Here is a 57,671-nt window from a genome sequence, read left to right as displayed (position 1 = left end):
AGCAATAATATCATTGGTTTTGGTAAAGCGCATGTTGAGGTTGGCGGCTGCCAAGAAGCTATAGTCGTAGCGTATGATGATTTTTTTGGAAACCCCAAGTTGTGCTTTGGGCGCTGTAATTTCGGTGCTTTCTGGGAGCTCTTGATTTTGGCCCGGAATAGCATCGGCTATGGCTTGGTATTTTTTTTCGTTGATATTCCAGATATTATAAGTAGTGGTAAGGTCGCGCACCATCAGTCCGAAATTCCAATTGTTGCGCTGCCATTGCAGTCCTAAATCAAATCCAAATCCCCATGAATCCGCAAAATCGCCTATAATTCTGCGAATAACTTTGGCATTAACACCATATTGTAAACCAGTTACAGGAAGTTTTCTAGCATACGAAAACGTAACACCATAATCGGCAGTTGAGAACAATTCAATACGGTTGTAGTCAATATTTCCTTGATTGTCGATGAGTTCGGTGGTATTCAAAATATCATCCACTCCAAAACGAATCAATGAGAGGCCCCAACTACTCCTATCGTCAATTACATTGGCGTAGGCCAAATAATCGTATTGGGCAATATTGGCAAAGTAATTGGCATGCATTCCTGCTATTTGCTGGTCTTTTATCTGATTTAATCCTGCGGGATTCCAATACACCGAGTTGACATCCGAAGTAAAGGAAACTGCAGTATTAGACATGGCCAAAGAGGCTGCATCCACACCAATATTCATAAACTCATTTGAATATTTTCTGACGGTTTGAGCGAATAGCTGGAGACTCAAGAGAATAAAGAAAACAGCACTAATTTTTTTCAAATGGGAAAAGGTATTTTGTTATTGCTTTTGTTTTCAAAAATAGAATTTTTTAGGGAGCTTATTCCTCACTTTCAAGAGAATTCTCTTTTCTTTAAAAATTGCTGAAGAAACTCTGATAAAAAACGCACTTCTCTTTCACTTATTATCTTACTTTTGTTGGTACAATTTTTTTAATACCGATTCCGATGGCTCTCAAAAAACACATTCCTAATTTTATTACCCTATTGAACTTATTTTGTGGTTGTATTGCCGTAACTTTTGTGGTGCAACAACAATTCGAAATGGCGTTTTATTTTGTGAGTTTGGGTATTTTTTTAGATTTCTTCGATGGTTTTTTTGCACGCTTATTCAAAGTGTCGAGTCCATTGGGTTTGCAACTCGATTCTTTGGCGGATATGGTGACCAGCGGTGTAGTTCCTGGATTGGTGATGTTTCAAATGATGTTGTCTGCTTTCGGTCTGTCAATAACTTCTAGTTTTACTCCTGCTTATGCCTTTTCATTTTTAGGCTTTATCATCACTATGGGGTCTTGCTATCGTTTGGCCAATTTTAATATCGATACCCGTCAAACCGATTCTTTTATTGGGTTGCCTACTCCTGCTAATGCTTTGTTTATCTTGAGTTTACCATTGGTTGTGCGTCATTTCGATTCGTTCATGTTATTCGAATTATTAACAAATTATGGTGTGCTTTTGGCGATTAGTATTGGAAGTGCTTACATCTTGAATGCTGAAATTCCTCTGTTTTCTTTGAAAGTCAAAAAACTGACGGTTCAAGATAATAAATTGACCTTTTTCTTTCTGGCGGTTTCACTTTTGCTGTTGGTGACCTTGCAATTTTTAGGCATTCCATTAGTCATCCTTTTTTATATTTTTCTTTCTATCCTTAACAATAAATTTTTCAAGCAATAGGGATTTCAAGATGAGGAAAGTGACCCAAAACTATCCCAGACGTCGACCGCATAAGAAAAACAACCAAGGTATAGCTACCCTCAAAAAGTATGTTGGGGCAGCACTTGGATTACTGTTTTTAGGAAGTGTCATGTATCATTATCGGACGGCTTTTGCGTATTATTTGGGCTTTAAATCGAATAAGGTCAGTACAACGGATGTTTTTTCCGAAGCTAGAAATTTGCGCGTACTCGAAAAACACGAGGGAAAAACTGTAGGGATTGATGTATCGGAATACCAAGGAAAAATAAGTTGGTCGTATGTGGATACGATTGAGAACCATTATCCTTTGCATTTTGTGTTCATCCGAGCCACGGCGGGCAATAATGTGGTAGACCGACGTTTCAAACGCAATTGGGAAGGAGCCAAAAAGAACAAAATGATTCGTGGCGCTTATCACTATTATCGTCCAAATGAGAACTCTTTAGAGCAAGCAACGTTATTTATCAAAACGGTACGATTGGAAAAGGGAGATTTGCCTCCTGTCTTGGACATTGAAAAATTACCCAAGAATCAGTCGATGGCGAACCTCAAAAAAGGCCTTAGAAGATGGTTGCAAGCCATAGAAAAGCATTATAAAGTCAAACCCATTATTTACACAGGGGAGAAATACTACGATGATTTTTTGAAAGAAGAATTCAGTGATTACCTCTTTTGGATTGCCAATTATAATTTTTATCGAGAAGAAATTCAAGACGATTGGTTGTTTTGGCAGTTTACAGAACGTGCTGCTGTTCCCGGAATTGTGGGCAACGTAGATGTCAATATTTACAATGGCGATTTGCAACAATTACAGTTCATTACAGTCGAGTAAAGGTTAACTGGTTACTTGGTTAATCGTTTAATTGGTTAACTGTTTAATCGGTTAATCGTTTAATTGTTTTTTACACTTCTATGCCCTTATTTGCCTTCTATGGTTCAAAGACTGCTGCATTAATCCAAAACTTCCATGGCTTATATGTTTAAACCTTTGCGTCCCTTGCGTAATTCTTTGCGTTCTTTGCGGTTAAGTTTCGACACGGATTTAGAAGTGTTTAATCGTTTAATCGTTTAATCGTTTAATCGTTTAATTGGTTAATCGTTTAATTGTTTTTTACACTTCTATGCCCTTATTTGCCTTCTATGATTCTTAACACTTTCCTTTTTAATGCAAACTTATGTGACTCACATGTTTAAACCCCTTGCGTCCCTTGCGTAATTCTTTGCGTTCCTTGCGGTTAAGTTTCGATACAGATTTAGAAGCGTTTAATCGTTTAATCGTTTAATCGGTTAACTGTTTAATCGTTTAATTGTTTTTTACCCTTCTATGCCCTTATTTGCCTTCTATGGTTCAAAGACTGCTGCATTAATCCAAAACTTCAATGGCTTATATGTTTAAACCTTTGCGTCCCTTGCGTAATTCTTTGCGTTCTTTGCGGTTAAGTTTCGATACAGATTTAGAAGCGTTTAATCGTTTAATCGTTTAATTAATTAATCGTTTAATTGTTTTTTACACTTCTATGCCCTTATTTGCCTTCTATGATTCTTAACACTTTCCTTTTTAATACAAACTTATCTGACTTACATGTTTAAACCCCTTGCGTCCCTTGCGTAATTCTTTGCGTTCCTTGCGGTTAACTTTCGACACGGATTTAGAAGTGTTTAATCGGTTAATTGTTTAATTGGTTAATCGTTTAATTGTTTTTTACACTTCTATGCCCTTATTTGCCTTCTATGGTTCAAAGACTGCTGCATTAATCCAAAACTTCAATGGCTTATATGTTTAATATTTTCCGCTCTTAGTGTCCTTGCGGTTAAATTTTTTCAAAAAACTATAAAAATCACTAAATCTGGGTATTGACTAATAAGTACCAGCTTTTTATTTTTATTAGAATAAATACTGTTAATTTTTTCATGTTACTATGTATGTTCTAATTTTAAATGATAAGCTTTTGAAAATAAAGAAAACCTTATTCTTCCTTTTAGTTTTTAGTTTTGGTTGTGCTTCTGTTTTTGGCCAACAAGGTAAAGTGGACCCAACTTTTAATACCTATGACGATGGCCTTTTGGGCGATGGTTTTGACAACACGGTCAGAACATTGTCCGCACAAGACGATGGTAAAGTAATCGTTGGGGGCGATTTTCTAAATTTTAATGGCGTGGCGACTCCTTATTTATGCCGATTGTTGCCCGATGGATCCAAGGATACGTCTTTTTCCTTAGGAACGGGTTTTAATAATAAAGTCTACACTTCTTTGCTGCAACCTGATGGTAAAATTTTAGTTGCAGGTTCGTTTACTCAATTTAATGGTACCGCAGTAGGGCGTTTGGTTCGTTTGAATCCGGATGGAAGTCGGGATACCTCATTTATGGCTACTCCTGGAGCTACCAATAATATCATTTATGCCATGGCATTACAATCCGATGGCAGTATTTTTTTGGTGGGTAGTTTTACGAATTTTAACGGAACCACAGCCAATCGCATTATAAAAATTTTATCTAACGGAGCTGTAGATACAAGCTTTGTTGTTGGTTCGGGCGCTTCTGGTTTAATCGAAAAAATTGCACTCCAGTCGGATGGAAAAATTATCATTGGTGGGGGTTTTGCTTCGTTCAATGGTATAATCGTGGGTAAAATTGCTCGATTGCATGCCAATGGTACTTTGGATACTAGCTTTGTAACGGGTGTAGGTTTTGATAACAACGTTAGTGCTATCGGCATTCAATCGGATGGTAAAATTATTTTGGGAGGCGCTTTTACCACCTATAATGGCAATGTTGCCAATCGAATAGTAAGGGTAAACCCGGAGGGATCTGTAGATGGCTCTTTTGCTTCTGGCACAGGATTTAACTCAGGTTCGGTGGAAACGATTAAGATGAATTCAAGTGGAGCGTTGATGCTGGGAGGGTCTTTTTCTGGAACTTATAATGGTGTAGCGGTTAACAGAGTGCAACTTTTTCATCCTGATGGAACCATCGCTACTGGATTTGATATTGGTAATGGTCCCGCTTCTGCAACGGTATATGCTTTAGAAAATTGTATGGATTCTTCTTGGTTTGTTGGCGGTTCGTTCTCGGTTTTTGATGATCAGAATCAAGGCAAGTTAGCCAAAATTGATGCTCAAGGCACTTTGGATATTGGGTATTTAACTTCGGGAGTGGGTATGAATAATAGTGTTTCGAAAGTACTCCCATTAGTAGATAAAAGTGTAATCGTCGTTGGAAATTTTACACAATTTAATGGCGAAACAGCTCCAAGAATAACTAAACTCAGTGAGTCAGGCGAAAGGGAAAGTGCGTTTAATGCCTTGGGACAAGGTGCCAATGCTACCATTCGTAATGCAGTAATGCAAGCTGATGGGAAGATAATCATTGTTGGAAATTTTACGGCATATAACGGAACAGCGGTCAATCGAATAGCGCGTCTATTGCCCAATGGAAGTTTAGATACTACATTCAATATAGGATTAGGTTGCAACGGACAGGTGTATGGACTAATGGTTCAGTCGGATGCTAAGATTGTCATCGTGGGTAATTTTTCTACTTATAATGGAATTCCTGCTGTAAAAATTGCGCGTTTGTTACCCGATGGAACTTTAGATACTGGTTTTGTTACAGGTTCAGGTGCCGAAGATGGAATAGTCGAAACAGTAGCTTTGCAGTCGGACGGGAAGATGATTTTGGGTGGGCATTTTACGGTATTCAACGGGGTTGTATCCCCAAAGCTTATTCGTTTGAATGCTGATGGGAGTGTTGATTCCAGTTTTTCGGTGGGTACTGGATTTGATGCAATTGTTTATCATGTAACCTTGCAACCCGATGGAAAAATCTTAGTGGGTGGGTCTTTTGCTGCTTTTAATGGAAATGCAAGACGAAGGATTGTTCGTTTACAAGCTGATGGTGCTATAGATGCTAGTTTTGGCATCGGGTCAGGATTTAGTAACGGAACAGTCAGAGCTATTTTAGTACAACCCAATGGAAAATTACTAATTGGAGGCACATTTTCTGGTACCTATAATGGTATAGGGGTAATACGAATGCTTCGAGTGCAAGCGGACGGAGCGGTAGATGGAAGTTTTTCAGTCAATTTGAATGGCACCTTGTCAACTATGGGAATGACTTCTGATGAGAAAGTGTTGATTGGTGGTACTTTTAATTCTGTTTCCGGAACGACCAAACATCGAATTGCTAGAGTGTTGCTGTGTGTGGATCAAACGAAACGAGTAACGGGAGCTTGGACTAATGGTGCGCCAACAGCAGGAAAGGAATTGCTTTTTGAAGAGAACTATACCATTGCCAACACAACCTACGCCTGTCATTGTGCAATTGCTTCAGGTGTTGAAGTAAAAGTGAGTGCCGGAACAACTTTAGCCTTGCAATACCAATATGAAGGAGCTGGGGTTTTGGTTATCGAAGATGGAGCCAGTTTGCATCAAATAGACGATCAAATTAGTAATTCGGGTGCCATTCAATTGAAAAGGAAGACAACTCCCATTCGGAAAATGGATTACACTTATTGGTCAAGTCCTGTGCAAAAACAGCGATTAATCGATGTATCTCCTGCGACCCTTTCGGATAAATTTTTCTCTTTTGATGGAGCCAATGGTACTTGGAAAAACGAATTGCCCACTTCGGAAATGACTATGGCTAAAGGCTATATCATCCGAGGGCCTCAACATTTTTCGACCACGCTCCCTACGGTGTTTGAAGCGGTTTTTTCAGGAATTCCGAATAATGGGGTATACGATTTTGCAGTGGGAAGTGATCAATACAATTTGATAGGAAATCCATATCCCTCGGCTATTGATGCAGATTTGTTTATGACCGATGCTAATAATGCAAGTATTCTGTATGGGGCGTTGTATTTCTGGACGCACAATACCCCAATCCAACAAAGTGGATCCAATTATATTTATGTGGCGGATGACTACGCAACTTATAACCGCACAGGAGGCACGGGAACGACAAAAGGAGCTGCTCTGTCTGGAGGGCAAGTGCCAACTGGCAAAATCGCATCAGGTCAATCTTTTTTTGTGGGAACCACCTCAGGGATTCCAACAAATAGCCGTTTTCAATTTAAAAACAGTATGCGAGTAGTCGATCAAAATACGCAATTCTTCAAACAAGCCAGTACCCAAAAAGCAACAGCTATTGAGAAAAGTCGTGTTTGGTTGAACTTGACCAATAGTGGAGGGGCTTTCAAACAGTTGTTGGTGGGTTATGTAGACGGCGCGACCAATGAATGGGATAATTGGTATGACGGACCTAGTTTTGACGGACAAGAGTTTGTGGATTTTTATAGTGTCAACCAAGGACAAAACCTCACAATTCAAGGACGAGCTTTACCATTTGAAACTACCGATGTAGTGCCTTTAGGCTACCGTAGTTCTATTGATGGGACATTCGAAATCAGTATTGATCATACAGACGGAGCCTTGGCCAATCAAGCCATTTGGTTGGAAGACAAAAAAACGAACACCCTTCATGAGTTGACCAAAGAGCAGTACATTTTTACTGCTATCAAAGGGGTAGAAAATGACCGCTTTGTTTTAAAATACACCAACAAAGATTTAGGAAATGATGAAAATGAAATGGCAGACAAAGCGGTTGTTATAAGTGTAAAAAACAAAAAAATCACAATAATTTCATCAGAAGAAATGATTACAAAGGTTCAGATCTTTGATGTTTTGGGCAGAAAAGTATACGCTACCTCAAAAATCAATGCACAAGAATGGGCTAGTGCAACCATAACTTCGAGTGAGCAGGTGTTAATCGTAAAAACTACCTTAGCCAACGGTGCGGTTACTACTAAAAAGATTGTTTACTAGCAAAAGTATAGCAACCAATAAAAAATCCCTCTCAAAGTTAAACTTGAAAGGGATTTGATTTTTTAGTTATTTAGGAGAATTAAAATCAATTTTTGTCTTTCTCAATTCAAAGTTTTGTCCTAGATACACTCTTCGAACCATTTCGTCTTCTACCAGTTCTTCGGGAGTTCCTGCTTTTAGAATACCTCCTTCAAACATCAAATAGGTTTTATCGGTAATGGCTAAAGTTTCCTGTACGTTATGGTCGGTAATTAAAATACCAATATTTTTGTTTTTTAATTGTGCAACGATGCGTTGAATATCTTCTACTGCTACTGGGTCAACACCCGCAAAAGGTTCGTCCAATAAAATAAATTTTGGGTCGGTAGCTAAACAACGTGCAATTTCGGTTCTTCTTCGTTCTCCTCCAGATAGTAAATCACCTCTATTGGTACGGATATGTTCCAAACTAAATTCGGCAATTAGGTTTTCCATTTTGGCAATTTGCTCTTCTTTGGTATGATTGGTCAATTGCAAAACACTCAAAATATTATCCTCGATGCTCAATTTTCTAAATACAGAAGCTTCTTGTGCCAAATAACCCACTCCTTGTTGGGCACGTTTGTACATGGGATATTCGGTAATATCCAAATCATCCAAATAGATATGGCCTGAATTGGGTTTTACCAATCCTACAATCATATAAAATGAGGTGGTTTTACCAGCACCGTTAGGACCCAAAAGACCAACGATTTGGCCTTGGTTTACTTCTAATGAAATACCCTTTACAACACTACGGCCTTTATACGTTTTTATGAGGTTTTCTGCTCTTAATTTCATTTCGTTTGAGTTGCTGAGCGTCTTAGTTACTAAGAGGCTGAGATTTTGTATTCTTGCTAATGCGGTACATTTATTTTTTGGCGCTGAGAAACTTAGCGGCTTAGCATCTTTGCTGCTATTTTTGCTCTTCCAAAGCTTCCCAAAATTCGTAAGCTCTTCGTAAATGAGGCACCACTATGGTTCCTCCTACCAATGTAGCAATTCCCATGGCTTCCATCATTTCTTCACGGGTTACCCCTTCTTTGTAGCTGGTTTCTAAATGGTATTTGATACAGTCATCGCAACGTAATACAGCCGAAGCCACTAAACCTAATAACTCTTTGGTTTTTACATCTAAAGCACCAGCAGCGTAGGCATTGGTGTCTAAATTGAAAATACGTTTTACGATTTTATTATTGTCTGCCAATAATTTTTCGTTCATTTTAGAACGGTAATCGTTAAATTCTTTAATTAAATCAGCCATTTTCTTTTTTTTGTTTACGAACAACTAGTTTAGAGATCAAGATACTCACTTCATAAATTAATAGCATCGGTATAGCCACAATGGTTTGACTTACTACATCGGGTGGGGTCACTATTGCTGCAACAATTAAGATAATAATTACCGCATATTTCCAATATTTTCTTAAAAATTCAGGGGTAACTAGTCCTAACTTGGTCAAGAAATAGACCACTATTGGCAATTCAAAAAACAACCCTCCTGCTAAAACGGAGGTGCGCACAAGTCCGATGTAAGATTCTAAAGTGAATTGGTTTTTTACAATGGAACTCACCGTAAAGGTAGCCACAAAATTGATAGACATTGGGATGATGACAAAATAGCCAAATAACACGCCTAGAAAAAATAATACTGAGGAAACAAAGATGAAAAACCGGGCCCCTTTCTTTTCATTGTCGTACAAAGCGGGGCTGATGAATTTCCAAACTTCAAATAATATATAAGGGAAACTCAAAATAAAACCAGCCAATAAACACACCCAAACAAACATGTTTACTTGTCCTTCCATTTGCGTGTTTTGAATGATAAAGGGAAGTTCTTCAATGCAAATCGTTTCTGCAATTCCTAAGTAATGAGAAACATCGCAAAAAAAGCGGTAAGTAAAAAAACTGGGTTTGGTGGGGCCGAATAGTAATGTGTCAAACAAGAAATCGCTTACGAAAAACACGATACAAGCCATAATCAATATAGCTACAGTACTTCTCACTAATAACCAGCGTAATTCTTCAAGATGGTCCAAAAATGACATCTCGTTTAGATTCTTTTTTGCCATTATACGATGCCTTCTTTTAAAATGTCATGCAAATGCAAGATGCCTTTGTAAACACCATTGTCTATTACGATTAATTGGGTAATCGAAAAGTCTTCCATTATATTAAATGCATCGATAGCCATTGCTTCAGAATGAATTTGTTTTGGATTTAAGGTCATGATATCTTTGGCCACTACATTTGCAATGCTGTCTCTATCGTTTAACATTCGTCTGATATCACCATCGGTAATGATGCCCACTACGGTATCATGGTCAATAACCGCAGTTACTCCTAATCGCTTTTCTGAAATTTCAAAAATGGCTTTTTTGATGGAAGTGTCTGGGCTTACCTGAGGTTGTAAGGAAGGTTCTAGTAGGTCTTTTACCTTGAGTAACAGTTTCTTTCCCAAGGCCCCACCTGGATGGTATTTGGCAAAATCTTCTGCTTGAAATCCTCTTAGTTCCATTAAACAAACCGTTAGTGCATCTCCCATGACCAATTGGGCAGTGGTGCTATTAGTTGGAGCCAAGTTCATGGGGCAAGATTCGGCATCTACAGTGGTGTTTAATACATAATGTGACCCTTTGGCTAAGAAAGAAGTCATGTTGCCCGTCATGCCAATTAATGTGTTGCCAAATCGTTTTAATAATGGGACTAATACTTTAATTTCTGGACTATTACCGCTTTTAGAAATGCAGATGATGATGTCGTCATTTTGAATCATTCCAAGGTCGCCGTGTATGGCTTCTGAGGCATGCAAAAACAATGAAGGAGTGCCCGTAGAGTTTAATGAAGCGACGATTTTTTGAGCGATAATGGCACTTTTGCCTATGCCTGTAATGACAACCCGCCCTTTAGATTGGTAGATTTTTTGAACAATAGTAGTAAAGTTTTCATCCAAAAAAGTAGCCAACTTCGCGATCGATTCACTCTCAGAAAGGATGGTATTTTTGGCTAGCGCTAAGATGTTTTCGGTGCTTATCAAAACAGTAGGTTTAAATTTGTCTGTATAAAAGATTTTTGTATCTTTAGTGATGCAAATTTATACAAAATACCACATAATAAAGAATGAATTCAAACGAAATTGATATACATAAGGAATTAAAAAAGTATTTTGGCTTTAGTCAATTCAAAGGATTGCAAGAAAGAGTCATCACAAGTCTCTTAAATAAAGAGAATGTTTTTGTAATCATGCCCACAGGTGGTGGTAAATCACTTTGTTACCAATTACCAGCTTTGATTTTGGAAGGCACCGCAATTGTAGTGTCGCCTTTAATAGCTTTGATGAAAAATCAAGTAGATGCTATCAGGAGTTTATCTTCTGAGAATGGTGTAGCGCATGTGTTAAATTCTTCCTTAACCAAAACAGAAATCGCTCAAGTCAAAAAAGACATTACTTCCGGTGTAACCAAATTATTGTACGTTGCCCCTGAATCGCTAACTAAGGAAGAATATGTACAGTTTTTGCAACAAGTTCCTTTGTCTTTTGTAGCGATTGATGAAGCGCATTGTATTTCAGAATGGGGTCATGATTTTAGACCGGAATACCGAAATCTAAGACATATTATCAAGCAATTAGGCAAAGTTCCTGTGATTGGTTTGACGGCTACAGCTACTCCTAAAGTGCAAGAGGATATTCTGAAAAATCTCGACATGGCCGATGCCGTTACCTACAAAGCTTCTTTTAACCGACCCAACCTTTTCTATGAGGTGAGAACCAAAACCAAAAATATCGAATCGGATATCATTCGTTTTATTCGTCAGCACAAAGGAAAATCCGGTATTATTTATTGTTTGAGTAGAAAAAAAGTGGAATCCATTGCCGAAGTACTTCAAGTAAACGGTATCAGTGCAGTGGCTTACCATGCAGGATTAGACGCAAAAACCAGAGCCAAGCATCAAGACATGTTTTTGATGGAGGATGTAGATGTGGTAGTTGCGACTATAGCCTTTGGTATGGGAATCGATAAACCGGATGTACGCTTTGTTATTCATCATGACATTCCAAAATCCTTAGAAAGTTATTATCAAGAGACCGGACGGGCAGGAAGAGATGGAGGCGAAGGACATTGCTTGGCCTACTATTCTTATAAAGATGTAGAAAAGTTAGAAAAATTCTTGTCCGGAAAACCGGTAGCTGAACAAGAAATTGGATTTGCATTGCTTCAAGAAGTAGTAGCTTATGCCGAAACTTCTATGTCAAGACGCAAATTTTTATTGCATTATTTTGGTGAAGAATTTGATGTTGAGACTGGTGAAGGAGGAACGATGGACGATAATGTTAGAAATCCAAAAACCAAGGTTGAAGCCATGGACGAAGTGGTGAAACTGCTTAAAGTGGTTAAGGAAACCAAACATATTTACAAATCCAAAGAAATTGTATTTACCTTAATAGGTCGTGTGAATGCCATGATTAAAGCACATAAAACGGATAATCAATCCTTTTTTGGAAGCGGAAAAGAGCATGATGAAAAGTTTTGGATGGCTTTACTGCGTCAAGTATTGGTTGAGGGCTATCTAGGGAAAGATATAGAAACTTATGGAATCGTTAAAATCACTAAAAAAGGCTTGGCTTTCTTAAAAACGCCTAGCTCATTTATGATGTCAGAAGATCATGAATATAATGAATCCGAAGACGATGCGATTGAAACAGCTGCTAAATCTTCTGGTACTTCCGATGAAGTACTGATGGGAATGCTAAAAGAACTCCGCAAAAAAGAAGCCAAAAAATTAGGCCTTCCACCTTTTGTGATTTTTCAAGATCCCTCTCTTGAGGATATGGCTTTAAAATATCCAATAAGTACTGAAGAATTAGTCAATATTCATGGAGTTGGGGAAGGAAAAGCCCGTAAATACGGAAAAGAATTTGTGGCTCTAATCCAACGTTATGTAGAAGATAATGATATTGTCCGCCCCGATGATCTTGTGGTTAAATCAACAGGGGTGAATTCTGCCAACAAATTATATATTATCCAAAACATTGACCGTAAATTGGCTTTGACGGATATTGCTTCTGCTAAAGGGCTTTCGATGGGAGCTTTGATTAAAGAAATGGAGCAAATCGTATATTCTGGTACCAAATTAAACATCAATTATTGGATAGATGAAATATTAGACGAAGACCAACAAGAAGAAATTCATGATTATTTCATGGAATCCCATTCCGATAATATTGAAGAAGCTTTAAAAGAATTTGATGGCGAATATGATATTGATGAATTGCGATTGATGCGTATCAAATTTATTAGTGAAGTAGCCAATTAAAAGCAACTCACATAGTTTAAAAATCCAAATTCCAATTTGCTCTTTTGAGTTTTGGAATTTGGAATTTTTTTTTGAATGCAACTTTTAAGATTTGTCCTTCGACTGCACTCAGACTAATACTTTTGCATTTTGTATTTTGAATTTTGCATTTTGAATTTGAATTTTGTATTTTGAATTTGAATTTTGTATTTTGAATTTTGTATTTTGTATTTTGAATTTTGTATTTTGAATTTTGAATTTTGTATTTTGAATTTTGAATTTGAATTTTGAATTTGAATTTTGAATTTGAATTTTGTATTTTTTTTATTTGAATTTAGCTTTCATAAACTTCACCTCGATGCGGTTTCAAAGCGTCACGAACTGCAATCATATCTTTTTCTTCAACGACCATAAATGCCACAGCATGTAATTCTCCATAGGTTTGAAAACCGGTGATTTCCAAAGGTAATTTTTCGATCTTGAGGTATTCTTTCAAATGAATTTCATGGTGCTCGGCAGTTTTGGCAGAGGCGGGTCCTCTAAAATCCCAAATCAATTTTATTTTTCTTGACATTATAATTATTTTGGACAAAGTTACAAAAGGAGGACACTTGTCACCCTATTTTGTAGGACATAGTGCTATTTTTTCTATTTTTAACAAAAAAAACAAAACATGAGAATGGTATTCTATTTCTTTTTAATGCTAAGTGCATTTGGCAAAGCGCAAGAATTGACGGTTGAAAAAGCAAATCATTTGGCCTCTTTGCCGATAAAATGTTTGCAACAAGAATATCCTAATAAATTGCAACAATTGTTGCTTGATGCTACTGAAATTCAGTCCCCAAAGCAATTGCATCCTGCTTTCTATGGTTGTTTCGATTGGCATTCTTCGGTTCATGGCCATTGGAGTTTAGTGTATTTATTAAATAAATTCCCTGATTTGGCGAATAGAAAAGAGATTATTGAAAAACTTTCGGTAAACATATCCAAAGAGAATATACAGCAAGAAATTGCCTATTTATCTAAAAAGCACGAGAGCAGCTTTGAGAGAACTTATGGTTGGGCTTGGGTATTGAAACTGCAATTGGAGTTAGAAAGGAGCAAGGACAAGCAAATCCATTCTTTATCCCAAAACTTAAAGCCATTAACAGAATTACTCATTCAAAGGTATACCGAATTTTTGCCCAAATTGCTTTATCCAGTTCGAGTAGGAACCCATGCCAATACAGCTTTTGGACTCAATTTTGCTTGGGATTATGCAGTGCATTCTAATAATGTAAGTTTTCAAAAAAGTATCAAAGAAAACGCTATGCGATTGTATTTCAAGGACCAAAACTGCCCTTTTACTTGGGAACCTAGTGGCACCGATTTTTTATCCCCTTGTTTAGAAGAAATAGGAACCATGCAACGTGTTCTAGCTCCAAAGGAGTTCCTTTCCTGGATGAAAACTTTTGCTCCTACATTATTTAATAAAAATTTTAAATGGGATGTTGCAAAAGTGTCTGACCGGACGGATGGCCATTTGGTGCATTTAGACGGGTTGAATTTCAGTCGTGCTTGGAATTTGATGCATTTACTACACCAATATCCCAAAGAGTTCAAGCATTTGCAACCCATAGCGCAGCAACATTTACAATTTTCATTGCCTTCCGTGGTTGATGGAAATTACGAAGGAGAACATTGGTTGGCCTCTTTTGCATTATATGCTTTTGAAAGTGTTTCTAAAAACTAATTAGGAAGCAATTGTAAGGCTAGTAACCAATTTTGACACAGTAACGGCCAGGTTGAAACGCCTGGTATTTTAACTTGTTTAAGGATCAATTTTTTTGTGGTTCACTTTCAGATTTTTTTTAAAATTTATCAATCGTTTTGACCAAATTACCAAAATAAATGAAAGTTTTTTCTATGTTTTTACTTAGTAAAAAGTAACCAATTTGTCTGCCTATTTGTATTGTACATATATTCTCCAATGATTATTTTTTCTTTGCAATTATTTTTATACCATCCTTCGCTCCAAGTGCCCATATCTAAATTAACGGCGTTAACCGCACCAATATTTACAAGTGATTCTTGAAACTCGCTTATAGTTAAAGGTCTGCTACTTTCTCCAATGCAATAGAAATCTTCAAATTGGATTAAAGCCCTTCTTCTATTTTCTTTGATGCCAAATAAATTGCAAGGAACTATTTGATTGTCTTTGATAAGTAAAGTTTGTTGAAAAATACTTTTTTTGCCTGAAACTACTTGATTTAACAAGTTATCGTTAAAATCTTGTAATCTTACAATTCGAATAGTTTTATCAGAAATTATTGCTACACCATTCAGTTTAGGATTAATTAAATTGTTTTTTTTAATTCCATCAACTACACATAAACCATCAATTTGATTTTGTGTTGTGGTATATGCCCCTGGAACGCATAAAAAATTTTCTTGGTTAAATTCGGGGCGATTACTACTTAATTGCATTTTTAACCCAAAGGGTTGGTATAAATTTATTGTACAGTTGCCTCCTTCTGCATTTGAAATGATAACATTTGGAATTTCTTTTTTCAACCACTTTAATTCATCATTTAATTTGTTGGATACTTTTTCGAGGCTATCAATTTTTCTAGTATTTTCTATGCATTTTTTCTCTTTACATGCGTAAAGAGAAAGCAATAGTACTAAAATTAATAAATTGAAAATCTTTTTCATTTTAATTTAATATTTATATTGATTTTGTTAATTCATTTGGCTGTAAAAAGATTTTAAAAAATAAATTTTCAAAAGTAAAAGTTGTGTAACGTTACAGAAGTAATTGCAGTTCTTTCAACCAATTTTGACACAGTAACGGCCAGGTTGAAACGCCTGGTTTTGTTCCCAAGCCAAATCCGTGACCACCACTTTCGAAGATGTGCAATTCTGTTTTGATTTTGTGGTTGCGTAAGGCATGGTAATAACGAATGCTATTTTCTACTGGAACGACCAAATCATCTGTTGCATGAACAAGGAAGGTTGGAGCAGTATTTTTATCGACTTGCATTTCATTCGAATAGCGCTGAATGGCTTCTTCACTAGGGGAATTTCCCAATAAATTGGTTCTGGATCCTTTGTGTGTTATGGTTTGATCCATAGAAATAACCGGATACAGCAGTATCGTAAAATTGGGTTGTGCGCTCTCCGAATACTGACTTGTGTACACTTTTTGGTGGTATTGTGTACTTAAAGTTGCAGCCAAATGACCGCCTGCCGAACTGCCTAAAACACCTATTTTGTCAGGATAACAATGCCATTTTTTGCTGTTGGCTCTAATGTAGCGCAGCGCTTCTTGAGCATCTTGCAAAGGGGCAATGGACTTGTTTTCCATAATGCTATCATTGGGTAATCGGTATTTTAAAACGAAAGCGGTGATGCCTAAACTATTGAGCCATTGTGCAATTTTCACCCCTTCTTTATGGAAAGACAAATGCATGTATCCGCCACCCGGCATAATGAGCACGGCCGTTCCATTCGCTTTTTTTTCTTTTGGAGTAAAAACAGAGAGGGTAGGAGTGGTTACATGATGGTATTTGTTCAAATATCCTTCTTGGTAGGCTGTTTTTTCAAAATAATTTGGATTCGAAATGCTATTGGGAATTTTGGATTCCCATAAAGGAATTGTCTCGTCTTGCGCTTGCAACAGCGAACCCATAAGCAGTAGGTATCCTAAAAGTAACGTTTTGGCTTTGCTAGTCGTTTCCCTTTTCATTTTGAAATTATTTTAGACTATTTACAAGTATTTTACACTCGGGAGAGGACAGTTTTTTTAGTTCCTTCACCGCACGGTTTGCAATTTCTAGGGCTCCCATTTCAGACAAATGGGTATCATCTGCTTTATCTTCTACATAATAGGGGTGTTCTCCTTTTTTAAAATGCAAATGCAATTTTTTTGAAGCTTCGGGGCCATACGAAATTTCGAGTTGTTCGCTTAAATATTCCAAGTCTATTAACGGAACATTGTATTCTTTGGCTACCCAACGGGTTTCGAGCGTATAGTCTCCATGAGTACTCACTAAAACCCCATATTCGTTGAAATTTCTTCGAGCAATTGAAGTAAATAAAATAGGAATCGCTCCTTTGGCTCTAGTATCAGTTATAAACTTAACCAAATTGTACCGATAAGAAGTGTGAGGGTTGGTGTATCTTTTCGGATCGTTTATTTTGGCATCATTATGTCCGAATTGTATGAATACATAATCTCCTTTTTTCAATAATTTTTGAATAGAGTCCCATCTTTTTTCTTCCATAAAACTCTTGGTACTACGGCCGTTTACAGCATGATTCTGGAAGCTTATGGTTTCTTTTAAAAATTGAGGAAACACTTGGCCCCACCCAAATTCAGGATTAACACTCGGGTCTTTTTTAGTAGCCATGGTTGAATCACCAATACCGTAAATCGTAGCCCTTTGAGCGACAACAGGCAAGGAAAAGAGTAGCAGAATAAAAATGATTTTTTTCATCAGGAACTTATTTTACTGAAACGGCAGAAGGTACCGTTGCTTTTTCTCCAATAATTAATTCGTTTATCGTTACATTCTCAGCATCTGTATTGGAAATCGCATTTTTAGCAGCTTTGATATGAATAGTGTCTAAGGTAATGTTTTTTACTTTTTTTTCAGGAAATCCTTGAATCACTATTCCAGTTCCCGACGCAGCATTACAACTAATATTCGAAAAGTGAATATCGGAGATCTCAGAAGGGAATCCCTTGCCTTCACCATGATAGTTGGCCGTGATATAAATACCATCTTCGACTTGGTCTAATTCAATTCCCTTGAAATACACATTTTTAATGAAACCTCCTCTATCTGCATTGGTTTTAAGATAGATGCCTCTTTTTAGGTATCCCACCGTTCTGCAATTTTCGACATACACCTTTTGGATTCCTGCAGACATTTCACTTCCCATAACCACTCCATGCAAACCTTTAAAGTTACAATTTCGTATCACAATGTTTTCACTTGGAGTAGTAGCATTGTCTCTTCCTTCGACATCTCTTCCCGATTTGATGGCAATATTATCATCGCCATTATCAAAAGTTATGTTTTCTATCAATACATTTTTAGTGTATTCTATATCAATTCCGTCATTGTTGAAATTATGCGATTGGTACTGCAATCCTCTTAGTATAACATTTTGCGATTGCAATAAGTGAAGGCACCAAAAGGGAGCATTTTTGATGGTGATGTTTTCTACTAAAATTTGTTTGCAATTAAAAAACTGAATCATAGGCGGGCGCAAAAAGGAATTGTTGCCAAATTGTCGCTCCTTAACAGGTGTACGATCATGATTCATTTGGCGGGATTTCATTTTGGCAGGACCTTCTTTTGATTTAAAAGTACTCCAAATGGTGTCGCCTGCACCCTCTATAGATCCTTCGCCAGTAATGGCAATATTAGCACATTGGTAACCATAAATCATTGGGCTATAATTGTAAATGAAAGTGCCTTCCCAGCTGGTATATACTAAGGGTAAATATTGGTTTGGATCTTCACTAAATAGTAATTTAGCTCCTTTTTCTAGTTGCAAATTTACATTGCTCACAAAATGAATGGGACCGTTGATTACATAGTTTCCTTGAGGAACAATGATTTTTCCTCCCTTATTCTTTTTACATAAAGCCATTGCTTTATCAAAATAAACTTTGTTGTTAGTTCTAGAATCCCCTTTTGCACCAAGCTGGGTAATATTTATGGAATAGGTGCCAAAATGAGGCAAGGGTATAGCCTTGACTATAGTTTCCATTTCCTCTTTGGGAAACAACCTTGTTTGTCCAAAAGAAACAGCACAAAAGAATAAAAGCAATATTTTTTTCATCTGTAAATTAGCTTATTGGGATCAGTTTTTTTGATACCAATTTTTATGATTGTCGGATAATATGGTCTCTTTAGTATATTTTTGGATTTCATTTACATCTAATTGCTTCGACCAAGACACTCTTTTTTGAGGTTGAAAACCAGGCCCTGAACATTGAAATTCAGCATAAAAACAAGTTTGTTCTGCCTCTGGTTTGGACCAATTATGCCATCCAACAGGTAGAATATGATCTTCCATATGACAAGTAATAAATACCGTTTTGGCATAACTACGCCACGGACGTCCTAAGTACACTTTTTTAATATTTTTTTCGGCAGTCAACTTACAGTTAATGAAAACATAACCAAACTCGGTGTCTTTTGGGGTTGAGGCTGCAGTGATAAACGAATCTTTTTTACTGTGTAGGGTACAATTTTCAAACAAAACCGTAGCATCTCCAAAAATAAAATCCGTTGTTCCTTCTATATAGCAGTCTTTAAAGTAGTTTTTAGTACCTTCTCCAGAAGTATAAAGGGTGTCTTGATTGCCTAGAAGGTTGCAATTTTGAATGCGTACACGGTTGGCATTTACATTCAAAGCTACCGCTTGTCCCACTTCACCAGCACTATTAGCAATGGTCAGATTTTCGGCTACAAAATCATTTCCTTCTACTAAAAGAGTATAGGTGTGAAAAGTGCTGTTGCGACCTACATTCATTTTTTTGAAATGATCGTCAAAAGTAATGATGGTATTTTCTTTGCTTTCACCAATCATGGTGATCTTGGTATTCCAAGCATGTACTTTTACTTTTTCATAATAAGTACCTTTTTTAATGGCAATGGTAACAGCTTGATCTGGAAAAGCTGGGGCTGCATTTATCGCTTCTTGAATACTAGTAAAATCTCCTTTACCCGACGCATCTACTACTACGTAATTGGCTTTGGTGTTTGCATTTGGTCCTATTTTTTTTAACCAAGCGGGATATTTTTTCAAGACTTCCTTAGGTTCATTGGTGTACCAAGCGTAGCCATTGCGTCTTTCTTCGCCAATTTCGGCTAATGTCTTTTTTTTAATACCATCCCGATCACAAAAGAAAGGTTCGTTGGTATCTAATTCCATAAATCGAGCCCAAATGGGGGGCTCATTTTCAGAAACTACTACTTTTCGATCCATGACTTTGCCTGAGGAATTGGTTTGGTCTACAATTTTTAAGTTGGTTATTTTTGTTTTTTCAAACCAAGCCACTGCGCTATTTACTGCAAAAATTATTTCAGGCGATGGGTTTTCGATGGCCATTAGCGTCAGCACTATTTTGGCCGACTCTTTCCCGCTCAAGGATGGCAATTCGTAGGCTCTTGCTTTGGCGGGTTCCAATGTAAGCTCGTCATGTTGGGCGCACCAAGCAGTGAGAGTACCGTTTTGTTTGTATTGTGTTTTTAGGATACACTCGATAGCTTTGTTATAAGCGGTTGTAATTTCGTTTAATTTGCTTTTTGATGGGGTAATGGAAAAGTAATTGGTGTTGTTTTTGAGTTCTTTTAGAATGGCTAAAATATTGGTTATGGCATCATCATTGAATGTAATATGGGTATAATATCCTTTTTTGAGCGGGTAAAATTGCGGCCATCCACCGTTGTCGTATTGTGCAGCTAGAATGTAGTTTAAACCATCAAGAAACGCTTTTTCATACCTTTTGTCTTTGGTTTGACGGTACATTTTCGACAAAAAAAGCATTTCTTGTGTGGTAGCTCCATTATCTATAGTGAGATCGTCTGTTGCGTTTTTTTGAGACAAGAGTTGTTGTTTGCTTGCTTCAGATAAAGGAAGTTGCATTTGTATATTTTTGGGCCATCCTCCAATATTGCGTTGGTAGAGCAATACATTTTCGGCTATATTTTTTGCTTCATCACTAGCAAACCACGGACCTTCTTTACTATCTACAATTGATGCCCATTTTTTATCATGAACTTGTGCTTGACTGAAACTGCTAACTATAAAAGTGACAAGTAAGAAAAAGTTTTTCATTTTGTTTAGTTTTTCGTTGTGTTTGGTGTTTAGATGAATAGGGCGTTTTTTTTTAATTAAGCTTCGTTTGCTTTTGGGTTAATGGATTCTAAACCAATCAATGTTTGCATTTCCTGCATCGTTTGTTGTGGTGTCTCGCAAAGCAAAAAGACCAACTTTGGAACCAATCCATTTTCCTTCTCTTGCAGTAAACGATTGGCCAATGAGATGAAATTCTTGGTTGTCTAGACTGTAATAGAAAGTGCAAATTCCACCCGTTTTTACTTGCACTCTCAAATAACAAGTGTTGCTTGATAATGGAACAATGGCACTTTCGGTTTCCTTACCTTCTTTGTCCATTTTCATGCAGGTTACTTGCGAAACGCCATAGCCGTTTTCTGTTTTTTTCAATTTGAGATAGCTATAATCTAATCCCATGATGACTAGGCCAATTTGTTCCTCCAGCGCTCGAGCATTGAAAGTAAGTTTGGTAGTAACCGTGAAGTTTTCTGCAGGAAACTTTTGAAGTAATACATTACCCACTTCCCATAAATTAGTACTGTTTTGTGGACGAGTTTGACAGAATAAGGTATAATACCCCATACTCGATGGAAATCCCCAGCTTACTTTTGGGTTGGCATGCCATTGCCATTGAAGTCCTAATTGAGGGACATTGAATTCGTCGCTTTCAGAAGGGGTTTGTATAGGATATGTTTTGCCAACAGTTGGTTTTTTGTAGGTTGCTACGGGTTCACCAACACCATTTTTATCCGTGTCAACTCCAATTATTGGCCAATCGTTTTCCCATCTCATGGGTTGCAAATGAACAATGCGTCCATAAGCAAATTTGTCTTGAAAATGAAAAAACCAATCTTCGCCGGTTTGTGTTTGAACCCAAGCGCCCTGATGGGGGCCATTGATAGGGGTGCTTCCTTGTTCTAGGACTATTTTTTTTTCGTACGGTCCCAAGGGATTTTTAGACCGTAGCACTAGTTGCCATCCTGTTGCAACGCCACCTGCGGGTGCAAAAAGGTAGTAATAACCGTTGCGTTTGTAAAATTTGGGACCTTCCACTGTAGTATCATTGGGATGCCCATCAAAAACAAGGGTGTCATCATCATTGGCTTTGGTTCCTTCGGGGTTCATAGTGCACACGGCCAAAATACTTTTAATTCCAGCACGGCTCCCTGCAAATGCATAAGCCAAATAGACTTTGCCATCGGTGTCCCAAAGCGGGCTCGGGTCGATTAGTCCTTTTCCTGATTTTACTAAAAGGGGTTCCGACCAGGATTTTTTTGGATCTTTGGTTTTGACCATGTAAATTCCATAATCGGGATCGGGATAATAAATATAAAATTCATTGTTATGAAAACGGATGCAAGGCGCCCAAACCCCGCCACCATGTTGTGGTTTGTCAAACACCTCAAAGGGTGGTTGTTTTTGCAAAGCATAATTCACAAGCGTCCAGTTGATCATGTCTTTAGAATGAAGAATTGGCAATCCAGGAATACAGTTGAATGAAGATGCCGTCATGTAGTAGTCGTCTTTCACTCGAATCACATCCGGATCGGAATAATCGCTATGCAAAATGGGGTTTTTGAAAGTACCATTGCCTAAATCGGCTACCCAAGTTTTAGAAACTCCCATCTGCTCTGGATTTTGCGACCAACCTTTGGTATAATAAATGCAAACAATACAAAGTAAAAGATGCCATGTTTTTTTCATTTCTTACTGGTTTAATTCTAATGCTGCCAAAATAAATGGACCAGTAGCTTTAGGGTCATTATCTTTTTTCTTTTCAGTAACGTAGTATTCAAAAGAGCCATCTCGATAGGGTTTGCCACCCAAACCTGCAACAGCACATACTTGAGTAATTACTATTTCCCCTTTGTCGTTTACTTTCACTAAATGTTTTGTAATTCCATCAAAAGCTTTGGCAGCCACCTCTTTGTATTTTTTTGGTAAATACCCTTTGTTGGCGCCTTTGGCAAAGGCATAGGCAAACATAGCAGTACCCGATCCTTCTAAATAATTGCCTCCAATAGCTCCTTTGTCTGTAACTTGGTACCATAGCCCAGTAGAATGCTGAAATTTAGTTAAATTTTCGGCTAATGCATTCAAGTAACCCACCAAAACCTTGTGTTTAGGATGGTCTTTTGGCATGTAATCCAACACATCTACAAGAGCCATTGCATACCAGCCTAAAGATCTTGACCAAAAATTTGGAGAAGTACCTGTGGTTGGGTTGGCCCAAGGCATTTGTTTGCTTTCATCCCAAGCATGGTATAATAATCCGGTTTGAGGATCTTTATCGTTTTTTTCTATAAGTTCAAATTGAAAGGCGATATCATTAAAACTTTTACCATTTTCGAAGGTTTTGGTGTATTGAGCATAAAAGGGTTCTCCCATATACAAACCGTCTAGCCACATTTGATTGGGATAGATTTTTTTATGCCAAAATCCACCACTTGGGGTTCGGGGTTGTGCTTCTAGTTGCTTTCTTAAAGTTTGTAGCGCAAGTAGATAGTGATTAGAACCCGTAGTTTCGTATAGCGAAAATAGAATCCTACCCGCTACCACCATATCAATGTTGAAATTTTCAAATTTATAGGTGCTTATTGTACCCTTTTCATCAATGAATAAATCGGCATAGCTTTTTATATAATGAGCGTAGCGTGGATCCGGGTGTTTTTTGTTCAATTCCTCAAAAGAGGTAAGGACCAATCCGTGCACATAATCCCATTTGGGTTTCGTTGCAAAATCAATCATGTACGATTCTTTATGTTGGTTCATGATGGTATATGCCATGCGTTGCGACCATTTTAGTTTTTTCGAAATCGGTAGGTTTTGAGAGCTACCATTCTGGGACACTAGCAAAAGCAAACCCATGGTCATTGATTTTAGAAAAGTAAAGTACTGTGTTATTTTCATCTGTAGGTATTTTTTATTTTTTAACAGTGTGCAAATTGCGTTTTAAAATGGGTGAATGAATGTCCTGTTCAAGGCTTCAATCATTGAATGAAAGGCAATTGCCATTCATTCAAAAAGAGCACATATTTTCAAGATACAACCTAAAATCTAAGTTTTTTGGGTTAAAAAAAGTTTTAAAATAGCCATTTACAACCCTAATTTATTCCGTAAAATTAGAGCTAATGGGTTGATTTTAAGCCAAATTAAACTTAAAAATGAGGTGTAGTTTCATTCTTTTTCTTGATAAAATGCTGTATTTACAACAGCTTACATTTCATTTTTTTTGTTCAAAACAGTGAGTAGTTGGTCTAAATACTGTAAGAATTCCTCTTTGTTTTTAATTCCATTTACTTCTTGTTCCCAAGCTCCCAATAGATAGAACGAAACCTCGGATGTAGTGGGTTTAAAAACCAATAAGTGATCGTATTCGCCATCTATTTCTGAAGTTATGGTATTGGTTTGATAGAAAAGAGCCATCCCAAGTTGGTCTGGAACAAGAGATTGTTTGCCATAAGTAGCCAAATAAGCCCATTTTTTATTGGCACTTTCTTTTCTAAAAACCGCTGTATTTTTTTGTTTTACAATACCGGTACAAATGCCTTGCAAAGCAGTAGAGGATTGAATGCTGTGTTTGGTATAGCGTTGGTCCGGAGTGATACGTAACGTTGATGTAAAATTGGTTTTATCGTTTGCTGTTTTCCACCCCCAATAGTTAATGGTCACTTTCGATCCTTTGGAATGATTGTCAATTGTGGCAATGGTGGAATCCACTTCATAAAAATGTTGCCTTTTATTGTCAATTATTCGGTCTATGGAACCCAATCCAATACCTTTTCCGGCTTTCAAAATATCAGAACCCCAATCGTGCATTTCATGGTAGGAATCAAATCCATCTTGTCCTACCATAGGTAAAATAATCGATTCTGTTTTTTTTCCAAAAATGTCAATCGCATTTCTCCAATCCAAATACAAGCGATACCCCACTTTGTTGCTTTCCCATCCTGGTCCTTCGTAGCGAATGTCAAAAGAATGATCGGTATGCTCGGGTGCAAGTTTTAGTTGTTGAACATTTTTAAAGGTTCCTCCAATGTATTTACGACCTTCCCATTTTCCGCCTTCTTTTACTGAAATTTCGGCATAGGTTTTTGCTTCTTTTTTGGTTTGAGCCAACAGTATAGTGACGCTCATTAGCATAAATATAAGTAGTGATGTTGCTTTTTTCATGGTTGTTTTTTTACAGTAGTATTTAAAAATTGGATGATAAAGTCTGTTGATTTTTCGAACCAAGGGGAATAGCACCAAAACGAGTGGGGTGCTGCTTCGAAAGTATGCGTTTCATGATAAATGTGATGTTGGTCTAAAATAGCAAGCATCTCATCACGACCGGCATGAAATCTTTTCATGTCACTGTTTAAGAACAAGACGGGAGGCGTGTTTTTTGAGGTATGCGTTAAGGGTGATGCTGCTTTCCATACCCCTGGTTTTTCTTCAAATGAGCCACCCAGCCATTCACTCGCTATTTTGCCTTCCTCAGAATCGGGATGGTGAAACGCCAAAATCCCGTCAAGATTGATGATAGATGCAATAGTTTTGGGTTGGACATTGTTGAGTGTGGTGCCTACCAAACTGGCCATTTGTCCTCCTGCCGAACAACCTAAAACACTAATTTGGGTTGGGTTTATGTTGTATTTTTTGGCATTTTTTATAAGATAGTAAACGGCCTTTTTACAATCCTCAATACTTGCAGGATAAGGCGCTTCTGCCGTTAAGCGATATTCAATGGCAAAACATTGATAGCCGTTTTGACTGATGGCTAGGGCCAAGTTTTTCATTTGCGCTTTGTCTCCAGATTTCCAACCACCACCATGAAGTAAAAGTACAGCGGGTAAAGGTGTTTTGCTGGTGTTCAAAAAAGCATCGAAATGGAGCGTTCGATGTGGCGTTTTTTGGTAAACGAGGTCTTTTTTGAAAGTTATCGAATGCCAATTGGGAGTAGGAGCAAGGGTGATATTGGGATATTTTTTGAGGTCTTTTTGAAAAGTAGCCTGTACCGTATAGGAAGTGTCTTTACTCACTGTTTTTTGTGAATAAAGCCACCCATACATACTTAGTAGTAGTAATGATACTATTCTTTTCATTTGAAAATATCCTATCGTTATTTTTTAGTTTTTATATTCAAAAGCACCAATATCTGGAGCGCTGCCCATGAAAGGCCATCCCCTGTTGATTCCCTTGTCTATCAAATCACTGCTAGAGACTAAATGCATGAAAGTTACCTCAGGCAAACTACCATCAGGTTTTCGTTTTGCAAGCAGTTCTTTGTAGTTTAAAGCAACGAAATCGGCCTCGGAAGTGACCAAATTGTTTTGCCAACCATTATGCGAAATATCAGTTACAAGAGCACTTAAACTGTTGCTTCCTCCTAAGGAACAACTGTTTTTTAGGATTAATTTTTCGAGAGGATTGGTAGCGCTAAAAGAATAATTTTTCCCGTTGTTGTAAGCAGAACAGTTTGTAATGGTTACCGTCCCTCGATTGCTGTTGTGATCAAAACCATCGGCTACATTGTTAACCGCTATGCAAAAAGCATAATTGGCTTGATGTTTTAAATCTTTGAAATCGCTGCCACCCGTTTTGAAACCATTGCCATCGCCCTTTCCTTTGGTACCGTCTTTTAAATAACCATTGCTTATGGCCCAGCAATTACTATACGAGGTTTCGATGTTGTCTGCCCCTCTAAGATAGCCATCCCATCCGTCATCGAGATTTTGCCAAGCACGACATCCAATGAATTCGTTTCGGGTACCGGCATTCATTTTGCAAGCAAAACCATCGGCGTTTTCTAGGGTGGAATCGGCATTAAAAAAGGAATCACAATTGATGATTTTGTTATAGGCTGCACCAGAATCAAGTTGCAAACCGGTATCCTTGCATTCTGAAAAAGAACAAAATTCAATTTGATTGTAGCTGCCTTTAATTTGCATGCCATTATCGCCAGCTTTTATAATATCCAATCCTTTGATATGCCAATAATTTCCGTTAAGTAAAATTCCTTGATTCGAGGAATTTTCGGTCATGAACGAGAAATCCAACATAGGGCGAGTGGCACTTGGAATGGCTATAACTTGTATTGTTTTGCCCAGTGAACCCGAGTTGTTGAGGACCAATTTTTTAGTCATTACATACGTACCGCCATGTATTCCCATCGTTTGGCCTTCTTTAATGGCTAAAAAGGCGTCTTGTAGTTCGCTTACCGTTCTAACTTCATAATCATAAAAAGCGCCGTTTATTTTGATGTTTTTGCTGTATTTAACGTTACTGTTGTCTGTTGCTGCTGCAGTAATGGTTACTTCACCATTTTTTTTGGGAGTAACTATTCCTTCTGCACTTACTATGGCAATGCTTTCGTTGGATGAAGTCCAGTTCAACTTTTTGTTGGTTGCATTTGAAGGACTTACTGTTACAGCTAGTGGAGTGCTACCGCTAGTTGTAATTTCAGAGGTTCCCTCAATGGTAATTGCAGCTACAAGGATTGTTTTTTCTGGCGATTCATTTTCTGAAGAGCAGGCAAAGAAGCTAAGAATCAGGAAAAAGTAAACGATTTTCATAACAAAAAGTACTTAATAAGTAGGGCTATTTTTTTTAAAAACGGCTAATTGTTTTTTCTGTAATTTGTTTTGGGTAGATAATAAAATCAATAGAGACCCATGCAATGATGGGTCCCTATTGAGTTTACCATTATTTAATCCAACGAGGGTCTCCCACTCTGTTATCAATCATGGTTTGATTGCTGATGGTGAAGTCACCTCCGGCTGCATTGGCAAAACCAGGATCGGCCACCGTACCATTAGTATCGGGTTTGTTTGCAGTTATAGCTGCATCCAAACAACTTGGTGCATTAAAGTAATAGTTGCTGCTATAAGTAGGTATTGTAGTTGCCGCTTGATTGGCCCATACAGCATTTGTATTGGCTACAATATTATTTTTTACAACAGAAATGTTGTTTACAAAACGTACATACAAAAGTCTTTTTGGAGTTGTACCTGTAATAGAAGAAACATTATTCAAGGTGTTGTTTTCGATAAGTGTTGTCGTGGTAAGACCAGTACCAGATTGCCCTGATGCAGCATCTACACGAACAAAGTCACGACCTGCAGAACAGTTTACAAAAGTGCTTGTTTTAATTGTGATTTTACTAATTTGAGTATTTCTAAAATCAATTAAATCAGCTGAAGCAGCATTGTTCATTTCTTTAATAATACTGTTGTCAATTTCAAAGGAAGCAACTTTGGAACCTGTTCCATTTCCATAAACGATACCTTTTGTATAATCGTGTATATAACATCCACTGATCAAAACATCGGAATAAGTAGTAGCTGCATCTGCAAAAGTAATTACAGTTTGACTAACTAGTCCTGTTCCGGTTAAATCCAAATCAATTAATGAGAAATTGGCAGCACCATTCTTCATTTGGAAGTTAAGATTCAATTTAGGTTTGTCATACGATTTTAAACCTCTAATCGTGATTGATTTAGTGATTAAGATTTCGCCAGTAAACACAGCATACGTTCCTGGTTCTAAAACTAAGATGGCACCTGATTCGGCAGCAGCAACAACCGCAGCTAAATCGTCTGTTGGTTTTACCAAAATTCCATTTCCAATGTCAATTCCGGTAGTAATCACTTGTGCTCCTCTTTTCTTAGTTCCGTTCATTAAGTCAACAGTATAGTTGGTTTCTGGAGTAAGACCAGTAACTTTAGCAAAACCGTCGATCTTTTCTTGGGCAGTGATGGTGTGCTTGATAGTACCTGGATTACAAACAATTTCAGTAACGGTACTATTTGCTACCCAGCGAAAAATAGCCTCTTTGGCGTTGATGTCACCGGCTTGAACTGGCAAGAACAATTGCTCAGACAAAGTGTTGACAGTCGTTACAGACCATTTAGAATCTTCTTTTCCGGTGGCGCTCACCGCTTTTACACGAATAGAATATAGCGTTTCTCCTTCAAGCGCTACTCTCACTGGTAATTCAGTAGCAAGAACATTAACTGTTTTGAAAATAGTGTTGAAATCCGGATCATCGGCACTAAACTCCACAACATAATGATCTACTTTTTCATTGGCTGTCCAATTCAATTCCGCCGTAGTTTGATTTCTAACGATGGCTTTCAATCCAATTGGAGCAAATTCTCTGTTGGTGTTTAATTCCGTAATCAAATCTTCTTCATATCCTTCACAACTAATGGTGGAAACAGACACTAGTGCCATGGCAACTAATCCTAAAAAAATATGTTTTGTTTTCATATATGTTTGATTTTTTTTTTTGATTTAGCAAAGTACTAGTAGCCGTAATCGTTGGTTAATTTTCCGTTACTTCCATCGATGAATACTTGCCAAATTGGCCAGAACTGACGGTTATCTGGGTTGACACCTGCCCTGTACAGGGATTGGATTTTTAAATCATCCAATTTGTTCCAAGATTTTACTGTATAGTCTACACCAGGATTGGTGTTTTCTCCTCTATTTAAACCATAAATTACAAGCGATACATTATCAGGAGCGAGTTTCGTATATAAATTAGTAGGAACATCAGCATAAGCACCTGTACGATTTTTCAAATCGGTCATTTTTGCTTTGGCTTCGTCTAATTTTACTTTTAATAAATTCCAACGAATCAATGCGTTTTTACGTTCCATTTCGCCTGTGAATTCAAATTTATGTTCTTCAACAATAGCGTTGAACATGCTTTCTTTGCTTGTTAATGCATTGACATAGTTGTCTACTTTTACGGCATGAGTTGCTGGAGCAAACGCTCTTTTACGCAATTGTTTCAAGTAAGGTGCAGCAGCAGCAGGACCTTCGAGTTCGTTGGCAGTTTCGGCAGCCATCAAAAGCACTTCTGCATAACGCATGTAGATTTTGTTTACTCCGTCATCATTGGTTGAGGTAACAAAACGTTTCATCCACTCATAACGGTATTTTCCAAAATACCATAAATCCAACTCATTCAATTCTTGCTTAGCAATATTGTTTACGGCATTTCCCCATTTGTAAGGAACACAAGTTACGTCTCTACGAGTATCCGCTTGGTCATAGTCATAAAAAATGTGAGGTAGTGGACCCGCAGTTCCTCCTCTTTTAGCACCATTGGCATGAAATTGATTATTAGTGTTGTGCAATACCGAGAAGGTAAACAACATTCTACCTCTACCTTCTGCAAATGGGATCTCCCAAAGCGATTCACCTCCAGCAGCTAAGTTTTCTTGGTTGTATTTTCTCCAAAATCCTTCAAATGTAGGTTCTAAATTGGCAGTTCCACTAGCAATGATGGCTTTGCATTCATCGTATGCCAAACGGTACATTTTGTCTTTAGCCAATTCGGCATCTTTGCTCATTCTTACACCATCAGTATATTGTTGGTAGCCACCCGCCATTAAGGCAATTTTGGCGCGAAGTCCTTTTACAAAAGCTTTGTTGATGCGTTCAACACTTGTAGTTGCACTAGATTCGTTGGGCCAAGGTGTAAGCGATGCGGCTTCATCCAAATCTTTTAGCAATTGTTTGTAGATTTCGTCACGACTTACTTTTGGTAAATAAACGGTACTGGAATTGATCGGTTCAAATCGTGCGGGAACATCTCCCCATGATTTTACTAAATCGGTATAATAAACGGCACGCAATGCTAGCGCTTCACCCAATAGGTGTGCCATTTCAGTACCTGGTGTTGGGTTTCCGTAGGTGCGAATACCTCTAATGCAAATGTTGGCACGTTCAATACCAGCATACATCATGGCCCACACGTTGTTTACTGTATTCATTTGGGTATTGGTTGGTTTGGCATCAAATACACAAAGATCTGCTTTGTCATCCGTAGTAGTGTGTGAATTGTTAAACCATTCAATGTCTGAATTTAAACCCGAGTAGGATAAAAAACGTCCTCTGTACGAATTCGTTTCGGCAAAAGGCACTTTAATTCCGTCAACAGCTCCTTTTGCAAGACTAACATTCGAAAAAATAGTCGCTTCATCTAAAGCAGAAGTTGCTGGAGCATCAAGGAAATCATCTTGACAACTGGTCATTATACCAGCCATCATAAATAGTGTGATTAATATTCGTTTCATATTTTTCTATTTTTTTAGGGTTATGCTATCGGTTGTAATGATGTAAGGGCAACTAAAGCAGTTATGCTGTTTTTTTATAGGTACTCTTCAATACAAAAATCGATATAATAAGGAATTGCTACTGATTAAAATGTTAGGTTTACTCCAAATACAGCTTGTCTGCTTCTTGGGTATGGAGAGTAATCTACACCCGGCGTTAAAGGTGTACTTCTTCGGGTTGAAACTTCTGGATCTAAACCAGAATAGTTACTGATTACAAAAACGTTGTTGCAAGTAGTGTATACTCTTAATTTTGAAATGTGTAATTTTTCGATTAATTTTTGAGGTAGTGTATATCCCAAAGTAATCATGTTCAAACGTAAGAAAGACCCATCTTCTACAGCCCAATCACTAAATACATATTTACTCATGTTGGGAGACCACATCGTAGTCTTTGCATTTAAAGCAGCCAATTCTGTTGGATCAGTAACCAATTGTCCCGATGCATTAATGTTGGTCCAACGGTTACCGTCTTGCATAATAGTGCTCAAATTACGGTACTGACCGTTTTGGTTTGCAGTAGTAAACTCAATTTTGTTAGCATTATAGACATCATTACCAATACTCCAGTTGAACGCAGCAGATAAATCGAAACCATAAGCATTAGCATTAATAATGAAACCACCTGTACTTTTTGGGTTTGAATCACCAATAACCGTTAAATCTTTTGCAGTTACCAAGCCATCTCCATCAAGGTCTTTCAATTTCATGGTTCCTGGCATTACAGTACCCACTACATTAGCACTGTTAGCTACTCCAGGTTTAAGAGTATAGGTACCATTTGAATAATCAAAATCAGATACTTCATAACGACCATCATTTTTGTAGCCATACATGATTCCGATAGGTTGTCCCACATTTACAAGGAAATCATTTCCAATAGCTGTTGAAGCCCATCCTGTAGCATCACCAAAGTTGTCCATAATTCCTAAGGAATTGATGTTGTTTCTGTTGAAACCTACGTTTAATGAAAAGCTCAATCCATAATCTTCTCTTTCGATCGCAGCAATGTTTAAAGATGCCTCAAGACCTTTGTTTTGAGTCTCTCCCATATTACGGTATTGAAAATCGTATCCTGATCCAGGAACAGGGAAACGCATCAATAAATCCTTAGTTAAGTTTTTATACACCTCTACAGATCCTGTCAAACGACCTTTGAAGAAATCATAATCCACCCCGAAGTTTTGTGTAATAGTTGTTTCCCATTTCAAATCTGGATTGGCCATTACTTTTGAAGCCGACCAGTAATTAGGCACGCCATTGATCCATTCTGTGTTGGAAGATTGGAAATTTTGAACCGTTTGTCCCACAGGAATATTGTTGTTACCTGCCTGACCATAACTTAAACGTACTTTTAGGGAGTTGATCCATTTGGCATCTTTTAAGAAATCTTCTTCGTTCATTTTCCATGCAACAGCGGCTGATGGGAAGAATCCCCAACGATTGTCCCCTAAAAATTTACTGGAACCATCCGCACGGTAGGTTGCAGTAAGTAAATAACGGTTGTTGATATCATAGTTTACACGACCAAAGAATGAAAGCAAATTGTCATTTGGCATGTAAAAATTGTTTACCGATTGCGGAATACCTTGAGAAGATAAATTTACAGCATTTTGAAAGTCGAAGAACTTAGGAAAACCGTGAATGGTACTCGTAATTTGATTCGATTTGTATCCAATCATTTCTTCTCCTACTAATATTTTTAAACGATGATTTTCATTTAAAACATTTTTGAAATCATAATTTAAGGTATTGGCGTTTCTGAAACGAACATCTTTACGATCACTTATAATTACCGCAGGTTTGCTTTGGTTTTCAGCAGCGGGTACATTGTTTACATAAAAAGTAGAGCGACCATAAAAACGGGCATCCCAGTAGTTGTAGTTGTCCAAACCTAAATCTGATTTGAATTGTAAATTGTCATAAATTTTATAATTCAAACCTCCAAGAAAGTTGAAGTTTTTTCTTTTTTGAGTTCTGTCATTATCTGCAACAGCAACAAACGGATTTACTAAATATCCAGCAACGGCCTCATCAGTATCATCAGTTGTTAAACCTGGTAATGGAATTGGAGAATACCCCACACTGTGTCTTAATCGACCATCAGATGTAGAAGCACCCCCTTGTTCATTGGCACCACCACCCCTGATTTCAGTATCCGAATAACGCATGGTGAAAGTAAGATCCAATTTGTCACTCGTCTTGTTTTTCAAGCTGAAAGAAAGGTTGTTTCTTTGAAATTCTGATCCAACCATGATCGCTTTTTCTTGGAAATTGGCATAGTTGAAATTGTAACTAGTGCTTTCAGATCCGCCTCTAATTCCTAAATCATGGCTTTGAACTTCGCCCAAGCGACCATAAATTTGTCTTTGCCAATCATTTCCTTTCATTCCTTTATATTGGTCAATGTCACCGTATTGGCCAAAATATTTTTCATACGAATTGAGGTCTTTATTCAAAACAGCATATTCGTATTGCCATTTTGCATAATCTTCTGGGGATAACACATCTATGGTTTTGGCGATTTTTTTAACTCCATAAAATGCATTATAAGTCACCGCTAATTTCCCACCTTTTCCAGATTTGGTTGTAATAATCATTACCCCATTGGCCCCTCTTGAACCGTAAATCGCAGTAGAAGAAGCATCTTTCAAAACGGTAATGTTTTCGATGTCTGATGGTGAAATATCGCTTAAGCTATTTACAGGAAAACCATCTACAATGATTAATGGAGAACTGTCTTGGGTTAATGATCCACCCCCTCTAATTCTAATTTTCACTTCTGCGTCTGGAGACCCTTCAGCAGAGCTTACTTGCACCCCAGCCAAACGACCTGTTAGCGTTTCTGCTACATTCGAAATGGATTGTTTTTTCAAATCTCCTCCAGAAATAGTTGCCACAGAACCTGTTAAATCAGATTTTTTGGCAGTTCCATATCCAATAACAACCACCTCATTCAATTGGTTGGCTTCTTCTTCCATAAGTATTTGAATCGATTTACGGCCATTCACATTTTCCGTATGGTTTTTGAAACCAATAAATGAGAAAGTAAGTACCGCTTTTGGGTTTGAAACCTTAATTTTAAAGTTCCCATCAAAGTCGGTCGAAACACCATTGGTGGTTCCTTTTTCAAGAATGTTAACTCCCGGGAGCGTCAAACCTGAAGCATCCTTAACTGTTCCCTCAACTACTGTGCCTTGAGCATACAGTTGTCCGGAACCCATAATACTTACAAAAGCAAGGAATAGAAGGAAATACCTGGAATTCCATTTTATTAAATTACCCATAAACATGTTTTAAAATTTAAATTGTTGAATTGTTTTTTTTATTAGTTGTTAATTTTTGATTTGTACCCCATTTATTGTTGTGTTAGTAAAGATTATATTTTTTACGTTTTTTAATGAATAGTTTTGTTGCGCATGATCAATGGTAACATTCGTTAAGCTGATGTTTTGAATGGGGGATGCTTCATAACCATCGGCCAGTATGCCAAATTTTCCACCATTTTCTACCGTAACATTTTCAATAAACACATTCCGAATAGTGGGCATGTATTTTCCTGATTGATCGCCTTCATAGATCGAATATTTCATGTTGAGTTTTAAAAAGGCCTCTTTTACTTGTCCCACTTTAAGGTTTCGAACAAAGATGTTTTCTGTTATTCCGCCTCGGTCTGTGTTGGTTTTGATGCGAATGGCCCGATCAAGATTGGGGCTGTTCATTTCGCAATTTTCTACAAAGACATGATGCACGCCACCTGAAATTTCACTTCCAATCACTACTCCGCCATGCCCGTCAATCATTTTGCAGTTTTCAATTACTATGTTTTCACTGGCCAAAGCGACTCTACGACCATCAGCATCACGACCGGATTTAATAGCGATACAATCATCGCCAGTATTGAAAGTGCTGTTTTTGATCCAAACATTTTTGGAGTATTCAGGATCGCAACCATCGTTGTTAGGACCGTGACTGTCTATAGTGACACCATCAATGATTACATTTTGTGATTTGATGGGATGCAGTACCCAAAACGGGGCATTAATGATAGTGATTCCCTCAATTAAAGCCGTGTTGCATTCAAAAAACTGAATAAAATTGGGTCTTAGATACCCGCCTTTCCCAAATATTCGTTCCTTAACTGGGATGTTTTGTTCTGCTAACGCCACCAATCGAAAGCGATTCGTTTTGTCGTTTTGACTGGGCGTTCCTTTTGTCCAGCCGTAGGTTTCTTTACCACACCATCCCCACCAATTGCTTTTGCTGGCTTGACCATTTAAGACTCCTTTGCCAGTAATCGCGATATTTTTTTTACCATAAGCATAAATCAATGGCGAATAGTTCATTAATTCTGTTCCTTCAAAAGAGGTATGTACTATTGGGAAATCTTCAGGATTGGTGCTGAAGATTATTTCGGCCCCTTCACTTATATGAAGGTTGATATTGTCTTCTAAATGGATGGGGGTAGTATAGAATTTTCCCTTGGGAACCAAAACGGTACCGCCACCATTTTTAGAACATGCTTTTATGGCTGCTTTAAATGCATTGGTATTGTCTTGTACTCCATCTCCAACAGCACCATAGTTAAGAATTGTATAAGTTGCATTTTTGAAGGTGGGTACTGTTATTCCCTTTAGAATGCTCTCTTTTTGATCCCAATCCTTATTTTGCGAATACGATATCGTAACGAACATGAAAAAAAGCATCAGCAAGGTGCTTTTTGAATGTCTTATTAAAATGATGTTAAAAGAGGTCATAGTTTTTATGTAATCGATTACACGAAAATACAAAATAATTTCATTTGTAATCAAAAATAAGAACGATTATTTTTGAAAAAATATAAAAAATATACATCTTATATTAATGAATTGTTAATTTGGCATTAAATATTGTTGAATTTCATAATATTTTAAAGATTGTAATCGATAATTCAGTTTTTGCAGCAATAGGAAATGTCATTTTTTACAACATCTTACTATACAAATGTAATTTTTAAGTTTTTTTTAAGGGGTAATAGGTTACTAAATAGTGAGTTAGCGTCTAGAGTTGTGATGGTGTTTGTGTAAAAAAAAAGATGCAGTTCTTACAAGTATTGTTTTTTTTGTTGGATCAGGTTTTAGAGTGTGCCACTGTTGCTCACTGAGCCATCAAAGGCAATCGAAGTCGTCTCTAGAAATTTATTTTTGAAGCAAAAAATAGGGGGAGCAATTACCAGGGCAAACGAATGAGTTTCTAAAATAAAAATTAGCCACATAGTACACAAACTAACACAAATTAGAATAGCATAACAAGCACAAATCTGCCAAAGAAAGTTAAACCCAGAATCAACGATTTTCCACTTTCTTGAAATTTGTGTTAATTTGTGTAATCTGTGTCATTTTATTTTCTCGCAAAGTCGCAAATTCACCAAGTTGTCATCCTATCAAACACATTTTAATCTTTGAAAATCAGCGAATCAGCGGTAAACAAAGGTAGCCAAGTTGCCATCAACGATTTTCCACTTTCTTGAAATTTGTGTTAATCTGTGTAATCTGTGTCATTTTATTTCTCGCAAAGTCGCAAATTTACCAAGTTGTCATCCTATCTAACACTTTTTAATCTTTGAAAATCAGCGAATCAGCGGTAAACAAAGGTAGCCAAGCTGCTATGTGTGGCGAAGAAATAAATGCTGCGTTTGCCCTGTTAGAAAAATCAAATTTTGAAGCAACATGCTGTTGAAATTAGGAAATGGGGTAAAAAAAACAAGCCCGACTTTGGATCGGACTTGTAGTTGATTAATTGTTCATGTAGGTAATCCTAATGAATTCAAAAGGGTTTATGCTTTTGAGGACAGATAAACCTAAATTATAGCGAAACGCCTCTTTTCCATGGAATAAAGTCGTTTTGATTTAGCAGTGCCGCTTTGGTTTTTACTTCTCCACTGGCTACTTTTATCAGGAATTCTAGCATTTCCTCTCCCAATTCCTCTAATGATTTTTCTCCAGTAATAATACTTCCAGTGTTAAAATCAATAATATCCGGCATTTTTTGGTACAATTGGGTGTTCGAAGACACTTTTACAACCGGTGCAATAGGGTTTCCTGTCGGGGTTCCCAAGCCGGTAGTAAATACGACCATATTGGCACCAGACCCCACCATTGCTGTGGTACATTCTACATCATTTCCTGGAGTACATAGCAAATGCAATCCTGGGTCGTTGATGTATTCTCCATAATCAAAAACGCCAACAATAGGGGAGGTTCCTCCTTTTTTGGCAGCTCCAGCAGATTTCATCGCATCGGTAATTAAACCGTCTTTGATGTTTCCTGGTGACGGATTCATGTCAAATCCAGACCCAGCATCTACTACTGATTTTTCATACCATTGCATCAATTTCAAAAAGCGTTCACCGTCTTGCTCGTTTACGCAACGGTTGACCAATTCTTGTTCCACCCCACACAATTCTGGAAATTCGGATAAAATAGTGGTTCCTCCTAAAGCAGTGACTAAATCAGAGGTAACTCCAAGTGTCGGATTAGCCGAAATTCCAGAGAATCCGTCCGAACCGCCACATTCCAATCCAATTTTTAATTTGGAAAGGGGAGCTGGTGTACGCTCAATTTTGTTGGCTTCTTTTATGGCTGCAAAGGAATCTTTCACCACACTATTCATCATGGTTTCGATCGTACCTATAGACTGTTGGTCGTAGATCAAAACGGGTTTTTGACTCGTAGGATTGATCGCAGCCAAGGCTTCTTTGAAAATAGAGATTTGTAAGTTTTGACAACCCAAACTCAACACGGTTGCTCCAGCCACGTTGGGATTGTTTACATACCCTGCCAATAGTTTTGCTAACGATTGGGCATCCTGACGAATACCTCCGCAACCCCCTTGGTGCGTGATGAATTTAACGGTTACGTTATTGAAAAGTTCCGCTTCACTACTGTTCTCGTTGCTTTCGTCTTTCCCGTTTTCGGCATTCACTAAAGAGCGCAATAGCAATTGATAATCCATTGCTTTTGGTTTCAATAATTCCTTTTCGAAGATCTCTTTTAAGATTTCAATATTTCGGTTTTCGCAAAATACCAAAGGGAAAAACAACCAAACATTTTCAGTACCTACTTGCCCGTCTTCTCTATGGTATCCCATAAATGTACGGTCTTTCCATTTGTCAACATTGGGCTTAGTCCAACCTATTGTGTCTGTTTTAGCGGTTACCTTGGCACTTTGATGTTTTACATTTTCAGTAGATAATAACCCACCTTTTGCAATGGGGGCGCTCGCTTTTCCAACCAAAACACCATACATCATGATTTTTTCTCCTTCTTCAAAAGGATACAAAGCAATTTTGTGCTTCATGGTTACATCCTTCTCAATGGTGATGTTTTCGCCTTCAAAAGGGATGACTTCGCCAGCGACCAAGTTGACCAAGGCCACGGCTACATTGTCTGTTGGATGAACTTTTATTAATTTCTTTTGCATTTTGATATTTTTTTCGATGAGAATTTTCAGTGATTTATCAGGGCAAACACACCATTTATTTTTTTGCCACGAATGACACTATTATGCACTAATCTTTGTGATACTAAAATTTGAATGACACGAATTTTAGTGTTCATTGGCAGATTTGTGCTATTTATGATATTCTAATTTGTGTTAGTTTGTGTACTACGGGGCAAATTTTTATTTTATAAACTCAAGCGTTTGCCTTAAGTGATTTATTGAATAAAAGCTGATAGTCCTTTTTCAATGCCATGTTCTTCGATGGCATTTAGCGCACGCACCAATGCAGTAGCCAAACCTGGAATTTGATTCAAATCTTCCTCCCAAAAATCAGTATTTGCTAAGGTTTGTTCTACCACAATAGCGGTATTGTTTGAGCTCCAAATGGATTGGAAAGCCTCTGTAATTTCCAAACTGTCATCTACGGGAAGTGCTTTTCCGTTGAAGGTGCCTTGGTAAAAACGAATCAAACAAGCAAATGCAAAGGTCAAATGCGTAGGTACTTTTCCAAATTTTGCCACATATCCAGTAATGCTTGGTAAAACGCGAACTTTGAATTTTGAAATCGAGTTTAACGCAATAGTCGATAAATTGTGTTTGATGAATGGGTTTCTAAAACGGTCTAAAATATCTTCAGCAAAGGCATCCAGTTCCGTTTTGTCCATTGCAATGGTTTCGTTGATTTCGTCAAAAATGGCTTTGTTGATAAAACTTCCCGTAAAAGCATTGTCTACCGTTTCTTTTACCGTTTCGTTACCATACATAAGTGAAAAGGGTACCATGGCCGTATGTGCACCGTTTAGAATACGTACTTTTCGGGTACGATACGGTTGCATGTCAGCCACAATTTTTACATCTAAATTGGTTTTATGGAAAGGTAATTTTGCTTTCAAAGCATCGCCACCTTCAATTACCCAAAGGAAAAAGCTTTCGGCAGAAACAATTAAATTGTCGCTATAGTCTAATTGTTGGTTGTATTGCTCAATTTCGGCTCTTGGATATCCTGGTACAATTCGGTCAACCAGTGTATTGTGAAATGTACAGCTGTTTTCGATCCAGTTGACAAAAGTGTCTCCCAAATTCCAATCGGCACTATATTTTAAAATTATTTCTTTTAGAGTGTCGGCATTGTAGTTGATCAATTCACATGGAATAATAGTCAATCCTTTTTCTGGATTTCCACTAAAATGTTGGAATCTTTCGTGTAATAACACCGTTAATTTTGCGGGATACGAACTTGGGGGTTGCATGCTTGGTAAATCTGTACCAACATAGGCAATCCCTGACTCGGTAGTGTTTGAAATTACAAATTGAAGTTCTTCTTCTTTGGCTAAAGCCAAATAGTCGTTGTAGTTAGTATAAGGGTTAATGCCTGATACTAAATTGGTAATTAATTTTTTGTCTTGAATTTCGGTTCCTTTGGTTAACCCTTTCATAAACAAGGTATACAAGCCATCTTGCTCATTCAATAAGTTTACCATTCCGTTCTCGATAGGTTGTACCACTGCTATTCCTGCATTGAATTGTAAGTGGTCATTCAGTTCTTGAAAAGCATAATCAATAAATGCTCTTAAGAAGTTGCCTTCTCCAAACTGAACTACTTTTATAGGATTTAATGTAGTAAGCCCTAAATTTTCTCTATTTAATTTTTTCATTATTTTTCAAATTTATTCGTTGTTTTTACAAACAAAAGGTATAAGATTACTCCCTTTTTTAGTGTCATTTTAGGGGCAACAAGCGAGAAATGCTTGTTGTTTTCAACTTCATTGTTAAAAAAGGGAGTTTTTTTTTAAAACTGAAAGTATTCGTTGGCGTTATTGTAGCAAATATCTTGAACCATTTTACCAATCCATTCCATGTCGTTTGGCAATTCGCCTTTTGCAATTTCTGCACCCAAAAGGTTGCACAAAATGCGTCTGAAATATTCGTGACGTGGATAGGATAAAAAGCTTCTGGAATCGGTTAACATGCCAATAAAACAGCTAATTAATCCCATGTTGGACAAGGCATTGAGCTGTTTTGTCATTCCGTCTTTTTGGTCCAAAAACCACCATCCAGAACCAAATTGCACTTTTCCTTTGATTGTTCCATCATTAAAATTTCCAATCATGGTTGCCATTACTTCGTTGTCGGCAGGATTCAGATTGTAAATAATGGTTTTTGTCAATTTATCTTTGGTATCTAAGGCATTCAAGAATTGAGATAACTTTTGTGCTTGAGGATAATCACCTATAGAATCCCATCCAGTATCAGGTCCCAAAATAGTATGCATACGGGTGTTGTTGTTGCGAAGTGCACCAAGATGGTATTGTTGAACCCATCCCATTTCATGATACGTTTCTGCTAAGAAAATAAGCAAGCCACATTGGAATTGGTTGATTTCTTCTTCGCTAAGCATCTGATGGCTTCTTTTCTTAGAGAATATCGTTCTAAGGTCGCTTTCGGTATAGTTTTCAAACGAAATTTGGTTCAATCCATGATCCGAAACTTTACAGCCATTTTCATTAAAATAAACAATTCTTTTGCGTAACGCTTCGCATAAATCGTCATACGTTTCGATGGTCATTTCGGCTGCTTTTGATAAACTGTCGATATACTCATTGTAAGTGTCCGAACTGATGACAATGGCTTTATCAGGACGGAAAGACGTACTTATTTTGGTAGCAAAACTGTTTTTTGCAATTTGTTGATGGTACTCTAAAGTATCAATAGGATCTTCGGTTGTACAGACCACTTCTACATTCATTTTGCGCAACAAATTGCGGGTGCTAAACTCGGGTGTATTTACCATAGCCGTTGTAGCTTGGTAAATTTCTTGTGCATTGGATTCTTTGAGTAACTCAGTAATGTCAAAATAACGCGCCAATTCTAAGTGGGTCCAATGGTACAATGGATTACGCATAGTGTAAGGAACGGTTTTGGCCCAATTTCTGAATTTTTCTTCTGGAGAAGCATTCCCTGTAATGAAGTTTTCATCAATACCAAGAGTTCTCATGGCTCTCCATTTGTAATGATCACCACTAATCCACACATCCGAAATGGTATTGAAAATGGTGTCTTTGGCTATATTTTTTGGGTTTAAGTGACAGTGGTAGTCAATAATCGGCATTTTACTGGCATACGAATGATACAATTCCTCTGAGAATTGGTTTTCGAGTATAAAATTGTCGTGTATAAAAGGGTATTTCATTATCATGATGCTATAAATTATTCGTTAGAAGGTTTTCCGATGGTGGCTAATATGCCGCCATCTACATACAAAATATGACCATTCACAAAATCACTGGCTTTGGAACTCAAGAAAACAGCGGCTCCTTGCAAATCTTCTGGTTCTCCCCATCGATTTGCCGGTGTTCTGCTAATGATAAAATCGTTAAACGGATGTCCGTCAACACGAATAGGTGCCGTTTGAGTTGTGGCAAAATATCCAGGACCTATCCCGTTGGTTTGTATGTTGAATTTCGCCCACTCAGTAGCCATGTTTTTGGTTAACATTTTCAGGCCTCCTTTGGCTGCAGCATAAGCACTTACAGAATCTCTTCCCAATTCGCTCATCATCGAACAAATGTTGATGATTTTTCCGCCACCACGAGCTATCATTCCTTTGGCAACGGCTTTTGAAACGATAAATGGACTAATTAAATCTACAGTAATGACTTGAGTAAAATCTTCCACTTCCATCTCAATCATTGGAACTCTTTTAATGATTCCCGCATTGTTGATCAAAATATCAATGGGACCCACTTCGGCTTCAATTTTGGTAATATTTTCGATGACTGCTTTTTCATCAGTTACATCAAAAATATACCCGTAGGCATCAATACCAACCGATTTGTATTCGGCAACAGCAGCATTTACGGCTTCTAAAGAGTTACGGTCATTTACTACAATTTTGGCGCCAGCATGACCTAATCCTTTGGCCATTGCCATTCCTAATCCGTGAACAGCACCTGTTACCAAAGCTGTTTTTCCTGTTAAATCAAATAAACTTAATGACATTATTTTTATGTTTTTTTAGTGTGTTGTTATCTTAATTCGTTTGGCGCACAAATATCCATATCCGAATAGTCTAAGTTTTCACCTGCCATTCCCCATACAAAAGAGTAATTAGCAGTGCCAACTCCTGAGTGGATCGACCATTCTGGCGAAATTACGGCCTCGTTGTTTTGCATAAAAAGGTGACGGGTATTTTGTGGTTCGCCCATTAAATGACACACCGTTTGTGGTGCCTGTACTTCAAAATAAAAGTAAGCTTCCATTCTGCGGTTGTGAGTGTGAGAGGGCATGGTGTTCCAAACATTGCCTGGCAACAATTCGGTCAATCCCATTTGTAATTGACAAGTTTGTACAATACTGTTCACAATCAATTTGTTGAGTATGCGTTTATTGGCCAATTTTTCTTCTCCTAATGGTATGATTTCAGCATCTTCTCTACCTACTTTTTTGGTGGGATACGAAGTATGCGCAGGAGCCGAGTTGATATAGAATAAGGCACTATTTTCGGAAGTGCTTTCAAAAAGAACTTCTTTGCATCCTTGGCCTACATACAAAGCTTCTTTGAAATCCAATTCATAAACCGTTCCGTCAACCGTTACCGTTCCTTTTCCTCCAACATTTACGATTCCTAATTCTCTACGATCCAAAAAATGTTCGGATTTTAAATAAGGAATGGTTTCTAATCGTAAAGACTGATTTACAGGTTTAATGCCGCCCACAATAAAACGATCATACATAGAGTACGTTAAATTGATTTGATTGTCTTGAAATAAGTTTTGAATTAAAAACTCTTTTCTTAATTCATCCGTGCCATATTTTTTTACATCGGCAGGATGGCTAGCGTATCTGTATTCAAAATTTGTCATAATCGTTATTTTTTAATTTCTTGTGTCTTTTTTTGCTTAAAATAAAAAGGAATAAGGCTTTGTTTTTGAACCTATAAGTCAGTAATTGGAGCGTATTTGGGTACCAAACTTTTCATAACTGTCCACCCAATTAAATACGCAACGGCACAGATAGAGAAAATGATAAAATAACCCGCTTCAATCCCTTTGAATCCCATGAAAACCATTTCTGATTTTTCGGAATAATCAAACAATAAACCCGATCCTTTGTTGATTACCGTTGAACCAATTCCACCCGCTAAACCTCCAATACCTGTAATGGTTGCAATGGCTTTTTTAGGGAACATATCGCCCACAGTGGTAAATATATTAGCAGACCATGCTTGATGAGCCGCACCTGCAATACCAATAATGATAACAGGTAACCAATACGAAATGCTTCCTAAGGGTTGTGCTACAAGTGCTAACAATGGGAAAAAGGCAAAAATCAGCATGGCGCGCATACGCCCTTCGTAAGGATTCATACCTTTTTTATCTACAAAATACGTTGGTAACCACCCTCCAATGATAGAAAGTAGGGTAATGATGTACAATACAAATAAGGGGAAAGCGGCCTCTGCAGAGTCCATTTTATATACAGAACTCAAATAAGCAGGAGTCCAAAACAAGAAGAACCACCAAACCCCATCGGTCATGAATTTACCAAAAGCAAAAGCCCATGTTTGTTTGTATTTGAAACAATCTATAAACGAAATTTTAGTTGTAGTTTCTGGAACATAACCCTCAATTTGGCTATCGGCAATCATGTCTTGTTGGATGTAGGCCAATTCAGCGGCATTGACTCTGGAGTTTTTTTCTGGTTTTTCATACATAAACACCCAAAATCCCATCCATATAAATCCTAAGGCACCAATAATGATAAAAGCCATTTCCCAACCAAATGATTTCGCAATAAAGGGTATAGAAATAGGAGCCGCTAAAGCACCTACAGTAGCTCCTGCATTAAAGATACTGGTTGACAATGCTCTGTCTTTTTTTGGAAAATATTCGGCGGTAGTTTTAATGGCGGCCGGAAAGTTTCCTGCTTCACCCACTGCCAATACAAAACGAGAAAATATAAATAAAGTTACACTCACATTAATGACCATTCCGGTATCATTGATGGTTTTTAGTACTTCCTTCGAGGATTCAAATCCAACAAACCATTCTCCAGCTACGATACCTGAGGTTGCAATGCCGCAAAAAGCATGCAAACAGGCTCCAACCGACCAAACACCAATGGCCCAAAGAAATCCTTTTTTGGTGTCCAACCAATCCACAAAACGCCCGGCAAATAACATGGATACAGCATAAAATATAGAAAACAAAGCAGTAATATTTCCATAATCATTATTGGTCCAATGAAATTCTGGTGCAATGAAATCTTTCCAGGTTAAGGACAAAACTTGTCGATCTAAATAATTTATTGTAGTTGCAAAAAATAATAAACTACAGATGGTCCATCTGTACTTGCTGGATTTTTGATTGGATGTAACTTCTTTCGACATTTTTTTTAATTTATGTGTTTATTAAAGATAGGGGGTATTTTTTTTACAATAATGTAATCGATTACAAATGTATGGATTTTATACATATCTCTATAGGTGTATGTAGAAATTATATAAAAATTAACTTAGATTTAAGGTTTCAGAGGAAACGATATAGTATTTGGGACTATGGATATAATCGCTTTTTAATCATTGTAGTAGGAGATTGTAAACCCTTTGTAGTTGATCTCGTTTTTTTTGATATTGAATCTTGTAATTTATTACAGATATTGAGATTTTTATTTTTTGCCATTGTTTTAGGGTTACCCTAAATTCCACACTTGTTTTTTGTTAATTTTTTTATGGTACTAGCCTTTTTATTTAATTGTTTGTGTAGCAACCCATTCTAGAGTGCGAGGTTTTTTGTGTTGAAATCGTTTTGAAAGTAGAATATGTAGTTTTTGTAATGTATTGATAGTGTACTTGCTGTGTTTGGTTGTAGTGCTTGAATAATAGAAAAATGTTTTCCGATAGGCGTTTTTGTTATGTTGCTGTTTGAGGTTAACCAAATTTTAGATTGCATTTAGTTAAATAAAATATAAACAAGCTAACTTGTTTCGTAATTTTAATAATTTTGTAATCGATTGCATGTTGTTTTCAACTGTTGTTTGCAATTTTAAATTGATTTTTTTTAGTCTAAAACAGGCGCGATTTTAGTAGTTGTCTTTTTAAAATACCTATAGAGATTTTAATAATAGCATTTGTGAATGATGACAAATCTACGGATCGCTTTAACAATATAACTGATGAAGCGTGTCCTCATAGCAATGTTAAATGAGTAATAGTTCACCAATTTTCAAACAAATAAACTCCTATGAAATTTAATACCTTTTTTACAATAAGCTTAGTGTTGTGTTGCATTAGCCATTCCTTTTCACAAAATGCATCAGCTACACTCGCAAAATCCTATGATACCTACGAAAATATTGAATTCAAAATGGATAAAGTAAAGGAACCTGTAATTCCTGATCATGTTGTGTCTATTGTTGATTTTGGTGCTGTTAATGGTGGAAAAGTACTCAATACGAAAGCCTTTGAAGACGCCATTGATGCTGTTTCAAAAAAAGGAGGTGGAAAAGTGGTGATCCCTCCTGGGGTTTGGCTTACAGGACCAATTGTATTAAAAAGCAATTTAGAACTGCACGCACAAACGGGAGCTTTGATTGTGTTTTCTACCGATAAAAAACGGTACCCAATTATAAAAACTAGTTTTGAAGGATTGGATACTTGGCGTTGTATCTCTCCCATTTATGGTAAAGATTTAGAAAATGTGGCCTTTACAGGTAAAGGTGTTTGGGACGGATCAGGTGAGGCTTGGCGTCATGTGAAGAAATCAAAAATGACAGCTACTCAATGGAAAGATTTAGTGGCTTCGGGTGGTGTGTTAAACGCCAAAAAAGATACTTGGTATCCTTCAGAGCAATACATGGCCGGAATTAATAATGCCGATCAAAATGTGCGTCACGATTTGAAAACCAAAGAAGAATTTGAAGCCATTCATGATTTTTTACGCCCCGTTTTGTTAAGTATTCAAAACAGTAAAAGAGTAATGCTGGATGGTCCTGTGTTCCAAAATTCACCCGCCTGGTGTTTGCACCCTTTTATGATTGAGGATTTGATTATCCGAAATATTTCCGTTAGAAATCCTTGGTTTTCTCAAAATGGAGACGGTTTGGATGTGGAATCCTGCAAGAATGTTATTGTAGAAAACTCAAGTTTTGATGTAGGAGATGATGCCATTTGTGTAAAATCAGGTAAAGATAAAGACGGTAGAGATAGAGGTGTTGCCTGCGAAAATGTAATTATTAAAAATAATATTGTATATCATGGTCATGGCGGTGTAACTGTGGGTAGCGAAATGTCTGGCGGTGTAAAAAACATACATGTATCCAATTGTACTTTTATGGGAACCGATGTTGGTTTGCGTTTCAAAAGTACCCGAGGGCGTGGTGGTATTGTTGAAAATGTCTATATTTCGGATGTATTCATGACAAACATTCCTTCCCAAGCCATTTCTTTCGATCTTTTTTATGGCGGAAAATCAATTGCCGAGAAACTTGCCGAAGGAACCACTTCAATTGCTGCCAAAGCCGCTCCAGTGAACGAAGAAACACCACAGTTTAAAAATATTTCTATTAAAAATGTCTTTATTTCGGATGCCTATGAAGCACTGTTTTTACAAGGATTACCCGAAATGAATTTGAACACCATCGAAATTTCAAATCTAGTAGCCAAAGCCAAAAAAGGTGTGACTATTGTAGATGCTTCCAATTTAAAATTGAATAATTTCAAATTGGATATTCAAGATGAAACCATTTTTTCAATATATAATGTAAAAAACATGACATTGAATGGAATCGAAATGAATGCAAATTCTACAAAAGCGATGACCATTGATGGCGAAGCGTGCCAGAACATTGAACTGAAAACGATGCCAAATTTTAACTTGTCTAAAAACGCAACTATTCATAAATCGGTTGCTAAAAATGCAGTTAAAATGAAATAATAGCATTTTTTTTGACTTTAATTAAATTGAAAAGAAACAGTAGTAACAATTGACGAGTTGTTTCTTTATATTTGCCCACTTATATTTCCTTACAATGCCAAATAAAGTTACTATATACGATATCGCCGAAAAGTTAAACATTACTGCTGCAACAGTTTCGAGAGCTTTGAATAATAATGCTAAAATAAAAGAAAGCACTAAAGAGCTTGTGTTAGCAACAGCTGCCCAAATGGGATACAAACAAAATCGATTGGCTCAAGCATTGAAAAGCGGAAGGAGCAATGTAGTTGGAGTTATTGTCCCAAGAATTGATTCTAATTTTTTCGCCTCAGCAATTCGAGGTATCGAAGATGAATTATCACCACAAGGGTATCAAGTGGTAATTTGTCAAACTCATGATGACGTTGTCAAGGAAAAAGAAAACTTAATTACCCTTCTGGATACTCAGGTGGATGGTATTATTATGTCATTGACAGATGTGAAAGGGGATAATAATGACTCTATTCTAAAAGTTTTAGAAAGCCATGTTCCGCTGGTGTTTTTTGACCGAAAAAAAGATTTTGAAGGCGTTAGCAGTGTGACCATCAATGATTTTAGAGGAGGTTATATTGCAACAAAACATCTAATAGATCAGGGGTGTAAAAAAATTGCACACTTTTCAAGAAAACAGCCCTTTGAAATTTTTCAAAACCGATTTTTGGGTTACAAACAAGCGTTAGTAGATCATAATTTTGAATATGATGAAAACTATGTAATTGAAGTGAATAGTGATCTTGAAGAAGGACGTGAAGCTGTGCGAAAATTGATGAGTTTAGCTGTTCTTCCTGATGCTATTTTTTCTTCTAGTGACTTTGCTGCTCTTGGTGCTATTCAGGAACTAAAAGAAAGAGGATTTGAAATTCCAAAAGACATCTGCGTGGTGGGTTTTAGTAACGAACCCTTTACTAAATTCATGGAATTGTCCATCACCTCTGTGGATCAATCCCCTCTCGAAATGGGAAAAATGGCAGCTCGTGTCTTTTTAGAACAGTTACAGTCTAAAGAAACCATTAAAATGGAAAAAATGATCGTGCTCTCTCCTGAATTGCACATTCGCAAATCTTCCAATAGAAACTTACCAGTAAAAGAATAGCGATGTTTTCGTTTTCTATGCTCGAGAACAAAAATATTCATTTGGCTTTTTTTACCTTTGCACTATGCCAAAAGAACTCCTAATACAAGTTGCACCCGAAGTTGCTGCCAACGAATCGTTACTCCATGATTATTTGTCCCGACAATTACACATTTCGGTCAAAGAAATTCAGCAGGTTACTATTGTAAAACGATCCATAGATGCACGCCAAAAAGCGGTCAAAATCAATTTAAAAGTGACAGTTTACTTAAAAGGAGAACCTTTTTTGGAACAAAAAATACAATTACCTGACTACAAGAATGTGGAGAACGCCCAAGAAGTAATTGTGGTAGGTGCAGGACCTGCTGGACTTTTTGCAGCACTTCAATTGATCGAACTGGGTTTGAAACCAATAGTTATCGAACGCGGGAAAGATGTTCGTGGACGTCGTAGGGATTTGAAAGCCATCAACAGAGATCATATTGTAAACGAAGATTCGAATTATTGTTTTGGTGAAGGCGGAGCAGGAACCTATTCAGATGGAAAATTATACACCCGCTCCAAAAAAAGAGGGGATGTAAATAGAATACTAGAAGTATTGGTCGCTTTTGGAGCAACACCTGATATTTTGGTCGATGCTCATCCACATATTGGAACCAATAAATTACCACAAATCATTCAAGATATTAGAGAAAAAATCATCGAATGTGGGGGGCAAGTGCTGTTTGAAACCAGAGTTACGGATATTATTATTAAAAATAATGAAGTGCAAGGGGTAACGACTCAAAATGATACCGTCATTTCGGCCAATAAAATAATTTTAGCTACGGGTCATTCCGCGCGAGATATTTTCGAATTGTTAGATAAAAAGAAAGTTTTTATTGAGGCAAAACCCTTTGCACTAGGCGTTCGAGCAGAACACCCTCAATCCTTAATCGATAGCATTCAATACAGTTGTGATTATCGAGGGGAACATTTACCACCAGCACCTTATTCAATTGTGAAACAGGTGAATGGTCGAGGGATGTATTCGTTTTGTATGTGTCCAGGAGGAGTGATTGCACCCTGCGCTACAAGTCCAGGTGAGGTGGTTACCAATGGTTGGTCACCTTCTAAAAGAGATCAACATACGGCTAATTCTGGGATTGTAGTAGAATTGAAGTTAGAGGATTTTAAACCCTTTGCCCAATTTGGTGCTTTGGCAGGAATGGAATTTCAAAAGAGTATTGAACAAAAAGCATGGCAATTGGCGGGACAAACGCAAAAAGTGCCTGCACAACGTTTAGTGGATTTTACCCAAAGTAAAACATCCTCCGATATTCCCAAAACGTCCTATGTTCCTGGAACAACATCAGTGGAATTGGGACAAGTTTTTCCGGGATTTTTAACCCAAATCATGCGTCAAGGATTTTTAGAATTCGGAAAATCGATGAAAGGCTATGCTACTAATGAGGCGATTTTGCACGCTCCCGAATCCAGAACTTCTTCCCCAGTTCGAATTCCAAGAGATAATTATACGTTAGAACATCTTCAAATCAAAGGATTGTATCCTTGTGGTGAAGGAGCGGGTTATGCTGGCGGCATTATTTCAGCTGCGATTGATGGCGAGAAATGTGCTTTGAAAATTGCTGAAGTATTGAGAAAATAAATTATTTTGCGTGAGGGTTAGGTGCAATCCGCCAAGGCGGAGCGGATAGTCCAACAGCATAAAAAAAAGAGGCGACTCTCCACCAGTATGAGTTGGCCTCTTTTTTTTATGGTGGAACGCCCTATAGAAATTAATGATCGTAACTGACTACTCTTGAAATTTGCCATTTACCCTTTGTGTTTTTCCAAATCATTAAGAATTTAAAAGTGCCGATTTCTTCTTTCCCATTTTCGAAATGACGAAACTGATGCGTACCCGTTTCAATAGCTCCATACTCTTTTACAGGATGTACGGCAAGGCTTCCTTCTACAAGTTGTCGGGTGAGTTTGTTTTTGTTTTGAAACATTTTTTCAAAATTTTCAAAAACAACAGCATAAGAAAGTAAGCCACCATTGTCTTGAAACCACTCTAAATCCTCGGTAAAAAGGGATTTGAATTTTGCCATATCCTTTGCATTGAAGGCATCAAAAAGTTCCTTGTCCATAGCTGCAATTTCATCAAACAGCGCTTTTGGAGTAGTCGCTACTTTTTTTTCTTGAGCAATCACGGTTGTTGCGAATAAAAAATTGCAAATGATATAAATAGCGAATAGGTAGGTTTTCATAGGATGTGCATTATTTCTTTTTAGTACTCATTTCCATATAATCCAACGTCAAATTGGCCATACTCGTCATCCCCAACACAAAACTTCCTTCGTCTATATAAAAATCAGGGGTATGATGGGAAGGCATTTCACTGGCTTTTTTTCCTTTGGGCATTCCTCCAATAAAATAAAATAATCCCGGAATTTTAGCTTGATAAAAAGAGAAATCTTCGGCTCCAGTAACGGCCTCAGTTAGATGAACATTCTCTTTTCCTGCTGCTGCTTGTAAAGTAGGGAGCATTTGTTCGGTGAGCGAGGGCTCATTATAGGTTATTAATGTTTTTTTAGAAATGGTAACTTCTGAGCTCGCGCCTGCGCTTTCGGCTATAGTGGTGGCAATGGTTTTGATTCTGCTATGAATAAAATCTTGGGTTTTAGAATCCAAAGTTCGAATCGTACCACTCAGCGTCAACGACTCAGGAATAATGTTACTTCGAACCCCAGCATTGATTTGGCCCACACTCACTACAGCAGCGTTTTCGGTTAAATTGACATTGCGACTCACGATAGTTTGTAAACCCAGAACAATTTGTGAGGCGGTAACAATAGGATCGATAGATTGCCAAGGATAGGCGCCATGCGATTGCTTGCCATTGACTTGAATGGTAAACCAATCGGAGGACGCCATGGTGCCTTTTGGACGGTATTTGATTTGACCAACTTCGGTTTGTGCATTAATATGTAGGCCAAAAATAACATCCACTTTTGGGTTATTCAAAACACCTTCTTGTACCATTAACTCAGCGCCGCCTTCTTCGCCTTCTGGAGGCCCTTCTTCTGCTGGTTGGAATATGAATTTTACTGTGCCTTTGATTTCATTTTTTATGGAGGCTAAAATTTCGGCAGTTCCCATTAACATAGCTACATGGGTATCATGACCGCAAGCATGCATTACGCCCACAGCTTGTCCGTTATATTCTCCAGTTACTTTGGAGGCAAATGGCAAATTGACGCGTTCTTTTACGGGGAGCGCATCCATATCGGCACGAAGTGCTACAACTGGTCCTGGTTTTCCGCCTTTTAGAAGACCAACAACTCCAGTTTTGGCTACCCCTGTTTGAACTTCAATTCCCAACGAACGTAAGTGTGCAGCAACTTTTTCAGAAGTTTTAAACTCTCGATTGCCTAATTCTGGATTTTGATGCAACTCTCGCCTCCAACTAACGACTTTCGATTCTAAACTAGCTGCTTTTTGAGCCACTTTTGTTTTTAACGTTTGATTTTGAGCAGTACTGCACAATGCAATTAGCAAAAGGCTTGAAGTAATTGTTGCTTTTTTCATGAATTTGGTTTTCGGTTAAAAACAAATATAGTAAAAAAGGAACTGCTTCAACTCATAAAAAAAAGCCGATAAATTCGGCTTTTGATGTGTATAGACATTGGTTTTAATTAGTTTTTTGATTTAAGGCGGTTTTTGAAAACTTTCTCAAATTTTTCTAATTTGGGTTGAATCACTAATTTACAATAAGGAAGCGATTGGTTTTTTTCGTAATAGTCCTGATGACTATCTTTGGCTTTGTAAAATTGGGTTAAGGGTTCTAGTGTTGTTACAATGGGGGAATCATACACTTTTGCCTTCGTCAACGCCTGAATGATTTGTTGGCCTGCTTTTTTTTGAGTTTCATTTTTATAAAATATGGCAGAACGGTATTGTGTTCCTACATCAGCTCCTTGGCGATTCAATGTAGTGGGGTCGTGAACAGTAAAGAACACTTTGAAAATTTCATCCAAACTGGTTTCGTTTTTATTAAACGTAATCTGTACAACTTCTGCAGCACCAGTTGTGCCTGAAGAAACCGCTTCATAACTGGGATTCTTTACAGTACCTCCAGCAAAACCAGATACTACTTTTTGTACCCCTTTTAGGTTTTCATAAACAGCTTCAACACACCAATAGCAGCCTCCTGCCAAAACAATAGTGTCTATAGAGGAAGAAGGAGAGGGTGGGCCCACTTTTTTTTGAGCTACACTGATAGCACTAGATAAAAGGATAAGAAAAAATAGTTGTTTCATAAGTCAATATTATTGGTTATCGGGAACAAAATCTAATGAAATAGCATTCATGCAGTAGCGTTTGCCTGTAGGGGCTGGACCATCATCAAAAAGGTGTCCCAAGTGACTATCACAGCGTCCACAGTTAGCTTCTATTCGCTGCATACCATAAGAGTTGTCAGGTTTGAAAGTAATACTTGCTTTGTTGTCTTGTTCGAAAAAACTCGGCCAACCACAACTACTTACAAATTTTTGATTGGATTTGAACAATAAGTTGCCACAAGCAGCACAATAATAAGTGCCTTTCGTTTCTGAATTCCACATAGTTCCTGTGAAGGCTCTTTCGGTATCCGCTTCTCTAGCAACCGCATACAAATCTGGTGAAAGTATTTTTTTCCATTCAGCATTTGGGATGATAACTTTTTTGGTGTCAGTATTTGAATAATATGGATTTTCGGGTTTGTGAAGTACTTCTTTCATAAGTGTTGATTTAGAGGGTTTTACTTTCGATGGTTGGCTTTGGCCACAAGCCTGAAAAAGAAGGCTGTTTAGGGCTATAAATAAGAGAAGTTGTTGTTTCATTTTTATGCTTTTATAAAGTGATTGCTATTGGAAAGTACAACTACAGTATCTGTATATTGACCTAGTACCAAGGATTGGTTTTTGTATTAATTTTAACTTTTGTTTGATGATATCAACAATTATATATAACAAAATTGCTTTTAAAATTCTTAAATTTGAATTATTAGATCCTCTTTTATCTCTTGATCCATAACTAAAAATGAACCGAATTAGCAAAATACCATTTTGAAAAGGCTAGTATTTATAAAGTAACGCACCACTCTATGAACTTCGCCTTGTCCTTCAAAGATACAAAAGTTCCCATTCGTTTCTGAAGTGATGGAACACCGCCGGATAGTAGAGCCCAATTGTTTCAACAAAACGAAAGACATCGTTAAAGTAACTAGGGCAAACGCACCATTTATTTTTTCGCCAGCAATGACACTATTACGCACTAATCTTTGTGATACTAAAATTTGAATGACACGAATTTTAGCTTCCATTGGCAGATTTGTGCTATTTATGATATTCTATTTGTGTTAGTTTGTGGAATACGTGGCTAATTTTTATTTTATAAACTCATGCGTTTGCCCTGTTAAAGTAACCTATTTTTCTAATCATTTTTGTACTTTTGACCAGTATTATTATTTATGGAAGAAGAAAAAGTTATCTTAGTCAACGAATTAGACGAACCCATCGGTCTAATGCCCAAATTGGAAGCGCATCAAAAAGCAATGCTCCACCGAGCTTTCTCAGTTTTTATCTTAAATGATAAAAAAGAAATCATGCTACAACAAAGAGCACAGCACAAATACCATTCTCCTTTGCTTTGGACCAATACCTGTTGCAGTCATCAACGTCAAGGCGAAACCAATATTCAAGCGGGTAATCGACGCTTGTTTGAAGAAATGGGATTTACAACAGAAATCAAAGAACTGTTTCATTTCGTTTATAAAGCACCTTTCGATAACGGCTTAACCGAACATGAATTAGATCATGTAATGGTAGGATATTATAATGATACTCCAAAAATAAATCCAGAAGAAGTGGAAAATTGGAAATGGATGAAAATAGAAGACGTTAAAAACGACATGCTGATTCATCCAGAAAGCTATACTGTTTGGTTTAAAATTATCTTCGATGAATTTTACCATTTTCTTGAAGATCACGCTATATAACTGTAATCCCAAATGTAAACCATCCTATGAGAGTAACCCTTTCTCGAAAAGCACATTTTAATGCAGCACATCGTTTGTATCGAAAAGATTGGACTTTCGAACAGAATGATGCAGTCTTTGGAAAATGTAATAATCCCAATTTTCATGGCCATAATTATGAGTTGATTGTAAGTGTGACAGGAGAAATCGATCCAGAAACAGGTTATGTTATGGATGTGAAATTTTTGACAGACATTATCAAGTCAGAAGTGGAGGAGAAAATGGACCACAAAAATTTAAATTTAGATGTTCCAGAATTTGAAAATCTTAATCCTACCGCCGAAAATATTGTGGTTGTAATTTGGAATAAAATCCGATCCAAAATAAAATCCGATCTTGATTTAGAAGTAGTACTCTACGAAACCCCACGTAATTTTGTAACCTACAAAGGAGAATAAATTTAGCTTAGAAATTGTAACTCATGCCAATTGAATTAGGAGACTTAATGCCCCATTTTACCGCCCTAAATACTAATGGGGAAAAATTTGACACCAAAGAGTATGTTGGTAAAAAACCCTTAGTAATTTATTTTTATCCCAAAGACAATACCCCAGGTTGCACCATACAAGCTTGCGGTTTTAGAGATCAATATCAAGATTTTACAGATTTAGGGGCAGAAGTCATTGGAATTAGTAGCGATACAGTTGATTCGCACGATACTTTTGCAAAACGATACAAATTGCCTTTTACACTATTGTCGGATCCAGATAAGAAAATTAGAAAGCTTTTTGGCGTGCCGTCAGGCTTATTAGGAATACTTCCAGGTCGTGTGACTTATGTAATTGATAAACAAGGAAAAGTTGTTTGGATGTTCGATAATAGTATTAATGCAAGAAAACATATTTCCAAAGCTCTTGAAGCTATCAAAAAAATAGTATCATAAAATAACAAAATAATAGCAATTCAAACTTCTTGAATTAGCGATATTTGTCAAAAAAGAAATGCAAACCAATCTATATCCTCTACAATTCGAACCCATACTTAAAGAACGTATTTGGGGTGGCGAAAAATTAAAAGCAATTTTAAACAAACCGATAGTTTCGCCAATTACCGGAGAAAGTTGGGAATTATCAGCAGTTGAGGGCGATTGTAGTATAGTGGCCAATGGCGATTTGAAGGGGCGTAATTTAATAGAAATAATCGAAAAGTATCCTGAAGAAGTAGTAGGCAAAAAGGTCTTCGAAAAGTTTGGTAAACAATTTCCTTTGTTGTTCAAATTCCTTGATGCCCGTGAAGATTTGTCGATACAAGTCCATCCCAATGATGCTTTGGCTCAAAAAAGACACAACTCGTTTGGTAAGACAGAAATGTGGTATGTCATGCAAGCTGATCCAGAATCAAAATTGATCGTTGGATTCAAAAAAGATTCAAATGCAAAGGAATATCTGGATCTGCTGGGAAAAAATGAGCTGCTTTCAATACTAGATACCAAAAAAGTTCAAAAAGGGGATGTCTTCTTTTTAGAAACAGGAACGGTTCATGCAATTGGAGCAGGATTGGTTATTGCCGAAATTCAACAAACCTCAGACATTACTTATCGATTATTTGACTTTAATCGAAAGGATGCTCAAGGTAATGCTAGAGAGTTGCATGTAGACTTGGCTTTAGATGCCATCAATTATCAGAAGGTAGAAACACAACAACACTATTCCAAAATAGAAAATCAATCCAATCTTATGGTGGATTGTCCTTACTTTACCACCAACTTTATTCCGCTACTAGGGGAGGTTCCTGTGACCAAAAATGGCGCATCATTTACGGTATATATGGTGGTTGAAGGAGGTTGTTCCGTCATAATTCACGGAAAAGAGTATACCTATAAAACTGGAGATACGGTTTTGATGCCTGCTGCGCTTCAGACGTTTACCCTAAGCGGAAATGCTTCTCTTTTAGAAATTTACATTTCATAGCTTGTATTCGAAAGATTATATGTACTTTTGCAAACGCAAATTTTAATACACTATATAAATTAAATAAAAATGGCAAACGTTAAGAATTTAAAGAAAGACATCAACTACGTATTAGGAGATATTATTGAAGCAGTTTACTTGTATGAATTGACTACAACTGGGAAACCAACCGAAGAAACTAATGCTTTGATTGATGAAGCAATTGCTGCTTTTGATGCTTTGATTGGTAAAGTGAACCAAAAAAATGTGGAAAACAAAAAAGCACATTTCAAACAAATTAATTTGGAGTTAGAACAAACTGCAAATCAATTGATTGCTAAAATCAATGAATTGTAAATAAAAAAAAGTCTGAATTTGTTTTGGAAAATTCAAATTCAGACTTATATTTGCACCCGAAATAAGACGCCAGCGTAGCTCAGTCGGCTAGAGCAGCTGATTTGTAATCAGCAGGTCGTGGGTTCGAGTCCCTCCGCCGGCTCTCAAGAAAAACCATCTAAGTAATTAGGTGGTTTTTTCTTTTTTGTACCTTCTTGCTAACTTAATGCTCTTCTGAAACTTTCCAGGGCAAACACATCATTTATTTTTTTGCCACGAATGCCACTATTACGCACTAATTTTGTGATACTAAAATTTAAATGATACGAATCTTATCTTTCTTTGGCAGATTTGTGCTATTTATGATTCTAATTTGTGTTAGTTTGTGTAATTCGTGGCTCTAATTTTTATTTTTTCAAACTCATGCGTTTGCCCTGTGAAACTTTCTGAATTTGTTTGTAAAATTGAAATATGTAGTTATATTTGCACCCGAAATAAGACGCCAGCGTAGCTCAGTCGGCTAGAGCAGCTGATTTGTAATCAGCAGGTCGTGGGTTCGAGTCCCTCCGCCGGCTCAAAGGAAAACCATCTAAGCAATTAGGTGGTTTTTTTGTTTGTATTTGTTTGCAAGCCTGTTTTGTTGTAACCCAGAATCCACATTAGACTTCGTAGCGAAACTGAATTATTCAATAAAAGCAAGAGCTCACGGACTATTTTTGAAGAAGGAAACAACGTTCAGCGAATACCTGTATAAATATAAACCAATGAGCTACTACTTTTGTATTTTGAATATAAAAATGGGAGAATCAAGCGTAGCGTATCTTGAACTCCTCTCAAAAAATATGAACTCGTGAAAAAAGTTCTTGATTTTGAAGAAGAAATTCATTCACTGAACTCCGCTAAAAAATATAAAAATGGTGAAGTAATATAGTTGTAGTAGATTTCAAATGCGAATTCTGGGTTTAACATAGTTCTTTTTAGAATCAGGTTTTTTAGGAGCTATTTCCGGCTGTCCGTTATATCTCTTGGGGCGAACC

The 57,671-nt window shown here is 37.2% G+C and carries 44 protein-coding genes and 2 tRNA genes (1 of these 46 running past the window's edge); 15 read left to right on the top strand and 31 right to left on the bottom strand.

What is annotated here, in order from left to right:
• Positions 1 to 720: the 5' portion of a PorV/PorQ family protein gene (locus ACSVH5_RS10805; RefSeq protein ID WP_438061605.1), read on the bottom strand. It extends 267 nt beyond the left edge of the window; the window shows 720 of its 987 coding nt (coding positions 1-720); the start codon lies at positions 718 to 720; its stop codon lies beyond the left edge, outside the window.
• Positions 721 to 989: 269 nt separating this feature from the next.
• Here ACSVH5_RS10805 and ACSVH5_RS10800 point away from each other — a divergent pair, with 269 nt between their 5' ends.
• The 3 genes from ACSVH5_RS10800 to ACSVH5_RS10790 all read left to right on the top strand — a co-directional run bounded on the left by ACSVH5_RS10800 (position 990) and on the right by ACSVH5_RS10790 (position 7,561).
• Positions 990 to 1,715, top strand: a complete 726-nt coding sequence (locus ACSVH5_RS10800) for a CDP-alcohol phosphatidyltransferase family protein (protein WP_438061449.1) — start codon at positions 990 to 992, stop codon at positions 1,713 to 1,715.
• A gap of 10 nt (positions 1,716 to 1,725) precedes the next feature.
• Positions 1,726 to 2,568, top strand: a complete 843-nt coding sequence (locus ACSVH5_RS10795; RefSeq protein ID WP_438061448.1) for a glycoside hydrolase family 25 protein — start codon at positions 1,726 to 1,728, stop codon at positions 2,566 to 2,568.
• A 1,117-nt stretch (positions 2,569 to 3,685) separates the two neighbouring features.
• On the top strand, positions 3,686 to 7,561 hold the full coding sequence (locus ACSVH5_RS10790) for a T9SS sorting signal type C domain-containing protein (RefSeq protein WP_438061447.1): 3,876 nt from the start codon (positions 3,686 to 3,688) through the stop codon (positions 7,559 to 7,561).
• 66 nt (positions 7,562 to 7,627) lie between these two features.
• On the opposite strand, the gene lptB is transcribed toward ACSVH5_RS10790, so the two are convergent.
• The 4 genes from lptB to ACSVH5_RS10770 all read right to left on the bottom strand — a co-directional run bounded on the left by lptB (position 7,628) and on the right by ACSVH5_RS10770 (position 10,616).
• The gene (gene lptB, locus ACSVH5_RS10785; RefSeq protein ID WP_438061446.1) at positions 7,628 to 8,380 is read right to left on the bottom strand and encodes an LPS export ABC transporter ATP-binding protein; all 753 of its coding nucleotides are present in this window, start codon (positions 8,378 to 8,380) and stop codon (positions 7,628 to 7,630) included.
• Between the two features lie 115 nt (positions 8,381 to 8,495).
• Positions 8,496 to 8,843 carry a carboxymuconolactone decarboxylase family protein gene (locus ACSVH5_RS10780; protein ID WP_438061445.1) on the bottom strand — a complete coding sequence of 116 codons (348 nt, stop codon included), beginning with the start codon at positions 8,841 to 8,843 and terminating at the stop codon, positions 8,496 to 8,498.
• Positions 8,836 to 9,651, bottom strand: coding sequence for a twin-arginine translocase subunit TatC (gene tatC, locus ACSVH5_RS10775; RefSeq protein ID WP_438061444.1), 816 nt, complete (start codon positions 9,649 to 9,651; stop codon positions 8,836 to 8,838). The genes ACSVH5_RS10780 and tatC overlap by 8 nt, the downstream gene beginning before the upstream one ends.
• The gene (locus ACSVH5_RS10770; RefSeq protein WP_438061443.1) at positions 9,651 to 10,616 is read right to left on the bottom strand and encodes a KpsF/GutQ family sugar-phosphate isomerase; all 966 of its coding nucleotides are present in this window, start codon (positions 10,614 to 10,616) and stop codon (positions 9,651 to 9,653) included. Before ACSVH5_RS10770 ends, tatC begins: the two co-directional genes overlap by 1 nt.
• Positions 10,617 to 10,699: 83 nt before the next feature.
• Here ACSVH5_RS10770 and recQ point away from each other — a divergent pair, with 83 nt between their 5' ends.
• On the top strand, positions 10,700 to 12,895 hold the full coding sequence (gene recQ, locus ACSVH5_RS10765; RefSeq protein ID WP_438061442.1) for a DNA helicase RecQ: 2,196 nt from the start codon (positions 10,700 to 10,702) through the stop codon (positions 12,893 to 12,895).
• Positions 12,896 to 13,208: 313 nt separating this feature from the next.
• On the opposite strand, the gene ACSVH5_RS10760 is transcribed toward recQ, so the two are convergent.
• On the bottom strand, positions 13,209 to 13,448 hold the full coding sequence (locus ACSVH5_RS10760) for a hypothetical protein (RefSeq protein ID WP_438061441.1): 240 nt from the start codon (positions 13,446 to 13,448) through the stop codon (positions 13,209 to 13,211).
• A gap of 99 nt (positions 13,449 to 13,547) precedes the next feature.
• Between ACSVH5_RS10760 and ACSVH5_RS10755 the strand changes: the two genes are divergently transcribed.
• A complete protein-coding gene (locus tag ACSVH5_RS10755) occupies positions 13,548 to 14,606 on the top strand; it encodes a DUF2891 domain-containing protein (RefSeq protein WP_438061440.1) in 1,059 nt (352 codons plus the stop codon).
• Positions 14,607 to 14,785: 179 nt separating this feature from the next.
• Here ACSVH5_RS10755 and ACSVH5_RS10750 read toward each other — a convergent pair whose 3' ends face one another.
• From ACSVH5_RS10750 to ACSVH5_RS10655, 20 genes are all read right to left on the bottom strand, one after another.
• A complete protein-coding gene (locus ACSVH5_RS10750; RefSeq protein WP_438061439.1) occupies positions 14,786 to 15,427 on the bottom strand; it encodes a phosphodiester glycosidase family protein in 642 nt (213 codons plus the stop codon).
• Between the two features lie 232 nt (positions 15,428 to 15,659).
• Positions 15,660 to 16,601, bottom strand: a complete 942-nt coding sequence (locus ACSVH5_RS10745; protein WP_438061438.1) for an alpha/beta hydrolase — start codon at positions 16,599 to 16,601, stop codon at positions 15,660 to 15,662.
• 7 nt (positions 16,602 to 16,608) lie between these two features.
• On the bottom strand, positions 16,609 to 17,352 hold the full coding sequence (locus ACSVH5_RS10740) for a rhamnogalacturonan acetylesterase (RefSeq protein WP_438061437.1): 744 nt from the start codon (positions 17,350 to 17,352) through the stop codon (positions 16,609 to 16,611).
• Between the two features lie 7 nt (positions 17,353 to 17,359).
• Positions 17,360 to 18,709 carry a glycoside hydrolase family 28 protein gene (locus ACSVH5_RS10735; protein WP_438061436.1) on the bottom strand — a complete coding sequence of 450 codons (1,350 nt, stop codon included), beginning with the start codon at positions 18,707 to 18,709 and terminating at the stop codon, positions 17,360 to 17,362.
• A 21-nt stretch (positions 18,710 to 18,730) separates the two neighbouring features.
• Positions 18,731 to 20,713: a pectate lyase gene (gene pelA / locus ACSVH5_RS10730; RefSeq protein ID WP_438061435.1), complete on the bottom strand. Its 1,983-nt coding sequence runs from the start codon at positions 20,711 to 20,713 to the stop codon at positions 18,731 to 18,733.
• A 78-nt stretch (positions 20,714 to 20,791) separates the two neighbouring features.
• On the bottom strand, positions 20,792 to 22,417 hold the full coding sequence (locus ACSVH5_RS10725) for a glycoside hydrolase family 43 protein (RefSeq protein ID WP_438061434.1): 1,626 nt from the start codon (positions 22,415 to 22,417) through the stop codon (positions 20,792 to 20,794).
• Between the two features lie 3 nt (positions 22,418 to 22,420).
• Positions 22,421 to 23,623, bottom strand: a complete 1,203-nt coding sequence (locus ACSVH5_RS10720) for a glycoside hydrolase family 88/105 protein (RefSeq protein WP_438061433.1) — start codon at positions 23,621 to 23,623, stop codon at positions 22,421 to 22,423.
• A gap of 306 nt (positions 23,624 to 23,929) precedes the next feature.
• Positions 23,930 to 24,886 (bottom strand): DUF4861 family protein, encoded by a 957-nt coding sequence (locus tag ACSVH5_RS10715; protein WP_438061432.1) that lies wholly within the window; start codon positions 24,884 to 24,886, stop codon positions 23,930 to 23,932.
• Positions 24,883 to 25,800: an alpha/beta hydrolase fold domain-containing protein gene (locus ACSVH5_RS10710; RefSeq protein WP_438061431.1), complete on the bottom strand. Its 918-nt coding sequence runs from the start codon at positions 25,798 to 25,800 to the stop codon at positions 24,883 to 24,885. Before ACSVH5_RS10710 ends, ACSVH5_RS10715 begins: the two co-directional genes overlap by 4 nt.
• A 24-nt stretch (positions 25,801 to 25,824) precedes the next feature.
• Complete coding sequence (locus ACSVH5_RS10705) at positions 25,825 to 27,270, bottom strand: right-handed parallel beta-helix repeat-containing protein (protein ID WP_438061430.1); 1,446 nt, start codon at positions 27,268 to 27,270, stop codon at positions 25,825 to 25,827.
• Between the two features lie 130 nt (positions 27,271 to 27,400).
• Positions 27,401 to 28,966, bottom strand: coding sequence for a DUF5123 domain-containing protein (locus tag ACSVH5_RS10700; protein WP_438061429.1), 1,566 nt, complete (start codon positions 28,964 to 28,966; stop codon positions 27,401 to 27,403).
• A 35-nt stretch (positions 28,967 to 29,001) separates the two neighbouring features.
• Positions 29,002 to 30,783: a RagB/SusD family nutrient uptake outer membrane protein gene (locus ACSVH5_RS10695; protein ID WP_438061428.1), complete on the bottom strand. Its 1,782-nt coding sequence runs from the start codon at positions 30,781 to 30,783 to the stop codon at positions 29,002 to 29,004.
• Positions 30,784 to 30,908: 125 nt separating this feature from the next.
• Complete coding sequence (locus ACSVH5_RS10690) at positions 30,909 to 34,109, bottom strand: SusC/RagA family TonB-linked outer membrane protein (RefSeq protein WP_438061427.1); 3,201 nt, start codon at positions 34,107 to 34,109, stop codon at positions 30,909 to 30,911.
• A 48-nt stretch (positions 34,110 to 34,157) separates the two neighbouring features.
• Positions 34,158 to 35,579 (bottom strand): glycoside hydrolase family 28 protein, encoded by a 1,422-nt coding sequence (locus tag ACSVH5_RS10685; RefSeq protein ID WP_438061426.1) that lies wholly within the window; start codon positions 35,577 to 35,579, stop codon positions 34,158 to 34,160.
• A gap of 1,087 nt (positions 35,580 to 36,666) precedes the next feature.
• Positions 36,667 to 38,283, bottom strand: a complete 1,617-nt coding sequence (locus ACSVH5_RS10680; protein ID WP_438061425.1) for a UxaA family hydrolase — start codon at positions 38,281 to 38,283, stop codon at positions 36,667 to 36,669.
• A 236-nt stretch (positions 38,284 to 38,519) separates the two neighbouring features.
• The gene (locus ACSVH5_RS10675) at positions 38,520 to 39,959 is read right to left on the bottom strand and encodes a tagaturonate reductase (protein ID WP_438061424.1); all 1,440 of its coding nucleotides are present in this window, start codon (positions 39,957 to 39,959) and stop codon (positions 38,520 to 38,522) included.
• 134 nt (positions 39,960 to 40,093) lie between these two features.
• Entirely contained in the window at positions 40,094 to 41,494 is a 1,401-nt protein-coding gene (uxaC, locus tag ACSVH5_RS10670; RefSeq protein WP_438061604.1) for a glucuronate isomerase, read from the bottom strand.
• A gap of 17 nt (positions 41,495 to 41,511) precedes the next feature.
• Positions 41,512 to 42,303, bottom strand: coding sequence for a gluconate 5-dehydrogenase (locus ACSVH5_RS10665; protein WP_438061423.1), 792 nt, complete (start codon positions 42,301 to 42,303; stop codon positions 41,512 to 41,514).
• A 26-nt stretch (positions 42,304 to 42,329) separates the two neighbouring features.
• Positions 42,330 to 43,166 (bottom strand): 5-dehydro-4-deoxy-D-glucuronate isomerase, encoded by an 837-nt coding sequence (gene kduI, locus ACSVH5_RS10660; RefSeq protein ID WP_438061422.1) that lies wholly within the window; start codon positions 43,164 to 43,166, stop codon positions 42,330 to 42,332.
• Positions 43,167 to 43,237: 71 nt separating this feature from the next.
• The gene (locus ACSVH5_RS10655) at positions 43,238 to 44,692 is read right to left on the bottom strand and encodes an MFS transporter (protein ID WP_438061421.1); all 1,455 of its coding nucleotides are present in this window, start codon (positions 44,690 to 44,692) and stop codon (positions 43,238 to 43,240) included.
• An 853-nt stretch (positions 44,693 to 45,545) separates the two neighbouring features.
• Here ACSVH5_RS10655 and ACSVH5_RS10650 point away from each other — a divergent pair.
• The 3 genes from ACSVH5_RS10650 (at position 45,546) to ACSVH5_RS10640 (ending at position 49,996) form a co-directional block, all read left to right on the top strand.
• Complete coding sequence (locus tag ACSVH5_RS10650) at positions 45,546 to 47,237, top strand: glycoside hydrolase family 28 protein (protein WP_438061420.1); 1,692 nt, start codon at positions 45,546 to 45,548, stop codon at positions 47,235 to 47,237.
• Positions 47,238 to 47,331: 94 nt separating this feature from the next.
• Positions 47,332 to 48,369, top strand: a complete 1,038-nt coding sequence (locus tag ACSVH5_RS10645) for a LacI family DNA-binding transcriptional regulator (RefSeq protein WP_438061419.1) — start codon at positions 47,332 to 47,334, stop codon at positions 48,367 to 48,369.
• 64 nt (positions 48,370 to 48,433) lie between these two features.
• Positions 48,434 to 49,996, top strand: a complete 1,563-nt coding sequence (locus ACSVH5_RS10640) for an NAD(P)/FAD-dependent oxidoreductase (protein ID WP_438061418.1) — start codon at positions 48,434 to 48,436, stop codon at positions 49,994 to 49,996.
• A gap of 130 nt (positions 49,997 to 50,126) precedes the next feature.
• On the opposite strand, the gene ACSVH5_RS10635 is transcribed toward ACSVH5_RS10640, so the two are convergent.
• The 5 genes from ACSVH5_RS10635 to ACSVH5_RS10615 form a co-directional block, all read right to left on the bottom strand.
• The gene (locus tag ACSVH5_RS10635) at positions 50,127 to 50,600 is read right to left on the bottom strand and encodes a nuclear transport factor 2 family protein (protein ID WP_438061417.1); all 474 of its coding nucleotides are present in this window, start codon (positions 50,598 to 50,600) and stop codon (positions 50,127 to 50,129) included.
• 10 nt (positions 50,601 to 50,610) lie between these two features.
• Positions 50,611 to 51,921: an amidohydrolase gene (locus ACSVH5_RS10630; protein ID WP_438061416.1), complete on the bottom strand. Its 1,311-nt coding sequence runs from the start codon at positions 51,919 to 51,921 to the stop codon at positions 50,611 to 50,613.
• A gap of 107 nt (positions 51,922 to 52,028) precedes the next feature.
• Entirely contained in the window at positions 52,029 to 52,652 is a 624-nt protein-coding gene (msrA, locus tag ACSVH5_RS10625) for a peptide-methionine (S)-S-oxide reductase MsrA (protein WP_438061415.1), read from the bottom strand.
• A gap of 9 nt (positions 52,653 to 52,661) precedes the next feature.
• Complete coding sequence (gene msrB, locus ACSVH5_RS10620) at positions 52,662 to 53,213, bottom strand: peptide-methionine (R)-S-oxide reductase MsrB (RefSeq protein ID WP_438061414.1); 552 nt, start codon at positions 53,211 to 53,213, stop codon at positions 52,662 to 52,664.
• A 209-nt stretch (positions 53,214 to 53,422) separates the two neighbouring features.
• Positions 53,423 to 53,695 (bottom strand): hypothetical protein, encoded by a 273-nt coding sequence (locus ACSVH5_RS10615; RefSeq protein WP_438061413.1) that lies wholly within the window; start codon positions 53,693 to 53,695, stop codon positions 53,423 to 53,425.
• A 147-nt stretch (positions 53,696 to 53,842) separates the two neighbouring features.
• On the opposite strand from ACSVH5_RS10615, the gene idi reads away from it, so the two are divergent.
• The 7 genes from idi (at position 53,843) to ACSVH5_RS10580 (ending at position 57,209) form a co-directional block, all read left to right on the top strand.
• The gene (idi, locus tag ACSVH5_RS10610; protein ID WP_438061412.1) at positions 53,843 to 54,370 is read left to right on the top strand and encodes an isopentenyl-diphosphate Delta-isomerase; all 528 of its coding nucleotides are present in this window, start codon (positions 53,843 to 53,845) and stop codon (positions 54,368 to 54,370) included.
• A 26-nt stretch (positions 54,371 to 54,396) separates the two neighbouring features.
• Positions 54,397 to 54,807: a 6-pyruvoyl trahydropterin synthase family protein gene (locus ACSVH5_RS10605; RefSeq protein WP_438061411.1), complete on the top strand. Its 411-nt coding sequence runs from the start codon at positions 54,397 to 54,399 to the stop codon at positions 54,805 to 54,807.
• A gap of 23 nt (positions 54,808 to 54,830) precedes the next feature.
• The gene (locus ACSVH5_RS10600) at positions 54,831 to 55,292 is read left to right on the top strand and encodes a peroxiredoxin (protein ID WP_438061410.1); all 462 of its coding nucleotides are present in this window, start codon (positions 54,831 to 54,833) and stop codon (positions 55,290 to 55,292) included.
• Positions 55,293 to 55,350: 58 nt separating this feature from the next.
• Positions 55,351 to 56,319: a type I phosphomannose isomerase catalytic subunit gene (locus ACSVH5_RS10595; protein ID WP_438061409.1), complete on the top strand. Its 969-nt coding sequence runs from the start codon at positions 55,351 to 55,353 to the stop codon at positions 56,317 to 56,319.
• 69 nt (positions 56,320 to 56,388) lie between these two features.
• The gene (locus ACSVH5_RS10590) at positions 56,389 to 56,655 is read left to right on the top strand and encodes a hypothetical protein (RefSeq protein WP_438061408.1); all 267 of its coding nucleotides are present in this window, start codon (positions 56,389 to 56,391) and stop codon (positions 56,653 to 56,655) included.
• A 68-nt stretch (positions 56,656 to 56,723) separates the two neighbouring features.
• Positions 56,724 to 56,797: transfer RNA gene (locus ACSVH5_RS10585), tRNA-Thr, on the top strand.
• Positions 56,798 to 57,135: 338 nt separating this feature from the next.
• A tRNA-Thr gene (locus ACSVH5_RS10580) sits at positions 57,136 to 57,209 on the top strand.
• Positions 57,210 to 57,671 lie beyond the last annotated feature (462 nt).

The organism is Flavobacterium sp. RSSA_27 (assembly GCF_051547125.1).
In the GTDB taxonomy this organism is placed as follows: Bacteria; Bacteroidota; Bacteroidia; order Flavobacteriales; family Flavobacteriaceae; genus Flavobacterium.
Note: the sequence above shows the minus strand (reverse complement) of the source record. Positions and strands in the feature narration are given on the sequence as shown.

Bases quoted from the DNA above. Each gene is read 5' to 3' on its own strand.
- ACSVH5_RS10800 (WP_438061449.1), top strand. From the start codon at position 990: ATGGCTCTCAAAAAACACATTCCTAATTTTATTACCCTATTGAACTTA.
- ACSVH5_RS10795 (WP_438061448.1), top strand. From the start codon at position 1,726: ATGAGGAAAGTGACCCAAAACTATCCCAGACGTCGACCGCATAAGAAA.
- lptB (WP_438061446.1), bottom strand. From the start codon at position 8,380: ATGAAATTAAGAGCAGAAAACCTCATAAAAACGTATAAAGGCCGTAGT.
- ACSVH5_RS10780 (WP_438061445.1), bottom strand. From the start codon at position 8,843: ATGGCTGATTTAATTAAAGAATTTAACGATTACCGTTCTAAAATGAAC.
- tatC (WP_438061444.1), bottom strand. From the start codon at position 9,651: ATGGCAAAAAAGAATCTAAACGAGATGTCATTTTTGGACCATCTTGAA.
- recQ (WP_438061442.1), top strand. From the start codon at position 10,700: ATGAATTCAAACGAAATTGATATACATAAGGAATTAAAAAAGTATTTT.
- ACSVH5_RS10760 (WP_438061441.1), bottom strand. From the start codon at position 13,448: ATGTCAAGAAAAATAAAATTGATTTGGGATTTTAGAGGACCCGCCTCT.
- ACSVH5_RS10755 (WP_438061440.1), top strand. From the start codon at position 13,548: ATGAGAATGGTATTCTATTTCTTTTTAATGCTAAGTGCATTTGGCAAA.
- ACSVH5_RS10745 (WP_438061438.1), bottom strand. From the start codon at position 16,601: ATGAAAAGGGAAACGACTAGCAAAGCCAAAACGTTACTTTTAGGATAC.
- ACSVH5_RS10740 (WP_438061437.1), bottom strand. From the start codon at position 17,352: ATGAAAAAAATCATTTTTATTCTGCTACTCTTTTCCTTGCCTGTTGTC.
- ACSVH5_RS10735 (WP_438061436.1), bottom strand. From the start codon at position 18,709: ATGAAAAAAATATTGCTTTTATTCTTTTGTGCTGTTTCTTTTGGACAA.
- pelA (WP_438061435.1), bottom strand. From the start codon at position 20,713: ATGAAAAACTTTTTCTTACTTGTCACTTTTATAGTTAGCAGTTTCAGT.
- ACSVH5_RS10725 (WP_438061434.1), bottom strand. From the start codon at position 22,417: ATGAAAAAAACATGGCATCTTTTACTTTGTATTGTTTGCATTTATTAT.
- ACSVH5_RS10720 (WP_438061433.1), bottom strand. From the start codon at position 23,623: ATGAAAATAACACAGTACTTTACTTTTCTAAAATCAATGACCATGGGT.
- ACSVH5_RS10715 (WP_438061432.1), bottom strand. From the start codon at position 24,886: ATGAAAAAAGCAACATCACTACTTATATTTATGCTAATGAGCGTCACT.
- ACSVH5_RS10710 (WP_438061431.1), bottom strand. From the start codon at position 25,800: ATGAAAAGAATAGTATCATTACTACTACTAAGTATGTATGGGTGGCTT.
- ACSVH5_RS10705 (WP_438061430.1), bottom strand. From the start codon at position 27,270: ATGAAAATCGTTTACTTTTTCCTGATTCTTAGCTTCTTTGCCTGCTCT.
- ACSVH5_RS10700 (WP_438061429.1), bottom strand. From the start codon at position 28,966: ATGAAAACAAAACATATTTTTTTAGGATTAGTTGCCATGGCACTAGTG.
- ACSVH5_RS10695 (WP_438061428.1), bottom strand. From the start codon at position 30,783: ATGAAACGAATATTAATCACACTATTTATGATGGCTGGTATAATGACC.
- ACSVH5_RS10690 (WP_438061427.1), bottom strand. From the start codon at position 34,109: ATGGGTAATTTAATAAAATGGAATTCCAGGTATTTCCTTCTATTCCTT.
- ACSVH5_RS10685 (WP_438061426.1), bottom strand. From the start codon at position 35,579: ATGACCTCTTTTAACATCATTTTAATAAGACATTCAAAAAGCACCTTG.
- ACSVH5_RS10680 (WP_438061425.1), bottom strand. From the start codon at position 38,283: ATGCAAAAGAAATTAATAAAAGTTCATCCAACAGACAATGTAGCCGTG.
- ACSVH5_RS10675 (WP_438061424.1), bottom strand. From the start codon at position 39,959: ATGAAAAAATTAAATAGAGAAAATTTAGGGCTTACTACATTAAATCCT.
- uxaC (WP_438061604.1), bottom strand. From the start codon at position 41,494: ATGAAATACCCTTTTATACACGACAATTTTATACTCGAAAACCAATTC.
- ACSVH5_RS10665 (WP_438061423.1), bottom strand. From the start codon at position 42,303: ATGTCATTAAGTTTATTTGATTTAACAGGAAAAACAGCTTTGGTAACA.
- kduI (WP_438061422.1), bottom strand. From the start codon at position 43,166: ATGACAAATTTTGAATACAGATACGCTAGCCATCCTGCCGATGTAAAA.
- ACSVH5_RS10655 (WP_438061421.1), bottom strand. From the start codon at position 44,692: ATGTCGAAAGAAGTTACATCCAATCAAAAATCCAGCAAGTACAGATGG.
- ACSVH5_RS10650 (WP_438061420.1), top strand. From the start codon at position 45,546: ATGAAATTTAATACCTTTTTTACAATAAGCTTAGTGTTGTGTTGCATT.
- ACSVH5_RS10645 (WP_438061419.1), top strand. From the start codon at position 47,332: ATGCCAAATAAAGTTACTATATACGATATCGCCGAAAAGTTAAACATT.
- ACSVH5_RS10640 (WP_438061418.1), top strand. From the start codon at position 48,434: ATGCCAAAAGAACTCCTAATACAAGTTGCACCCGAAGTTGCTGCCAAC.
- ACSVH5_RS10635 (WP_438061417.1), bottom strand. From the start codon at position 50,600: ATGAAAACCTACCTATTCGCTATTTATATCATTTGCAATTTTTTATTC.
- ACSVH5_RS10630 (WP_438061416.1), bottom strand. From the start codon at position 51,921: ATGAAAAAAGCAACAATTACTTCAAGCCTTTTGCTAATTGCATTGTGC.
- msrA (WP_438061415.1), bottom strand. From the start codon at position 52,652: ATGAAACAACTATTTTTTCTTATCCTTTTATCTAGTGCTATCAGTGTA.
- msrB (WP_438061414.1), bottom strand. From the start codon at position 53,213: ATGAAACAACAACTTCTCTTATTTATAGCCCTAAACAGCCTTCTTTTT.
- ACSVH5_RS10615 (WP_438061413.1), bottom strand. From the start codon at position 53,695: ATGGAAGCTAAAATTCGTGTCATTCAAATTTTAGTATCACAAAGATTA.
- idi (WP_438061412.1), top strand. From the start codon at position 53,843: ATGGAAGAAGAAAAAGTTATCTTAGTCAACGAATTAGACGAACCCATC.
- ACSVH5_RS10605 (WP_438061411.1), top strand. From the start codon at position 54,397: ATGAGAGTAACCCTTTCTCGAAAAGCACATTTTAATGCAGCACATCGT.
- ACSVH5_RS10600 (WP_438061410.1), top strand. From the start codon at position 54,831: ATGCCAATTGAATTAGGAGACTTAATGCCCCATTTTACCGCCCTAAAT.
- ACSVH5_RS10595 (WP_438061409.1), top strand. From the start codon at position 55,351: ATGCAAACCAATCTATATCCTCTACAATTCGAACCCATACTTAAAGAA.
- ACSVH5_RS10590 (WP_438061408.1), top strand. From the start codon at position 56,389: ATGGCAAACGTTAAGAATTTAAAGAAAGACATCAACTACGTATTAGGA.